We start from the raw sequence: 41,063 nt of genomic DNA on the forward strand, positions 1-41,063 counted from the left end.
AAGAATTTAATGAATTTGAAACTTGTTTCATAGTTGATAGTATGCCGTTGGAAGTGTGTAAAATAGCAAGAATTAATCGCTCGAAAATTTGCAAAGAACATCAGTATAGTGCACCAAACAGAGGTTTTTGTGCTTCTCAGCAAATGTCTTTTTATGGCTATAAACTTCATGCTATTTGTTCTTTAAATGGTGTTTTCCAGAGTATTGATATTAGTCCCGCATCTGTTCATGATATTCATTTTTTGAAAGATGTTAAAACTCAAATGTATGATTGTTTGCTACTTGGAGACAAAGGATATTTGTCACAAACAATTCAAATTGACTTATTTAATAAAGTTAATATACAATTAGAAACACCGAAAAGATCCAATCAAAAAGAGTATAAACCTCAGTTTTATCCATTCAAAAAGTATCGAAAAAGAATTGAAACGTTATTTTCTCAACTATGTGATCAGTTTATGATTAGACGAAATTATGCAAAGACTTTCGAAGGGTTTAAAACCAGAATTTTAGCTAAAACTACTGCACTTACTTTGGTTCAGTACATTAATAAAACATACTTTAATCGAAATATTAATAATCTAAAAACTCAAATTATTTAATATGCACAACGGGTAAGAATCATTCGCTTTCAGAACAATTTCTGTCTTGATAAATGGATAATTAATTCCTTTCAGAATTTTCTCTAAATCTTCTATTGTATAATTAGGAGTGGCGTCAAAACCTGTAATTCCTTTTTGTAATTTCATAAATTTTGGTTGTCAATATATTTTAAAAGTAATATTTATTCGTTCAATTTGTATGATTCTCAACTTTAGGAAATTGTTAAGTTTTTAAATCATATTTTATGAATCTGATATGATTTATTGTGTCATATTTAACAAATTCATTTCATTTGATTCTTTACTTTTGAAACTAACAAAACCATAAATTATTATAACATGAAAAAACTTATACTTTCGGTATGTTTTACGACTATTTCTTGTATTGCTTCGTTTGCACAAGCTAAAAAGGAGAACATAAAAGTAATCTATAACACAGATTTTATTTTAGATTTCGATAAAATCAAAAGTAGTATTCCTGCTGCGTATCAAGCGAGTTTCAAAAGTGAAATAGATCGCGGAATTTCGGTGAAATTTGTATTGGAGAGTAATGGAAAAATGTCTTCTTTCAAACCTGAAATTAAAATTGATAATAATCAATCTAATGACAATTCTATTGCGCAGATGATTATTGCTGCAGAAGCAAATCCACAATATAAAGATTATGAAAAAAATGAATTTTATAATGTGAAAGATTTTGGTGTGAAAACCTTTTTGATTAAAGATAAAATTTTTGATTATCAATGGAAAATCACCAAAGAAAAAACAGAAATAGCAGGTTATAACGCGACAAAAGCAGTTGGAATAGACGAGGATGGAAAAGAGGTGATTGCGTGGTATACAACGAGTTTACCTTATAGAGATGGTCCTTATCGTTATGCTAATTTATCAGGCTTGATTGTGAAAGCAGAAATGTCAACAGATGAATTCAAGGCTGTTTTTACGATGAAAGAAATCGAAATTTTAGATAAAGATGTTGTGATTACTTTGCCAACAAAGGGAAAAGTTGTGACAGACAAAGAATTTATGGCGGAAATGAAAGCAATGAATGAACGTCATAATCAAGTAAATCAGGGAGTTGATAAATAACGAAAGAAGAGTTGCAAAAATGTGACTCTTTTTTTGAATAAATATTATTGATTTATTCAATCAATTAAACGAATAATCATTTTGATTTTTGATAATTCTAATCTGTTACTTTTGGAAAAATTAGATTTATGACAAAAAAAGGAAATCACTACAAATTAACATTAGAACAGACCGAATTATTAGACAAAGATGCGCCATTACAAGCTCCAATTGTTTTAGATTTTATGAATCATGATGAGATTTTTAAGATTATTGAAATGATAAAATCTAAAAACCCGTTCGAAAATGAAAATCAATCAGTGGAATTTGCAATAGGTTTGAAGTTATTTTTGGAAGTGGTAATGAAGAATAAAAATAATCCAATTTTTGAGGATTTACTTCCTGCAATTAAAGCTTTTATGCCTAAATTGAAAGAAAATTTAAAATAAAAAAAGATGATTTGGCAAAATGAACTAACAGCATTATTTGGTGTAAAATATCCGATTATTCAAGCACCAATGTTTGGAGTAACGACACCAGAAATGGTTGCTGCAGCGAGTAATTGTAACTGTTTAGGTTCTTTGCCAATTGCCGATTTGGATTCAGAAAATTCGTTGAAACGAATCTATCAAACCAAAAAAATAACGAATAAACCTTTTGCTGTCAATATTTTTGCAAACGATATTCCTGAAATTACACCAGAATTAAAACAAAGGTATAATGCAACAAAAGATAAGTTAATTGAGCTTTCGCATCAACAAAACTTTGCAGTTGTTTTTCCTGAGATTGAAGCTGTAAAACCAAATGGTTATAAGGAGCAAATAGATGTAATTTTACAAGAAAAATGTAAAATTTTGAGCTTTACTTTTGGTAATTTAGATGATAATTCAATTAATCGTCTTAAAGAACATGATGTGACATTAATAGGGACTTGTACGACGCTGGAAGAAGCGATACAATTGGAAAAGTCGAATATTGATGTGATTTGTGTGCAAGGAATTGAAGCAGGTGGACATCGTGGAACATTTAATCCAGATATTTTGCCTCAAATTGGTGGTTTTTCTTTGGTTTCGCAAGTAAAAGATGTTGTGAAAAAGCCGTTGATTTTTGCTGGTGGAATTTATGATGCGAAAACACTTTTGGCAGCTAAACAGTTGGGTGCAGACGCTTTTCAGATTGGTAGTTTGTTTTTGTGTTCCAATGAAAGTGCTTTAAAATCGTTCGAAAAAGAGCAATTAAAAAATGTAAAGGAAAATGAAATTATCTTGACAAAAAGTTTTTCCGGAAGATATGCACGAGGAATTGAGAATGAATTTATTCGTTTGTTTGAAAATTCCGAGTTTGTTTTACCTTATCCTTATCAAAATAAATTGACTAATCCATTGAGAAACGCTTCGAAATTAAATGAAAATACAGCGTTCACGAATTTATGGTTAGGACAATCTTTTAAAAATTTTGAAGAAGATTCTATATCAAATCTTCTTCAAAAATTAATCGATTCAGTGGAAAATTATCAATAATTATCGCATCGATTTTTCAATTCTTCTATCTGGAATCAACCACAATAAAGCGATTAAAGCATAAATGACAATACCAATTTCTGGTTTTACAAATGAAATTCCAATTCCGACTAAATAACCAATACTAGAGGTTTTTTCTTTTAAACTTCTACTCACAGATTTTCCAATAACAGATTCCTTTCCTTCTTGTTTTATAGCAATTTTTTCAATAATCATAAATGCTAAACTGCTCATAAATAGGACAAATCCATAAAAAGCAACAGGAAAAGTTGAGTCGTAATTTTCGCCCATCCAACCAGTCGAAACAGGTAGCAAAGACAACCAAAAAAGTAGATGTAAATTACTCCATAAAATTCCGCCGTTTACTTTTTCAATTGCCTGAAAAAGATGATGATGATTGTTCCAATAAATTCCAACATAAATAAAACTGAACAAATAATTCAGAAATTTTGGGATATAAGGTTTCAAACTCATGATATCATCTCCAAGAGGAACTTTCAAATCCAAAACCATAATGGTAATAATAATAGCAAGAACGCCGTCGCTAAAAGCTTCTAATCTATTTGTAGTCATAGGTTTTATTAGTTTTTTATTATTCAGAATGATGCTAATTTATCAAAATTATTGTAACAATTAGGGATTTGTTTTAAAATTTCTATTATATTTATTTTCATAATTTTAAACAAAGTTTCTCGTAAATAGAGATAGTTTTATGAATACTTTTATTGCAATCCTGAGAGGTATAAATGTAAGTGGTAAAAAAATCATCAAAATGGATGTTTTGACCAAACTTTTGGAGGAACTTAGACTGGAAAATGTGACGACTTATGTGCAAAGTGGTAATGCGGTTTTTTCGACAAATTTGACTGATATCAAAGAAATTGGAGATTTAATTCACGATAAAATTGTTGAAAGTCTATCTTTTGAAGTTCCAGTTTTGATTCTTACCATCGAAAAATTAAAAAACATTATTGAAAATAATCCATTCTTAAAGGATTTGAGCATTGATAAAGAGTTTTTGCATTATACGTTTTTGGCAAATAAACCTGAGGAAATAAATACTGAAAAAGTTGAAAGTTCAAAAACTGAAGATGAACAATATTTTGTTGCTGATGATGTTGTTTATTTATATTGTCCTTCTGGTTATGGAAAAACAAAATTGACCAATAATTTTTTCGAAAAATTACTAAATGTAAGTGCTACAACCCGTAATCAAAATACAACAACTGCTTTATTGCAATTAGCGTTGATGAGAGAAAATTAAAAAGAGAGTTAACTTACAGATATAAAAAAAACCGTTATTAATCAATTAATAACGGCTTTTTTATGTTTTTGAATAAAATTATTCAGCGATTAATTTATCTAATAAATCATTAATTTCTTTATCATTCCAATCTCTTGTTTTTGTTTCTTTCAACACAACTTCACCTTTCTTATTTAAAATATATGTTGTTGGAAAAACCTTTGGTAACATATTATTTGAAATTGGACTATTTGGCTCGTAAACTGGCATTGTATAATTATTTTTTTGCAAAAACGGATTAAAAACCGTTGGTTTATCCTGAATTGCAATCAATACAAATTTTACTTTTTGTCCTTTTGCTTCATACAATTTCTGAATTGTTGGCATTTCTGCAACACAAGGAGGACACCAGCTTCCCCAAAAATTTAGGAAAACAACTTCACCACTTTTCTTGAAATCAATCAAGTTTGTATTCGCAGCGCCGTTATGACCAATTAAATCAATATCATAATCACTTTCTGTTAATTCTATATCAGAGCCTGCAACGTGGCTATTGTCTTCCATTTTACCTTTAAAAAATGTCCCAATTGGCGTAAACATAATAGCGACTAAAGCGACAACTACAACGATGGCAAAAATAATTTGCTTATTTCCTTTCATTTTTCTTTTTCAATAAAATCTTACACAAAGATGCGAACAAATAACAAGTTGAACAAATTGAAAAAAATGATTAATTACCGATGTTTTCGTCAATCAAATCTAAAATTTCATTTACAATGTCTTCACCTTTATTGTTGTTGTAATATTTTTGTAAATCTTCGTGAAAATCATCTGCCGAATACGTATCAGGATTACTTTTGAAACGCGCCAACATTTCCATTCCAGCTTGTGGACGAGGACCAAAACGGAAAGCTTCTTCATTTTCTTCATTCACTCCAATAATAATTGGAATAGAAGCCGCTCCATTTGTTTTGTATTTTTCCATCAACTCCAAGTTCTCATCACGTAAAACATAATGCGTCGAAACTTGAAGCGCATTTGCCAATTTCTCTACAACAGGTAAAATTTGAGATGCATCTCCACACCAACCTTCTGTAATGACTAATAATTTTAAATTATTTGAAGTTGATTTAACGCGTGTTTCTTGCGCAGGATTTAATTTGAATGTTTTAAAAATTCTGTTCATGCGTTGCAATCCCAAAGCATAATATTGTACATATTCTTTCGGATCATCGTTTTCGATTTCGTTTTCCAAATCATCTTCAACGCGTGTGATATAATCTTCGTATGATAAACCTTTGTTGATGTATTCTGTTAAATTCATTTGATTCTAATTTGTTACAAATATAATGCAATTCTACGAGCTTATTTTGTAACAATGATGACATTGTTTGTCGTTAAAAATTGGTAAATTGCGACTTTCGAAAGTAGAAAAATGTATCAAAATCCATTAAAAAAAACAATAGAATATTTAAAAGGTGCTGGACCTGAGCGTGCTAAAACATTGCAAAGTGAATTCAGAATTTTTAGATACGAAGATTTGATACAACATTTTCCTTTTCGTTATGTTGATAAATCAAAATTCTATAAAATTTCTGAAATTTCTTCAACAGCTGCCGAAATTCAATTGAAAGGTAAAATTGTTAGTTTAGAAGAAATTAATCAAGGAAAAGTAAAACGTTTGGTTGGGAAATTTCAAGATGGGACAGGAACTTTAGAATTGGTTTGGTTCAAAGTTTCTTCTTGGCAAAAGGAGAAATTGAGAAATGATCTTTTCAAAGAAGTTGTCATTTACGGAAAACCAAATGTATTCAATAATAATTTCAGTATCACACATCCTGAAATTGAATTAGTTGAAGATGCTAAAAATATTCCGCTTGGATTATTTCCAGTTTATCCGAGTACCGAAAAGTTGACAAAAAAAGGAATAACGAATCGTGTTCTTCAGAAAATGATGATGAATCTTTTTGCTGAAAATAATGATATTCCTGAGAATTTACCATTAAATGTTCTCGATCATTATAAATTAGTTGGAAGAAATGAAGCCTTAAAAGCAATTCATTTTCCAAAAGATGTAACAGAATTAAATGCGGCAATTCGACGTCTAAAATTTGAAGAATTTTTCTTTCTAAATCTTGCTAATCTCTCTCAAAAAGCAGTCAATAAACAAAAGAATAGAAGTAATCCTTTTCCAGAAATTGGTCATTATTTCAATACATTTTACAATGAATATTTACCTTTTGAATTGACAAATGCACAAAAAAGAGTGATAAAAGAAATTCGTTTTGATCTTCGTCAACCTGCGCAAATGAATCGTTTGTTGCAAGGTGATGTTGGTTCTGGAAAAACGATGGTTGCGTTGTTAACGATGTTGATTGCAGTTGACAATGGTTTTCAGGCGGCTTTAATTGCGCCAACCGAAATTCTTGCACAACAACATTACGAAAGCATTACAGAATTGCTGAATGGTTTGGATGTTTCAGTTGAATTATTGACTGGTTCGGTGACAAAGAAAAAACGTCAACCAATTTTAGAAAACCTTGAAAATGGAAACCTTAAAATAATTATCGGGACGCATGCTTTGTTAGAAGATAATGTGATTTTTCAGAATTTGGGATTAGCTATTATTGATGAACAGCATCGTTTTGGAGTCGCTCAACGTGCTAAATTTTGGAGAAAAGCTAAACTTCCACCACATATTTTAGTGATGACAGCCACGCCAATTCCACGTACACTTTCGATGACAATGTATGGCGATTTGGATGTTTCGGTGATTGATGAATTGCCAAAAGGACGAAAACCTATCAAAACACTTCATAAAACAGATGCGCATCGTTTAAGCGTTTTCAAATTTATGAAAGATGAGATTGCGAAAGGTCGTCAAATTTATGTGGTTTATCCACTGATTGAAGAATCAGCAAAGTTAGAATTGAAAGATTTGATGGATGGTTACGAGAGTATTTCTCGTGCTTTTCCGTTGTCAGAATATGCGATAAGTATTGTGCATGGTCGTCAAAAACCTGCGGATAAAGAATTTGAAATGAATCGTTTCAAAAATAATGAAACTCAAATTTTGGTGGCGACAACTGTGATAGAAGTAGGTGTTAATGTCCCAAATGCGTCGGTGATGATTATTGAAAATTCTGAACGTTTTGGACTTTCTCAATTGCATCAACTTCGTGGCCGCGTAGGTCGTGGAGCGGAACAATCGTATTGTATTTTGATGACGGGAGGGAAATTGAATGAAGTTTCGAAACGTAGAATTCAGACAATGTGTGAAACTAATGATGGTTTTCAGGTAGCAGAAGTTGACTTGGAATTGCGCGGTCCTGGTGATATGATGGGAACGCAACAAAGTGGAGTTCTCAATCTTAAAATTGCTGATTTAGCGAAAGACAAAGAAGTTTTGTATGCTGCAAGAAAATGTGTAGAAGCTATTCTTTCACAAGATCCGACACTTTCTTCTTCGATTTATGAGCCAACAAAAAAATATTTTATTGAAAATCATAAAGATAAAGTTGGTTGGAGTCAAATTTCTTAAAATTTAACATGAAGGAAACCATTTGTATATTTTTTGGTATAATTTATGTTTATTAAAAAACAAATACAAAATACTGAATTTTATTAGAAACTTTTAATTTTATCAGTTGTGTTAAATGAAATTAACATTAAAAATTATTTTTAACACAATATTAGCGTCAACCAAAAAATTATAGATTATGATGTACATAAATTTAGAACTTATCAGAACTCCACAAGGAGTAGAGGTTGAAGGAAATTCACTATGGATGTTCAATCAGCATTTGAATTTAATGGTATTAATAGCTAATGAATCGATAAAAATTAAACCTTCTATGTCTTTTCAACGATTTAGAAAAAATTAAATAATATCTCTCAAAACCGCTAAATAAGTGGTTTTTTTTTATTTCTAAAATTCTTCATCATTTTTATTTATTCATTTATTGCGAAATAATATATCACCTTTTTCTTCCTTGTAAAGGATTGGGTTATAATTATTATAAAAATTAATTATATCTAATAGATTTTATAGATTTGATTTATAATTATAACAGATTTAGTTTTGCTCTGTCTTAAAATGATAAATAAAGAATAAAACTATAATTATGATCAAAAGAAGTTTAGTATTAAGTTTAGCATTCCTTTCTACGATTGGATTTGCCCAACAATTAACAACAAACACAGGCGCTCCAGTTGGAGATAATCAAAATTCTAAAACAATCGGAAATAACGGACAAGTTTTGTTGGAGGACATTCATTTAATTGAAAAATTAGCAGCATTTGATCGCGAACGTATTCCAGAACGTGTTGTTCATGCGCGTGGAGCTGGAGCTTTCGGAGAATTTGTAGCTGATAAAGATTTTTCTGATGTGACAATGGCTGATTTCTTGTCAACAGCTGGTAAAAAAACACCATTATTTGTACGTTTTTCAACTGTAACGCATCAACAAGGTTCGCCAGAAACTTATCGTGATCCACGTGGATTTGCTGTTAAATTTTACACAGAACTAGGAAATTACGATTTAGTTGGAAACAATTTACCTGTTTTCTTTATTCGAGATGCGATCAAATTCCCAGATATGGTGCATGCTTTCAGGCCATCTCCTGTAACAAATGGCGCATCTGATCCAAATCGTGTATTTGATTTTTTCTCTAATTTACCAGAGTCTACGCATATGTTAACGTGGTTGTTTTCAGATTATGGAATTCCTGCAAATTTTCGTCAAATGGAAGGAAATGGTGTACATGCTTACAAATGGGTAAATGCAAAAGGTGAAGTAACTTATGTGAAATACAAATGGGTTCCTCAACAAGAAACGAAAAATTTAACACAAGAAGAAGCGAATAAAATTCAATCGACTGAAATAGAACATGCAACATTAGATTTACGTAATGAAATCGACAAAGGAAACTTTCCGAAATGGGATTTATATGTTCAATTATTGAAACGAGAAGATTTTGATAAATTAGATTTCAATCCTGTTGATGTAACGAAAATTTGGCCAGAATCTGTTGTAAAGTTAGTTAAAGTTGGAACAATGACATTGAATGAGAATCCAACGAATTATTTTCAACAAGTTGAGCAAGCAGCATTTGCTCCAGCTACGTTGGTTCCAGGAATTGAAGCTTCTGAAGATAAATTGTTACAAGGTCGTTTGTTTTCCTATTCTGATACACAACGTCATCGTTTAACGGGTAATTTCCAACAAATTCCTGTTAATGCACCAAAAAATAGTGTAAAAACATATAATCAAGACGGTTATATGTCGATCCGTGAGCAAAAAGGTGATGTAAATTATCAACCTTCAACTAATCTTCCTGAGGTTGTAGATAATGCAAAATTCAAGTATTCAAAATCTGTTTTTCCTGCAGGAGCTATAACAACTCAGCATGTCATTGATAAAGAAAATAACTTTGTACAAGCTGGAGATTTGTACAAATCATTCTCTAAAAAAGATCAAGATAACTTAATCAAAAATTTATCTGGAGCTTTAAATTCGGTTAAAAATAAAGTAATTGTTCATAAAATGATTGCACATTTTTACCAAGCAAATACAGAATATGGAACACGTTTGATGAAGGCTACAAATACTTCTATGAGCGATGTAAAGCAATATTTACCAAAATAATTTCTATTGGATTGGAGTCGATTGAGTTTGGCTCCATGACTTTCATAAAATCAATATTATCATGAAAAAGTATATATTTTTAGCCTTATTTCTATTCAGTTTTTCTTCAATTTATGCACAAGATTTGTTTAGTGCGGCGAGAGAAAATAATGTGAAGCAAATAGAAGAATTAATTTCGAATGGAAAACATGTAAATGAAGCAAATCAACGTGGATTTACACCTTTAATTTTAGCGATTTATAATAACAGTTCAGACGCTGCGAAAGTATTATTATCAAAAGGAGCAAATCCTAATGCGCAAGATTTATCTGGAAACAATGCGTTGATGGGAGCCGTCTTTAGAGGATTTCCTGAAATGGTAAATTTACTAATTGCGAATAAGGCTGATGTTAATCAAGTGAATTTTAATGGAGCTTCTGCTTTGATTTTTGCTGTAACATTTGGTCAAAATGAAATTGCCAAAAAACTAATCGAAGCTGGTGCAGATTTAAACATTAAAGATAATAATGGTAAAACTGCTTTAGATCATGCTATTTTACAAGAAAATAAAGAAATGATTGAATTATTATCGATCAAATAATTTTTATATTTTAATCTAATCAAAAAGCCATTCAGAAAAATTCTGAATGGCTTTTTATTATTTTGCAATAAAGACCGGAATATTAACGCGATGCCTTAATTTATTAATCGTTTCTCCAAAAATAAAATCCATAAAACCTCGGTGTCCGTGCGAACCAACAATCAACAAATCTGCTTGATTTCGTTTACAAATTTCAGCAATTGAATTGATTCGATTATTGTAACCTAATTCGATTTTAGTTTCATTAAACAAAGGTCGAATGATCTCTGCATATTGTTCTAAACGTTTCAAATCTGACAGAGATTCTTCATCATTCGTACGCTCTCCCGTGTATTTTGCAGAAGCACTTTCGATAATATGAACCAAAATAATGGTAGATTCTGTAGTAGCTAATTGTGTCGCATAATTAATCACTTTTCTATCCGTTTTCGAAAAATCTAACGCAACAACAATCTTTTTGAAATGTTGATTCGAAATTTCTTCTAACGTAAACTTCTCAAATGGTTCATGAATTTCCTTTTGATGTTCTTCATTTTTCTTCAACATAATTGGAATAAAAAATGTCAGCAATAATAAAACTAAAAGTCCTATTTCTAACGCTATAAGAAAAATATTTAAAGTGTAAGATTCACTATTTGCCATCCATTTATTAACTTCTTCATACACCAATTGCGCATTCAGAAATGAAATAATAAAAGCGATTGTCCATGCAAAAAATTTGGTTGTTGTATTGATTGCAAAATTCCCCATTTTCGCTTTATCACTCACAAAATGAATCAACGGAATTACCGCAAAAGCCAATTGCATACTTAGGATAACTTGACTGAAAATTAGTAAAGAACCGACTTCTTTTTCTCCAAAAATAAGAATGACTACAACTGCTGGAACTACGGCTAATAATCGTGTCAAAATTCTTCTCAAAACAGGATTAATACGTAGATGTAAATATCCTTCCATCACAATTTGTCCAGCTAAAGTTCCTGTAACTGTAGAGCTTTGTCCAGCTAAAATTAAAGCAACTGCGAATAATTTTGGAGCCAAATCTGTTCCTAAAGTTGTCCCCAATAATCTATAAGCATCGCTCAGTTCTGCAACATCGTGATAGCCGTTTTTATGGAATACGGATGAAGCTAAAATTAAGATTGCAGCATTGACAAAGAAGGCTAAATTCAGAGCAATTGCGCTATCCCAAAAGTTATATTTGAGGGCTTTTTTGATTGAAAAATCATCGCGTTTTATTTGCCGCGTTTGGACGAGTGCAGAATGTAAATAAAGATTATGCGGCATTACAGTTGCGCCGATAATACCAATGCTGATATACAATGCAGCGCTATTTGGAATAGATGGAATAAATCCTTTTGCAACTTCTCCAAAATCTGGTTTTGCTAAAAACATTTCGGTTAAAAAACATAAACCAATCATCGTGATTAAACCAACAATGAAAAGTTCCATTTTTCGCATGCCTAATTTTTGAAGATAAAGTAGGAGAAAAGTGTCTAAGAAACTGATTAAAACACCATAGATCAAATCTATTCCAAAAAGTAAATTTAGACCAATTGCCATTCCCAAAATTTCTGCTAAATCACAAGCTGCAATAGCTATTTCGGCTAAAATATACAAGATGAGATTCATTCCTTTCGGATAAGTTTCTCGGTTACATTGCGCCAAATCTTTTCGTCGAACAATTCCCAAACGTGTACATAAACTTTGTAATAACAAAGCCATTATGTTACTCATCAATAAAACCCAAATCAAAGTATAACCAAATTGGCTGCCGCCTGCTAAATCGGTTGCCCAGTTTCCCGGATCCATGTAACCAACGCTTATTAAGTAGGCAGGTCCAAAAAAACTTAGGATTTTTCTAAACTTTCCTTTTTTGATTTGAACACTTTCGTGCACATCTTCTAATGATTTGGATTGATTTGGCATTGAATGATATTTCTAATTCAAATTTATGTAAAAATGAATAAAAAAAGCAGTAATAGTAGGAATTACTGCTTTTGAAATAGTGAATGAATAAAATGGATTATATTGACGAAATCGCAAAGGCTAGACCTACGTTTCTTCTTGAAAATTCGTGAATTAATTCATCTAAAACTGTAGCATCATCAATTGTAGATGGAATTGTGAATGGTGTTCCGTCTGCAATTTGAGATAAAGTTTTGCGTAATATTTTTCCGCTTCGTGTTTTTGGTAGTCTGTTAACTATTATAGATGTTTTGAAACAGGCAATTCCGCCAATTTCTTTGCGTAATAAAGCAATCAAATCTTTTTCGATTTCTTCTTCCGATTTTGATGCGTTTTCTTTTGTAACAATCAAACCTATTGGAATTTGACCTTTCAATTCATCTTTAATTCCCACAACCGCACATTCTGTAATATCAGGATGAGAAGAAACCAATTCTTCCATTGTTGCAGTACTTAACCTATGACCAGCGACATTAATAATATCATCAGTTCGACCTGTAATAAATACAAAACCATTTTCATCTCTAAAACCTCCGTCACCAGTTAAATAATGATTCGGAAATTGTTGAAAATAACCTTTTATAAATCGGTGTTCATTTCGCCATAAACTTGTCATACAACCAGGAGGAAGTGGAAGCTGAATCACGATAGAACCTTCCTCTCGTATATCATTTTCTTGTCCTTCTTCATTTACAATTTTTATATTATACCCAAAAACAGGTAATCCAGCTGCGCCATGTTCAGGCATTATATTTTCGATTCCAACACAAATTCCTAACATTGGCCAGCCGCTTTCTGTCTGCCACCAATGATCAATAACGGGTAATTTTGAAATTTCTTTTAACCAATAATAAGTAGATGTATCACAACGTTCTCCTGCTAAGAATAAACGTTTCAGACTTGACGTATCGTATTTTTGGAATAATTTTCCTTCTGGATCTTCTTTTCGAATTGCTCGAATTGCTGTTGGAGCTGTGAAAACATTTTTGATTTTATGTTCTTCAACCATTCTCCAAAAAGCTCCAGCGTCAGGAGTTTTGATTGGTTTTCCTTCATAAATAACCGTTGTAACACCATAAATTAACGGCGCATAAACGATATAGGAATGTCCAACAACCCAACCAATATCACTTGCAGTAAGAATTGTATCACCTGGTTCTAAATCATAAAAATAGTTCATTGTCGAATTTAGTGCAGTTGCATAACCTCCTGTATCGCGTACGACACCTTTTGGCGTAGAAGTTGTTCCAGAAGTATACAAAATATATAATGGATGTGTACTTGGAACTTCGATAGGTTCTATAGGTTGATGTTGATACATTTCATCATAGGTATGAACGTTTTCTGCTGATAAATCATCGGTGTGATTTGGACGTTCAAAAATGACAATGTTTTTTGGTTTGTAAAGTGTTAATTCAATTGCTTCATCAATCAATGGTTTATAGTTGATTTGACGATTAATTTCTACTCCATAAGACGCAGAAATAATAACATCAGGTTGAGCATCATCAATACGAATAGCTAATTCTGGCGCTGCAAAACCTCCAAAAACAACAGAATGTATTACACCAATTCTCGCACAAGCAAGCATCGCAACAATTGCTTCTGGAATCATAGGCATATAAATAATTGCTGTATCACCTTTTGATAATCCTAAGGATGTAAGACCTCCTGCAAAACGACTTACTTTTTCTAAAAGCTGATTGTACGTAATTTTTTGAACAACTTCTGTAACAGGAGAATCGTAAATTAAAGCAAATTGTTCTCCGCGTCCAGCTTTTATATTTTCCTCCAAAGCCAAACGGCTCATATTTATTTTTCCGTCAACAAACCACGAATAATATCCGTTTTCATTTTGTTTTAAGATTTGTTCAGGGTAAGTTGACCATGCTAATTTCTGCGCTTCTTCTTTCCAAAAAAGTTCAGGTTCTTCAATACTTTTTGAGTATAAAGTTTTGTAATCCATTTATGTGTGTGCTGTGTTTTATTTGTTTTGTTAAGTTAGAAAAATGTTTAGAATTAATAATAAAGTTTAAAATGTTTGTTTTAGGACAGTTAATTATTTATCAACTATACAATAAAAAGTAGTATATAATTGTAAATTGATAAAATCAGATTATATTAATCAACTTTTATTATTAAATTAATAGTGTAAAAAGTACGTTATAAATTAGATTGATTAAAAATAAAGACTTAAAAAACGTGATAAAATCAGTTGAATATTATAGTCAATAAAAAATAAAATATTGTATATTTAATCCTTCGAAGAAAGCAGATAAATAAAGGGAATTAAAGCTTTTTTCTAAATCAACAAAAACATAAGAAAGATGGATACGCCTCATGTTATTACAGACGAACAATTAGAGAGAGAGAACATTGAGATAACGAGACGTTATAAAGAGATGCTTCAAAATACATATGTCACTTTATCAGATGAAGATAAAAAGCTGATTCGTAAAGCTTTTGATTTGGCTGTTGATGCGCATAAAGATCAGCGTAGAAAAACAGGCGAGCCATATATCTATCATCCGATTGCTGTTGCCAAAATTGTTGCTGACGAAATTGGGCTTGGTGCTACATCAATTTCTGCGGCTTTAATGCATGATGTAGTAGAAGATACTGAATATACGTTAGAAGATATTGAGAAACTTTTTGGAAAAAAGATTGCAAAAATTATAGATGGATTAACAAAAATTGCTGTCTTAAATAAACAAGATGTTTCGATACAATCTGAAAATTATAAAAAATTATTACTGACTTTATCTGAAGATGTGCGTGTGATTTTGATCAAAATTGCCGATCGTTTACACAATATGCGTACGTTAGAAAGTATGCGAGAGGATAAACAGTTAAAAATAGCATCCGAAACTATTTTTATATATGCGCCTTTGGCTCACAGAATGGGATTGTATAACATCAAATCTGAACTAGAAGATTTGAGTTTGAAATACACTAAACCAGATGCATATTTTAATATTGAACATAAATTAACAGAAACTGAAGCCGAAAGAAAAAAATACATTGATGATTTCTGTAAGACTATTTCAGAAAAACTTGAAGCCGAAGGTTTAGAATTTGAGATCAAAGGTCGTTCAAAATCAATCAATTCAATTTATCGAAAAATGATTAATCAAGGAATTCCTTTCGAGGAAGTTTTTGATTTGTTTGCGATTCGTGTAATTTATCGTTCAGATAAAAAGAATGAAAAATTCTTAGCTTGGAAAATTTATTCGTTGGTGACGGATTTATTTATTCCAAATCCAAAACGTATGCGCGACTGGATTTCTCAACCCAAAACTACTGGTTATGAATCGCTTCACGTAACGGTTATGGGACCACAAGCGCGTTGGGTAGAAGTACAAATTCGTTCCGAAAGAATGGACGAAGTTGCCGAAATGGGTATCGCAGCACATTATAAATACAAAGAAAATATATCGGACGACGAAACGAAAGTTGATGAATGGATTCATCAAGTTCGTGAAATGTTGGAGCAAGAAGATACTAAGGATGCGATTGAGTTTATGGATAATTTCAAGTTCAATTTGTACTCCAAAGAGATTTATGTTTTTACGCCAAAAGGAGACTTGCATTCGTTACCAAAAGGAGCGAGTTCGTTGGATTTTGCTTACTCTATTCACACCAATGTTGGTGACCATTGTTTGGGTGCAAAAGTGAATGGAAAATTGTATCCGCTGTCGCATCAATTGCAAAGTGGTGATCAAGTAGAAATCATTACATCAACACAACAAAAACCAAAATTAGAGTGGTTAGAATATGTTGTAACGAGTAAAGCGAGAAGTAAAATTAAAGCTTCTTTAAACTCAGATAAACGTAAAGTTGCAGAAGATGGAAAAGAAATTATTCAACGTAAATTAAGACATTTAAAGGTTGATTTTAGTGAAAATACGATTAATCAGTTACAGCAATACTTTAAGTTAAGTTCGAGTCAAGATGTATTTTATAATGTTGCAATGGGAATTATTGACAACAATGATTTACGTAAATTTGCAGAACGAAATACTGGTTTCACAGGATTGATTAACCGTTTCAGAAAATCAACATTCAATACAACTAAAAAAGATAATATTTCTATCGACAAAACGAAATTAGATAGTCTTGTTTTTGGGAATGATGAAGAGCGTTTAGATTATGAATTAGCGAGTTGTTGTAATCCAATTCCGGGTGACAAAGTATATGGTTTTATCACAGTTTCAAAAGGAATAAAAGTACATAAGGTAGATTGTCCAAACTCAGTTTCGTTACAAGCAAATTATGCGTACAGAATTATAAAAGCGAAATGGATTGATTCTTCTCAACAAGAATTTAAAGCGTTGATTGAGTTACAAGGTTTGGATCGAGCTGGAATGGTGAGTGATATTACGTTAGTTATTTCAAAAAATAACTCGTTGAACATGCATAGTATTAATTTATCTGAGGATGCAGGTATTTTTGATGGAAAGATTACAGTTTCAGTTAAAAATAAAGCCGAATTAGAAAAAATCATGATGGAAATGAAAAATATTGAAGGAATTCAATCTGTAAAACGAACATACAAAAATTAGTTTTTATAAAATATTTAATTAACTTTATATAAATTAACGATTTATGAAAAAAATATTATTAGCTTTTGCATTTCTTCCAATGTTGAGTTTTGCACAAGAAAATTCAAATGAAAAAGTTTTAAATAGAATTGTACCAAGTTCTATATCTATTTCTGAATATGAAAATAGTAGACCTGCAATTTTTATTGATGGAGAGAGAGTTGATAAAAGTATTTTTACGAAAATGAGTCCAGATGAAATTAAATATATTACAGTAATCAAAACAGATAAAAAATATCCAAACGGAAAAATTGATATTGTTTCCAAAAAAGAGAAAGAATCATAACATAAAAGTTTGAGAAATTATGGAACAAATATTAATGATATGAAAAAATTACTATTAGCTTTTTTATTTCTTCCATTGTTGAGTTTTGCACAATCTAAAACTTTGAATGATACAATTCCTGGAATTAAAAATTCTAAATTAATCATTTCTTAACCAAAAAAAGATTTAAAAATAGGTTATTCAATTGACGGAAAAGATGTTGATTATGCAAGTTTTATTGCAGTAAATATGGATTTAGTAGATGATTTAAAATTTACAAAGCCTAATTCAAAATATCCAGATGGTAAAATAGAACTTTTTCTTAAAAAAAATAAACAAACAAAAAAGTCCAACTATTGTTGGATTTTTTTTGCTTGCTCATGTTACTAACAAAGGCACAAAGTTACAGAAATCTTTTTGATAATATCGCTTCATTTCTATTGAATAATCTTGTTAATTTTACATCCCGAAAACAAACAAACTCACGATGAACAAACAGAACTATAATCCAATTGAAGAAGTACTTGAAAAAATCAACGAAAAAGGAGGTTGGGTTAATACGCATTCACACTTAGATAGAGCTTATTCATTGACTTCGGACACTTTCGCATTATCAAATTCTTACTTAAAAGAAAAATGGCATTTAGTTGATGATATGAAACGTAATTCATCTGTTGATGATATTTATTTCCGAATGGAAAAAGCGATTAATTTCATGTTAGAGCAAGGTTGTCAAGCAATTGGTTCTTTTATTGATGCGGATGAAGTGATTGAAGATCGTAGTATACAAGCTGCTCAACGCTTAAAAGATAATTACGGAAAAGACATCGAAATGCGTTTTGCAAATCAAGTACTGAAAGGAGTTATCGATCCAAAAGCGCGCGAATGGTTTGATATGTCTTCTGATTTTGTGGATATTATCGGAGGTTTACCTGCAAAAGATTTCGGTCGAGAAGATGAGCATTTAGATATTTTATTATCAACTGCAAAAGCAAAAAATAAATTGGTTCACGTTCATGTTGATCAATTTAACACAGACGAAGAAAAAGAAACGGAACAATTAGCTTTGAAAACGATTGAACACGGAATGCAAGGAAAAGTTTCTGCGGTTCACTCAATTTCTGTAGCGGCTCATCCAAGAAAATATCGTTACGAATTATATGATTTAATTAAAAAAGCAGATATGCACATTGTTTCTTGTCCAACTGCTTGGATAGATCACAATCGTACAGAGCGTTTGGCGCCTTCGCACAACTCGGTAACGCCAGTTGATGAAATGATTCCAAGAGGAATTAACGTTGCCTTCGGAACAGATAATATTAATGATATTTATAAACCTTTTTCTGATGGTCATTTACTTACAGAATTGAGAGTAATGCTAGAGTCTTGTCACTTTTATGATGTGGAACAACTTTCAAATATTGCAACAGTAAATGGTTTGAAAGCTTTAGGAATTCAAAAATAAATGTATATTTATACAAAATTAAATCTCGCTATTGCGGGATTTTTTTTGGAACATAAAATTAAAAACTACAATAAATTATGCGATTAAATGTACAGAATGAAACGGCTCAACTGCAAACTGTAGTCTTGGGTCGAGCAGAATCTAACGGAGCTAATCCAACACTTGATCAGACGTTCGATGCCAAATCTTATGAAACCGTAAAGAATAATGATTATCCAAAAGAAGAAGATTTGATTGCGGAAATGTCAGAATTTGAACAAGTTTTGAAGAAATATAATGTTGAAGTTTTACGTCCAACATTGATCGAAGATTGCAATCAAGTTTTCTCTCGAGATGTCGGTTTTGTTATTGATGATGAATTCTTTATCTCGAATATTATTCCAGATCGTTTAGAAGAATTGCAAGCGTATCGCGAAATAAAACGTCAATTCAAAGGAAATAAAATCAATGCATTACCAGAAGAAGTTTATGTAGAAGGTGGCGATGTGATTTTGTATAACGATTATATTTTTGTTGGAACGTACAAACAAGCAGATTTCAAAAATTATAAAACAGGACGTACAAATGTTGAGTTTGTAAAGTATATCAAAGCTAAATTTCCGAATAAAAAAGTATTGGATTTTGAATTGAAAAAGAATGATGAAAATCCATATGAAGGAATTTTACATTTAGATTGCACTTTCAATCCTGTTGGGAAAGACAAAGCAATTATTTACAAAGATGGCTTTTTATTTGAGAATGAATATCAGCAAATTGTCGATATTTTTGGAAAAGAAAATTTATTCGAAGTAACAAAAGAAGAAATGTATTGGATGAATCCAAATGTGTTTTCAATTTCTCCTGAAGTTGTTGTTTCTGAGAAAAATTTTATACGTTTAAATGATCATTTAGAAAATGTATGGAACATAAAAGTGGAACGAATTAATTACCGCGAAGTTTCTAAAATGGGAGGTTTACTAAGATGTTCTACAATGCCATTAATCAGAAAATAACATGAAACAAAAACAATATACGTCAACTATTTTGATGGTTGAGCCAACAGCTTTTTATTACAATCCAGAAACGGCTGTTAACAATTATTTCCAAACAGAAACAACAGATTCTCAAGAAGATATTCAGAAAGAAGCGTTAGAAGAATTTCAAGGAATGGTTTCTGCTTTGCGTTCAAAAGGTGTAAATGTTATCACGATCAAAGATACTGCTTCACCGCATACGCCAGATTCAATCTTCCCAAACAATTGGATTTCTTTTCATGATAACGGAAATGTTGTGTTATATCCTATGTTTGCAAAAAATAGGAGACAAGAGCGTCGTGAAGAAGATGTATTGAGTTTGTTGGAAGAAAAAGGTTTTCATATTGATGATGTGATTGATTTTACATCGGCAGAAGAAGACGAAATTTTCCTGGAAGGAACAGGAAGTATTATTCTTGATCGCGAGCATGAATTGGCTTATGCATGTATTTCTCAACGAACTGATGAAGATTTATTGATTGAATTTTGTGAGGAATTAGAATATACGCCAGTTATTTTTCATGCGAATCAAACTGTAAATGGAGAACGCAAACCAATTTATCATACAAATGTAATGATGTGTATTGCAGATAAGTATGCGATTATTTGTTTGGATTCTATCGATGATAAAAAAGAAAAGAAAACAGTTTGTGAGTATTTATTAGAAGCTGGAAAAGAAATAATTGCAATTACAGAAGCACAAGTGCATCAATTTGCTGGCAATATGTTGCAAGTTGTAGGTTTAGGACAATCATATTTGGTGATGTCACAAACGGCTTATAATTCGCTTAATCAAGAACAAATTTCTAAAATTGAGGCTTATAATCCAATATTACCTGTTAAGATAGATTTGATTGAAAAATTAGGAGGAGGAAGCGCTCGCTGTATGATGGCGGAAGTTTTCTTACCAAAAAATAAAAACATTTAGCTTAAAATTTACAAATCCGAGTTTTTTACTCGGATTTGTAAATCATGCAAAATAGTTTTAAACTATCTTTCAATCGGTAAATTTTCGTCAGCGCCCCATTCAGACCAAGACCCATCATAAACTTTTACCTTATCAAAACCTGCAATTGTCGAAGCTAAGGCTAGGATGGAAGCTGTAACTCCAGAACCACACGAAAAAATATTTTCTTTGGATGAATCTGTCAATTTTTCGAAAATTGCTTTCAGTTCTTCTTTTGATTTATATGTTGTATCAGCCAAAACATTTTCAAAAAATAAATTCTTAGAAGTTGGAATATGTCCGCTTCGTAAACCTTGTCTTGGCTCAGAAGAAGTACCCTTGAAACGCCCTTCTGATCGTGCATCTATAATTATTTTCGAATCATCATTTATTGCATTTAATATAACTTGTGTATCGGCAAACCAATTTAATTGAAAATCAGCAATAAAGTTACCTTTTACAGTAGATTGAAAATAAATAGAAGTTGTGACAAAATTATTATCCATCCAAACAGGTAATCCGCCATCTAAAACATATACTTCATTGTGTCCCATTGCTTTGAACATCCACCAAACTCTCGGACTCGAATAAACTCCCCAACGATCATAACAAACGATGATAGAATTTTGATTAATGCCCAAATTTTGAGCTTCTTTTGTAAAAGTTTTTTCATCAACAAGTGTATGAGGAAATTGCGAAGAATGATCAGAAAATTTTCCTTCCAAATCAAAGAAAATAGAATTCGGAATTAATTTTAATTCTTGATCTTTTATTGATTGTCCAACTTTATCAATCGTACAATCTAAAATAATTAAATTTTTAAGATCTAGATTATCATGTAATTCTTGTGTTGATATGATTGGTGAATTGAAAGTCATTTCTAATTTATTTTTTATAAAAGTAAAAAAACGCAACCATATTTGGTTACGTTTTCTTATCTATCTTATTTATTTTTTCTTTAACTGATAATTTTGTGCTAAAGCTCCAGTAATTTCATTTCCTTCTAAATCTAATTGGAATAAAATATTCTCTCCAACCTTATAACGTTTATATTCATCGTCTTTTGTTTTTAATGAAATTGAATTACCATCATCAGTCCACGTAATATTACCTTGATTTTCAACCTTTAGGTTTTTGTCGATATATTCCTCTGTTAAGGTATATGTATTATCTTGATTTAAGGTTAATTCTGTTTTAATTCCTTCACAATCAGCACAAGGAATCACGCCCTCATAAGTTCCGTCCCAATCTAAAGCAGATTGAGAAGTGGAGTCATCGATTTTTTGTGATGATTTATTTTCAGTGGCAGGAGTACTTTCAGTCTTTTTTTCGCAAGCTGTGAATAATATGCTTGTAAAAGCACATAATACAAATAATTTTTTCATAATATATTTATTTTAAGGTTATTATTTTAAGTTAAAGCCAATTTTTATCATTGGTCCAAACATATCCATATCATAAACAAAGTTGGAATTGTTACTTCCTTTCTCGTAGTCCATACTTATGATTTGATAGCCCGCCATTGCGTAAAATAAATCAGAGAATTGATAACCAGCCAATCCTTCTAATTGCCATGCTAATTTTGAGCCGATTCCAAATCCTCCAATTTCTCCAGAAACATTATACAAAAACTTTTTGTTTGGTAAACTTCTTGTTCTTGCAACTAACATTGGATCTACCCAAGTTTTAGAAATACTACGATCTAAATGCATTGGTTTTAAAGAAACTGGATTGATTAGATTTACATCAAATCCAGATTTAATATTTACAAGGTTCATACTAATACCAGCTTCTAGCCAAGGTGTAATTTTTCTCAATAAACCTGCTTCAAAAGAGAATTGTTTTGCTGTTAATTTACCATCCAAAACTAAAGGGTCTTTTTTAACATTTGCAGCTAAAGAAGCATAAATAATATCAGATGTAATCACCCAATCTTTGTTTTCGGCTTCAAAAATTAACATTCCAGCAAATTTCAAATGCTCAAAAAAGTCTGAAGGGGATTGACTTACATGTACATTCGGAAGTCGAGAAACACTCGCTTTTCCTTTCATATGAGGCAACATCATATTTGGCTCTACTTTGAAATGCCAAGAATCATCTGGCTGAATTGAGTCTTGAGCAAAAGTTTGCGTACTTGATGCTAATAGAATTAAAAATGTGCTTTTTTGAAAAAAGTTAAACATAATTTTTTAAGTTTCGTTTTATTAATTATTTCAAATGATAGAGAGAAAAGTTAAGTTAGTTGTGGTTTTATTATAGGTTAAGTTTCTTATTAAATTGTCTAGATAAATCTAGTTTCATTCCCAATGTAAAAACACTTTGTTCTTTTTTACCAATATAATTTTTACCAAAAGAGATACGCTGTTCTGTATATAATTGTACATATTTCATCGGATAATATTCTAATCCTGTAATGAAATCACTTCGTCTGAAATTTTTATCAATGATTATATTTTCTACAGATTTCTTTGTTTCAGGAACATATAAATTATAACCTCCTAAAATTGAAAATTTATTTAGTTTATATTTCAACGCTGTCTCAAAACCTTTTGCATCAAAAACATATGAAGGATTAATTGTATTTTCAGATTGATATGAAATAGGTATAAAATCACCATTTTGCTGTAAAATTCCAAGTAGACTAACATCAAATTGTTTACTCGTATATTTTAAACCAATTGAATAAAAAGTTGGATGTCCTGATAAACCTAAGATATGATTATCATCAATTAAGTTTTGAGCTATAAAAGCACGGTTAAATGCAGCTCCAATACTAATATTTTGATTTAATTCTAATTGAGCTGAAAAACCAAAACCATCAATAATCTTATCATCATTTCCACCTTTTGTTTGGATTTGAGCACCAAATTGAAAAGCTTTAATTTTATTTCTATAAATTATTGATTGATCTGCTCGTCCTGTTCCTAGCAAACCACCATCTGTTCCACCTGTAAAAGTTGCAGAAGCGCGTCCTCCAAATACATTAAAACGATCTGTATAAGCTGTAACATCACGGTAAACACTCCATTGTTTACCAAATGTTATTTTACCATATTTAGACAAATCAATACCTAAGTAACCCAAGCGATTACCAAAAACTTGTTGTTTTTGTTCTGAAACAATTGTCAAAAGATCACTATCTAAATTTCCATCAACATTAAACGACGAGTTACCTTTGAACATATTAATTTGGAGTTCAATACCAGCTACAAATGCAATATTTCCTTTTTTTAGATTAATTTCAATTCCAGCACGAGAGGCATTTTCTTGTAGCTCCATTACTTTATCATGCACAGCAAGATGACCTCTCAAACTAGTGTAAGGTCTTATCGAAATATCAATTGTATCATTTGATTTTTGAGCATAAACAATAGATCCTAATAATAAAAAGGCAGATATAAAATGTTTGTTATTGGCAATCATATTGAATGTTGATTTAGAACTATTTGCAAGAAAAATATTGATTAATTTTTCGATCTAAATTCCAACAAATGTAAATGGTTTTGTATCACTAAAAAGTTGTGAAGTTTCGCCAGCATACGTTTCATTTTTACTTACGCTTAATCGTTTTGTTTTTGCATTTTTACCAAAATCAATTTTCTTTAAATCAACCCAAAATGTATTTGGAGTTTTTGTAGTTTCAAAGTAATAAACAAGATTTTTATGATCAGAAACTGATCTCCATCTTGTAGACGATATGTTAGGTTCTGCTTCTGAAGAAATTCCTAACGGAACCGATACATTTCTGATAACACTAAAAACACTTGCAGTAGAAGTGCGAGTATCAGCGGTTTGCGGAATTGCATTAATGTAATATGATGCTCTTACATAACGATCAGCAGCTCTGTTAGTTCCTGGTAACATAATTGTTCCTGGAATCCCTTTCCAATATTGATTAATTGCTAATTGCTCATCAAAAACTGGAGAATTTGTCATTACTGTATAAGAAGGATCATGGTGTATTTTTAATTTCCCGTTTACATATTCGAAAATTGCATTGTCTCCATTTGCATCAGAAATTGAAAGATGTAAAGTTGTAAATTTTTGAGTACCTGGAATGTAGTCAGAAACAATTACAAATTTTTCTTTTCTCAAATCATCTACAGCTTCTTTTACTGTAGCATAATTATCTAAAACATATTGTGCCCAAGCTGCAATTGTAACACCTGGCTTTGTTCCTTTTGGATTAAATTGAGGATACTGGCTTTCTACTAACCACAAAACATTCGCAACAAGTCCTTTTTCGTTCATGCCATCTGTTGTCGCAATGTCCCAAGCACTTGCAATTACACTTCCGTATTTTGAAGTCCATTTTTCCGAAGCATTTCCAACGTTGCCAGATCGATCTATACCTCTAGGAAAAACCCAAATATTTGCATCAATTTCATCTTTCCAATCCATAGAACGAGCTGTGATTACAGTATTTTCTGGACCTTTATAGACAAACTCTTGTGCAAGCATCTAGTTGTGGAGATAATAAAAAAAAATAGGTTGGTAGAAAATAATGTCAAAGTTAATTTACTTAAAAAAGTCTTTTTCATTATGATGTATTTAGAATATTAAAGTTATTAATTTAATTGGAGAAAATTATACTCTTTTACTAATATTGTGCAGAATATTAAAAATTATCCATTTATACAATGTTGTTTTTGGAATATTATAACGTTCTATAATTTCTCATGATTTTGTATAATTATCTTCTATTACAAATCAACGAAAAATGCTGATTTTCCTCTTAAAACAAATCCCTCATTACCCCCTCTTATTTATATTTTTCTCATTATCAATAATATGAGCTTATTATTTATCAAAATAATGTTATAGATGTTAATCGTTAATTTCTTTAATTATAAAATTTAAACAATTGAAATAGAGTAAATAATAATTATAGAAACAAAAAAAAACGCAACTAATTAAGTTGCGTTTTTAGAATTATCTTTTATAAGATTATTTTGGATTTGTTACTTCAGAAACTGGTTCGCCAATATTTCCGTTTGGCTCTTCTATATGTAGCAAAGCGGCAACTGTAGGTGCGATATCTGTCATATAAACACGGTTATTATTTTTACCATGTTTTATACCCCAACCCATCAAAACAAATGGAATGTGAGCATCGTAAGCCCCCCAAGTTCCGTGTGTTGTTCCTCCAGCATTTTGTTTTCCGCCGTACCATTGTGGTTCTAAAATATAAGTAATAGCACCGCTACGTTTACGATTGTAACCGTTAACCATTCGTTCTTTGATAATCGCAGGAATAGAAGCTTCTCCAATTTTATCCATATCAGCTACGAAAGAAACACCATCAATTTTTTGCATAAACTTTACGATTTCTTCTTTGATATCTTCTTCGTCTAATTTATTTTGTTCGATCGTTTGATAATTCAAATGAACCTGATAATTTGTCAATGAGCGTACAATATCAGTAGATTTGAATTTCTCTTGTAATTTAGCGTTCAATGCTTTTTTTACTTCTCCAGTTGGAAAGTATCCTGCATTACCTTTTTTATCTTGGAAATACTTTGGATTATGAGCTCCACCATGATCAGCAGTTAGGAAAACTAAATATTGTCCTTTTCCAACTTTTTGATCTAAATGATTAAATAATTGTTCCAAATCTTTATCTAAACGCAAATAAGTATCCTCAGCTTCGATTGTATTTGGAGAAAATTGATGTCCAACATAATCAGTAGAAGAGAAACTAACCGCTAAGAAATCTGTAATTCCTTTCTCGTTTTGACCTAATTTTTCGTTATCAATAATTTCGATTGCGATATCTTTTGTCAACGAATTTCCGAAAGGAGTAGAGCGAATCAAACCTAAACCATTGTCTTTTTTCAGCGCTTTCAAATCATAAGGAAATTGCATTTTATCTAATCCTTTATAATTTTCGCGGTATGGATTTCCATCTTTTTCACTTTGTACATACGTATCAATCGGATAAAGTGTATTCCATTTGTCTAAATATTTTTCAGCAACTTTTTTATCATTGAATTTTTGCAACCATTTTGGCAACTCATTCATATAGAAAGTACTCGAAACCCAATTTCCAGATTCCCCTTCAAACCAAAAAGCAGCATCAGCAAAATGACCTGCAGGTAATATTCCTCCACGATCTTTTAACGAAACTCCATATACTTTTGAACGAAAATTAGTTGCTAATTTTAATTGATCAGTAACTGTAGATGTCAACAAGTTTTTTGGAGACATTTTTCCAGCTTTTGAAGAAGTACCAACCCCATTTACAGCGTCATCTTGCGTACAATACATTTCTTGTCCTGTTGCTTGAATGATAAAATCGTTCCCAGCAATTCCATGAATAGCAGGTACAGAACCTGTATAAATAGTACTATGACCGATAGCTGTATAAGTAGGTATATAAGGAATATAGGTATTTTCGTTGCTAAAACCTTCGTTTAACATACGATTGAAACCTCCTGTAGAATATCTATCTTGGTAACGATATAAATAATCCCATCGCATTTGATCGACAACGATACCAACTACTAGTTTTGGACGGCTAACCTCTTGTTGCGCATATAGCGAAAGACCGGCAAATAATCCTAAAACACTTAAAAAAGTCTTATTAAATTTCATTTTAAAAATTTTACAATAGCAAATGTAACAATTAAATTTTGGGCTAAATTTAAATAATAATTAAAAAATTAGTAAATTAAACAAAATCATAAAAAAATAGAGTATGAGTGCAAAGCCTGTAGAAATAGTAGAAATTTTTGATGTTTCAATTGAGAAAGTGTGGAATGCCTTAACAACAAAAGCTGCTTTTGATAAATGGTATTTTGATATTGAGAAGTTTGTTCCAGAAGTTGGATTTGAATTTGAGTTTTATGGCGGATCATATTTACATCATTGTAAAATAGTAGAAGTAGAGCCAACTAAATTATTAGCTTATACGTGGAAATATCCTGTCTACGAAGGAAATTCTGTTGTTACATTTATTTTGGATGAATTAACAGATGAAATTGTTCCGCAAACAAAATTAACGCTGATTCATGAAGGAATTGAAACTTTTCCGCCTGATGATAAGAATTTTTCTCGCGAAAGTTTTGAAGCTGGTTGGACAGAAATTATCCGAATTAGTTTGAAAAATTATTTGGAAGGAAATTATGAAGAAGATTCGAAGGTAGAATAAATAAAAAAAGGAACTTCGTCAAGTTCCTTTTAAATTTTTTTAACAGCTTATTATTTTTTGAATAATACTGTGATTCCTTCTTGATTTGGTAAAATCGGACGAGGATCTTCTGCTGTTACTATTCCTGCTTTTTCTTTTCTTAAATTCGCAACCCAAAATGGAATCCAAGAAATAGCCATCGTTGCAAAAAAGATGATACCCCAGAATCCGCATAAAGCGATTGTTAAGAATAATAAGAAACCTAAAAATTGAATCATGATTTTATTTTTATGTGATACAAACTTAGTAAATAAAATTTATAGAAATACTAACATTAATCACTTTTCTTTCATCAAACGATTTCTTAAATTTGTGAGATAAGTAAACAATAATAAATAATAAAAAATACCAAAATGGAATACAGAATTGAGAAAGACACCATGGGGGAAGTAAAAGTTCCTGCAGATAAATATTGGGGTGCTCAAACAGAACGTTCTCGTAACAACTTTAAAATTGGTCCTGCGGCTTCTATGCCTCACGAAATTGTAGAAGGTTTCGCATACTTAAAGAAAGCTGCTGCTTATGCAAATGCTGAATTAGGTGTTTTACCTGTTGAAAAACGTGATGCTATTGCGGCTGTATGTGACGAAATTTTAGCAGGAAAATTAGATGATCAATTTCCTTTAGTAATTTGGCAAACAGGTTCAGGAACTCAATCTAATATGAATGTGAACGAAGTAGTTGCTAATCGTGCGCAAGTTTTAGCTGGATTCAAAATTGGAGAAGGTGAACCAGTTCTTAAAGCGAATGACGACGTTAACAAATCTCAATCTTCTAATGATACTTTCCCAACAGGAATGCACATTGCTGCTTATAAAGCAGTTGTTGAAGTAACAATTCCAGGTGTTGAGCAATTACGTGATACATTAGCTAAAAAAGCAGAAGAGTTTAAATCTGTTGTAAAAATTGGTCGTACACACTTAATGGATGCAACGCCATTAACATTAGGTCAAGAAATTTCTGGATACGTAGCTCAATTAAACCACGGTTTAAAAGCTTTAAGAAATACATTAGAACATTTATCTGAAGTTGCTTTAGGTGGTACTGCTGTAGGTACAGGTCTTAACACGCCAGAAGGATACGATGTTTTAGTTGCTAAATACATTGCTGAATTTACAGGACATCCATTTGTAACAGCAGAAAATAAATTCGAAGCATTAGCTGCTCACGATGCAATCGTAGAAACTCACGGAGCTTTGAAACAATTAGCTGTTTCATTAAACAAAATTGCTAATGACGTTCGTATGTTAGCTTCTGGACCTCGTTCAGGTATTGGAGAAATTATCATTCCAGAAAACGAACCAGGATCTTCTATCATGCCAGGTAAAGTAAATCCTACTCAATGTGAGGCGTTAACAATGGTTGCTGCTCAAGTTATGGGTAACGATGTTGCGATTACAATTGGTGGAACTCAAGGTCATTACGAATTGAATGTTTTCAAACCAGTTATGGCTGCAAACTTCTTGCAATCTGCACGTTTATTAGGAGATGCTTGTGTATCTTTTGATGAGCATTGTGCTCAAGGTATCGAGCCAAATTATAACCGTATCAAAGAATTAGTTGATAATTCATTAATGTTGGTTACAGCGCTTAATACAAAAATTGGTTACTACAAAGCTGCAGAAATTGCTCAAACAGCTCATAAAAATAACTCTACGTTAAAAGAAACTGCTATTGCATTAGGATATGTAACTGCGGAAGAATTTGACGAATGGGTGAAACCAGAAGATATGGTTGGTTCTTTGAAATAAGAAATTTTTAAATCATTATATCACAGAGAGGTTGCTTAGGTAACCTCTTTTTTTGTTAAATTTATTTAAATTTGAGAAAAAGTTCCTTTCTTAAGAGGAAAAATTGTAACTTTAGTAAAAGTTTAGAATTATGGCAACTGTTAAACTAAAAAAATACGAACAAATCATAAATGAAATCCCTGAAGTAAGAGATTTTACGAGTGTTTATTTTTACGTAAATCGTTATAATATTGATCAAAAATACATTCAATATCTTGATGAATTATCAACGCTAAAAGACGAAATAATCTCAAGTTGGTTAAATATCACAACGCGTACCTACAGAAATTACAAAACAAAAGATGTATCTCTTAAAGACAATACAAAAGAGCATATTGTTTTATTGATTTCTTTATACAAGCACGGTTTGGAGGTTTTCAATACAAAAGATGATTTTGAGAAATGGTTAACAACGCCTAATGTTTTGTTAGATAAAAAATCGCCAGCAGATTTTCTTGATACAGTTTCAGGTCTCAAATTTATCGATAATCGTTTAACTGCGATAGAGTACGGAGAAAACGTGTAATAATGTTAGTTTTCAATATTCGTAAAGCGAGATATTCAAAATCATTACAAGCTTCTGGAGTTGCCAACAGATGGAATAAAAATGATGAATTTGTTATTTATACGGGAAGTTCTCGTGCGCTCTCAACCTTAGAATTGGTGGTGCATCGAAGTTCTATTAGCATTGATAATTCGTACAAATTATTAGTGATAGAAATTGATTGCGAAGAAGATGAGATTTATGAAATTAAGAAGCCTAAATTACCTAAAAATTGGCAATCTGTAGAGGCTTATCCCGAGTTACAAGAAATTGGTTCTGCTTGGTATCAGGCTTTTAAATATTTGGTGATGAAAGTTCCATCTTCAATTATTCCAAAAGAGTATAATTATTTAATCAATACAAAACATCCTGATTTTGCTTCGAAGGTTAAAATCAAAGAATTAGAAGATTATAATTGGGATGATCGTTTGTTATAAAACATAAAAAAATCGACTAAATATTTAGTCGATTTTTTTATGAATATTTTAGAGATTATCAAATCTTTTTATACTTTAACAATAAACTATTTGTTACAACACTTACGCTACTCAAAGCCATTGCAGCGCCGGCAATCATAGGATCTAACAAAAATCCATTAATTGGATAAAGTACTCCGGCAGCGATTGGAATTCCGATTACATTGTAAATAAATGCCCAGAATAAATTTTGATGAATTGTTTTGACCGTTTGCGTTGAAAGATTAATCGCATGATCGATTTTTGTCAAATCTCCGCCAATCAAGGTAACTTCTGCCACATCAATTGCAATATCAGAACCATTTCCCATTGCAATCGAAACATCTGCCTGAGCCAAAGCTGCACTGTCGTTAATTCCATCACCAACCATAGCGACAACTTTACCTTTTTGTTGCAAATCTTTGATAATATTCATTTTATCATTTGGTAAAGCATTTGCGACAACTTGATCAATTCCGACTTGTTTTGCAATTGCATTTGCCGAAAACTCGTTGTCACCAGTTACCATCCAAACTTCAATTCCTTTTTCATGAAAAGCTTTAATAGCTTCAACAGAAGTTGCTTTTATTTCATCTGAAATTCCAATTAATCCCAAAACTTTTTCATCATTTCCAAAGAAAGAAGTGGTATAATTTTTAGTCGAAAAATCTTGAATAGCTTGTTTAACCTTTTCATCAATCTGAATATTTAATTCAGTTATCCAACTTGTTTTTCCAACATAATAAACATTATCTAAAATATTAGCTTTCAAACCTTTTCCAGATACATCTTCAATTTTTAGTTCAGGTAAAACATCTTGTTTACCAATATGTTCTGTAATCGCTTTTGCTAAAGGATGTTGTGAATTATTTTCGATTGTATAAAGTACATTTTTAGCAGAATCATCAAACCAAATCAATTCTTGTACTTTCGGTTTTCCTTCGGTAATTGTTCCTGTTTTATCTAAAATAATTGTATCAATTTTCTTCGCTAATTCTAAACTTTCGGCATTTTTGATCAAAATTCCTTGCTCAGCACCTTTTCCCATTCCAACCATAATTGCGGTAGGCGTAGCCAATCCAAGCGCACAAGGACATGCAATGACAAGCACAGTAATCATCGATAAAAGTGCCATTGTAAAAGCATTTTCTTGACCTAAAACTAACCAAGTAATGAACGTTAGAATTGCAATAATAATTACAATCGGAACAAAAACACCTGCAATTTTGTCTACCAATTGTTGAACTGGCGCTTTACTTCCTTGTGCATTTTTAACCGATTGAATAATTTGAGCCAAAAGTGTATCATTCCCTACTTTCAAGGCTTTATATTGAATAGGAGAATTTTGGTTTAAAGTTCCTGAAAAAACATTCGAATCAATTCCTTTTTCGACCGGAATTGGCTCTCCTGTCAATGAACTTTCATCGATAAAAGATTCTCCCGAAACAATAATTCCATCAACCGCAATTTTATCTCCAGGTTTTGCAACAATCAAATCACCAATTTGTACATCTTCAATTTTCACTTCAACTTGATTTCCATCTTTCACAACCAACACAGTATTAGGTTGTAATCCGATTAATTTCTTGATCGCTTCGGAAGTATTTCCTTTCGCACGTTCTTCCATCAATTTACCAATCAAGATAAAAACGATGATTAAACCAGCAGCTTCAAAATAAGGATGCGCGTGTAAACCTTTGCTGTGCCAATATTCTGGAAATAATGTATTGAAAACGCTAAAAAGATAGGCTACACTAGTACTCAAAGCAACCAAAGTATCCATATTAGCCGATTTATTTTTCAATTGTTTCCAAGCACCGACGAAAAATTGTTGTCCAAAAATAAAAAGAATTGGCGTAGAAAGTGCCCACATAATGTAATTTCCGTAAGGCATATCCATAAAAAACATTCCGATAATAAATAAAGGAACTCCAAATATTAGCGCCCAAATCACTTTATTTTTCAGCGTTTTATATTTTTCTTCGTGAAGTTGTTCTATTTCTTCATCTTGATTTTTAGACTCATCAATCACCAAATCATAGCCAACTTCTACTAAAGCATTTTTCAAATTTTCTGGAGAAACAAGAGTAGGAATGTACTCGATTTTTCCCATTCCATTTCCGTAATTCACCTCCGCATTTACAACGCCCAACTGACGATTAAGATTCGCTTGAGAACTACTCGCACACGAAGCACACGTCATATTGAGAACGGGATATGATTTTTCGACAGAATCTATTTTGAAGTTATTTTGCTTTAAAGTTTCATAGATTTTAGGGGAAACTTTCCATAATTTTTTTGCCGAAACATTAATCGTTTTAGCGTTTAAATTCACAGTATATTCATCAAGATTTTCTATTTCAGAAAGTAATTTATTGATTAATTCAACATTTTTTTCTGAATTCAAATTGATAATCGGTATAGTAAGTGTTTGTGCATTCATAACAGTAATTTTATAGGACAAATTTCCAAAGATTTTGGCGAGAAAGTATTATATAATTAGAGGTTAAAGTTACACTTTTTACCAATTACTTTAAGATGATATTAAAACGTTTTACGTCATCATTTTGTTGATAATACAAATAACCTTTGTGCGCTTCTATAATGTTTTTGGAAAGTGTTAAACCAATTCCTGCACCGTCTTTTCGTGTTGTATAAAAAGGTAAAAATATTTTGGAAATGATTTCTTCATCAATCAATTGTCCAGAATCTTGAATAATAATTTGCAATCGATTATCGGTTTGTTTTGATGAAATTTCAATTGATTTAGTTTCTACATTTTCTAATGAATAAACCGCATTTTTGATTAAGTTAATCAAAACTTGTTCAAACAAAATTCGATCAATTTCAACTTCAATATTTTGTGGAATTAAATTCTGAAAAACAATATTTTTTTGATGAAATTCAGCCGAAAAAGATTGTTCAATTCCTTGGACAATTTCATACAAATTTTGTAACGATTTAACAGGGTTTGGTAACATGGTCAATTTACGATATTGCTCTACAAACGTCTGTAAATGCTGACTTCTATTCATAATTGTATCCAAACTCAAACGAATATCATCATAATCATTTTTGTCTAAATGATTCGCTTCAAAATAAGTTTTTGTGGTATTTGCTAATGAATAAATAGGCGTCAAAGAATTGATGATTTCATGCGCAATAACTTTCATAATATTCATCCAAGCCTCTTTTTCAGTGGAATCAATCACGCGCTGAATCGAATCAATAAAAATAATCGCATATTCATCATGAGCAATCAACGTTTTTGTGTTCTGAATCAGATAAGTTTGTCGCTCTTCATCATTAATTTGTATGTCAATTGTACTTTTAAAATCATCAAATTCTTTATTTTCTAAAGTTTCACAAAACTGTGGAATCAATTTTTTTAGATAATTCCACGAACTTGATTTTGGAACGCTAAATATCTTTTGAAAATGATGATTGATAAATATAATTTTTCGATCATTTTCTTCTTTTTTAAGAATCAAAAAGCCAAACGGAACTGCATTCAATAATTGATGATAAATGATTTCTTTAGACGAATTTAAAACATGTTCTTCTTTAATTTTATGATATAATTTTAATGCTGAATTGTCTTTTTTATATTGATTTTGATTAATATTTAAGCTAAAGTCATTGTACAATAAAGCATCTATAATTTTCTGATTTTTAGAAAGATAATTTTTAGAAAAATGAATTAATTCTGTAAACGAAGTAATTAAAATAATGCCTACAAATGTAAATGAAAACCAATAATTTTTGATTCCAAGAAAAGCTAGCATGAACAAAAGAAATGCTAAAAAAAGTATTCTGAATACTAACTGAAAAATAAGAGAATTGCGTTTCATTATTTATAATTCGTAATGTTATATTTTTCTAATTTTCGATACAAAGCTGCACGAGAAACGCCTAAATTTTCGGCAGTTTTACTAATATTTCCTTCAAAAAAGTGTAAACGTTCTACAATTTTATTTCGCTCTATTTCGTTCAAATTATTCGAATTATCTGTTATTCTTTGAGGAATAAATGTTGTGAAACCTAAATTTTCAATCGTAATTTCATTTTCTTCAGCCAAAATAACTGCACGTTCAATTCTATTTTGTAATTCCCGAATATTTCCGTTCCAATCGTAGTTTTCTAATTGATACAAAATTTGTTCATTAATAAATGGTTTTTCGACCTCATATTTATCAGCAAAAAGTTCTAAAAAATAATCAATCAAAGGTTTAATATCTTCTTTTCGTTCGCTAAGATTCGGCATTGTAACCGAAATTGTATTAATTCGATAATATAAATCTTCTCTAAAATGACCTTCTTTTACTGCATTTTCAAGATGTGCATTCGTAGCAACAATTATACGAACATCAACTTTTCTTGGTAAACTTTCTCCTAAACGAATAATTTCTTTATTCTGAATAACTTGCAAAAGTTTTGCTTGCAAATGATTTGGTAAATTCCCAATTTCATCTAAAAAAATTGTTCCATTATTTGCAGCTTCAAATCGACCAATTGTATCTTCTTTCGCATCAGTAAATGCACCTTTTTTATATCCAAATAATTCACTTTCAAATAAATTCTCATTCAAAGAACCTAAATCAACATGAATGAATTTTTCTGTATTTCGAGTAGAATTTTCATGAATTGATTTTGCCAAAACTGATTTTCCCGTTCCATTTTCGCCTAAAATCAAGATTGTTGCTTCAGTTTTTGCAATTTTATTGGTGATTTTATACACTTTTTCGATACTCGGAGAATTTCCATAAAACAACTTATTTTCTTTCGGTTCTTTTATTTGCTTCGATTTTCTATGCAGTTTTATCGCTTCTTTTATAAGATCAACCAATTTATCATTATCCCAAGGTTTTAAAATATAATCAATCGCACCCAATTTTAAACCTTCAACCGCAGTTTCCACGCTTCCATAGGAAGTCATCAAAATTACTTTCGTTTTTGGTTGCGCATGTTGAATCTCTTTCAGCCAAAAAATTCCTTCTTTTCCATCTTCATAACCTGTTCTAAAATTCATGTCCATTAAAACAACATCAATTTCATTTTCTACCAAGATTTGAGGAATCTTTTTAGGATCAGAACAAGTGATAATTGTTTCGAATTGACGTTTCAAAAGTAGTCGACTTGCAATTAATATTTCTTCTTGATCGTCTAAAATCAGTATAGTGGCTAAAGTTTTCTTCATATTCAATTTTGTCATGTGTCCGTTTCTGAACAAATAAGTGTTCGGTTTCGGACAGTCTATTTTTTATATAATTTTTTAAAAGAATTGATTTCAATACTTTAAGAAATTATAAATTTTGGGCACATTTATTACGTATTGATAATTAGTAAAATAACCATAAATAAACGGCTGTTTGGTAAATTTAATAAATAATGGATACGAAAATCAATCAAAAAAATAAAAAATATAAACGCCTTGGAATAATTGCTGTGACAACCATAATTTTAGGAGGTTCGAGTTTTTATTTGATGAATCGACCACGAGCTTTAACTGTAAGTGCAAATGAATTGATGATAAAAGACGTTTCTGAAGATTATTTTGAAGATTTTGTTGTTTTTCAGGCACAAATAGAACCAATTAATTCAATCTTTATCAATGTGATAGAAGGTGGTTCTGTTCAAGAAATATTTGTAGAAAATGGAGAAATGGTTACAAAAGGTTTGCCAATTGCACGATTATATAATCCGAATACGGAACTTAATTTTTTGACGCAAGAAACGGCAATTATCGAACAAATGAATCAATTAAATGTTGCAAAACTATCTATTCGGAATCAAGAATTGGATTTATCAAAGGATTTTGTAGGAATTGAACACGATTTTAATCAATCAAAATTAGATTATGAATTGAATCAAAAACTGTATGATAGGGAAGTGTTAGCGAAAAATGAGTGGGAGAATACGAAGGAAAAAATGCGCTATCAGCAAGAACGAAAAGCAATTATTCAAAAAAGTTTGGTAAAGGAACGTGAATCAAATTCGATTCAATTAAAGCAAATTAATGAAGCTTTAGCTATCATGCAAAAAAGTCTAGTAACGCTTCGGAAAAACAAACAAAATTTCTTGGTTTTAGCACCTGAAACTGGTCGTTTAAGTTCTTTTGAAGCGACATTAGGACAATCAATAGAAGCAGGAAAAAGCATAGGAAAAGTGGATATTCTAAGCGGTTATAAATTAGTTGCAATGGTAGATGAATATTATTTGGATAGAATTCAAGAAAATCAATATGGACAAATCGAAATTAAAGGAAAAATCATAAAAGTGAAAGTGACTAAGATTTCTCCAGAAATAAAAAATGGAAAATTTAAAACAGAATTAGAATTTATTGATAAAATTCCTGAAAATTTACAAGAAGGTTTATCCGTAGGAGTAAAATTGATTTTATCCGAGAAAGAGAAGAAATTAGTGATTCAGAAAGGTTCCTTTTATACAACCACACAAGGGAAGTGGATTTTTGTTGTTAATAATGATAAAGCAACACGAAGAAAAATTGAATTAGGAAGAGAAAATCCGAGTGTTTATGAGATATCCTCAGGATTAAAAGTAAATGAAAAAGTAATTATTTCGAATTACGAAGATTATAAAGAAGTACAAGAATTAACGATAAAAAAATAATAACACACAATTTTAGCTGTCATTTCGAGCTTATCGAGAAATCTATAAAATACAGATTCCTCATTTCGCTAAAAGCTATGTTCGGAATGACAAAAAATAAATTAAAAAAATAACATCATGATTAAAATAGAAAACTTATCAAAAATATTTATCACAGAAGATATTCAAACAAAAGCGTTGAATGAGATTAATTTAATAATCAATTCTGGAGAATTTATTTCCATTATGGGCCCTTCAGGTTGTGGAAAATCAACTTTATTGAATATTATTGGATTATTGGATTCTTTCAATGGAGGAAGTTATACCTTGAATAACCTTGAAATGTCTAATGCAAACGAATCGAAACGCTCTCAAGTTAGAAAAGAAAACATAGGATTTATCTTCCAAAATTTCAACTTAATTGATGAATTATCAGTTTATGATAATATCGAATTACCTTTGATTTATTCTAAAGTTTCGAACTCGGAACGAAAAAAACGAGTGCAAGAAATTGCCGAAAAATTAAACATTGTCCATCGTTTGCAACATTATCCACAGCAACTTTCTGGTGGTCAGCAACAACGTGTTGCAGTAGCAAGAGCTTTAGTGATTAATCCTAAAATAATTTTGGCTGATGAACCAACAGGAAATTTGGATAGTATTAATGGAAATGAAGTCATGGAGCTTTTGACCGATTTGCATGCGCAAGGATCTACAATTTTGATGGTGACACATTCGGCTCATGATGCGGCTTACTCTGATAAAATTATTACCATGAAAGATGGTGAAATTCTTTCTGAAAAAATGAATCAGAAAAATGTAAATGTTTTTGAGAAAACTAAAATTTAAATTCAATGCTAAAAAATTGGCTTAAAATATACTTAAGAAATACGATCAAGAATAAAGGGTTTACATTTCTTACAATTCTTGGTTTAGCTATCGGAATTGCTGGTGTTATTTTTTCGACTTTATATTGGAAAGATGAAACGAGTTACAATCAATGGAATCCGAATATTGGTCGCGTATTTGAAACATTAACTGTATTTCAGAGAGGTGGAGAAACTTGGCCTACAAGTGTTGAACCTTTGCCTCGTTACTTAAAAGAAAAATCAGATAAGATAGAAAGTTATTGTTGGTTTGAAGGTTGGTATGGGCAAGAAACTTATTACGTCAATAATAAAAAAGTTTATGTTACTGGAATTACTAGTACAGATCAGAATTTTTTTGATTTTATTCCATTCAAGTTTATAAAAGGAAGTGTAGATGATTTTCGCAAAAACAGATATGGTGTTGCAATAGAAGAGAGTGAAGCAATCAAAATCTTTGGTAAAGAAAACCCTGTAGGGAAAATCTTGACAACATATGATGGAATAAAGATGCCGATTTATGGTGTTTTTAAAGCAGAAAAATACACAAGCTTTCAACCTAAAATGGTTATTTCTAATATTTATTCACGTTTAGAGGATATTAAGGATAACTGGGGAAATTATGGCACAGGACTATTTATAAAGCTTAAAAATCCTGCAGACAAACTAGAAGTAGAGAAACTGGCTACACAATTATTTTATGAGAATAATACAGTTAAAAATGCGCAACGAGAAGGAGTTTCAGTAGAAGAATTTTCAAAGATATACGAACCTGTTAAAGTACAATTACAGCCTTTAAAAGATTCGAGATTAAATGCCAAAGTTTCAAGACTTCCGGAAGGAATGGGAAACAAACTGTTTTTACAGATTAACCTGGGATTATCTTATCTGATTTTAATTTTATCCATCATCAATTATATTAACCTTTCCACTGCACAAGCAATTAGAAGAGCAAAAGAAGTAGGAATCAGAAAAGTGGTTGGAGCAACCAAACGAAATATTGTTGTCCAATTTATTGTAGAAACAACCATTACAACTGTTTTGGCATTTGTGGTTGCTTTGGCTTTGGTTGAAGTAGGTTTACCCAGTTATAATCAGCTGATTGACAAAAACCTGGAAATAGAAATTATCCCGTTTATCCCATATCTTGTAGCGATTTTCATTGTAGTTGTGATTATTGCCGGAATTTTTCCTGCCATTTATGTGTCAAATTTTAAAGAGCTTAACGTTCTAAAAGGGAATTTTTCAAGAAGCAAGAATGGAATTTGGTTACGAAATGGAATGTTGATTTTACAATTTTCTATTGCTACATTCTTTATTGTAGCTGGAACTCTTGTTATTCAACAAATGAATCATATTGCAAAAAAAGATTTGGGATTTTCAGGAGATCAAGTGATTAGTATTCCGTTTAAAAGACAGGATTTAGGAGAAAATAAGTTCAATTTTTACGAAAGTTTCCAGCAAGATTTAGCAAAAATTAAAGGCGTACAAAGCATTAATGCAACGGCATTTAAGTTTGGTTCCGGTGGAGCAATATCCAACACAAGTTTTAGAGTAAAAGATAAACAATTGGTAACAGATAATATGGCGATTGACTTTGGCTTTCTAAACATGATGAAAATTGAAGTAAAAGAAGGACGAGATTTAGATCCTAAAATCTCATCTGATACAATTTCCAGTGTTCTTATTAATGAAACCGCAAAAAAACATTTTGGAGAAACATTAAAGTTAAATGACGAGTTCGATTGGAATAATCAAAAATTAAAACTGGTTGGAGTAATAAAAGATTTTAATTTGGGAGAGCCACAGGCTAAGATTAGACCAATGATGTTTTTTTCATTTTAAAGTTGTAAAGTGGATGCCTTCCAATCTTCAAAATATACTGATTAAAATAGACACAGAAGATACAAAAGAAACCATCGATAACATTGAAACGTTTTGGAAAGCTAAAGTTAATCAAGATTATCCATTTGAATATGAATTTGTTGATAAGCAATTTGCTCGTTCGTATGAGAATTACACAAAACAAGAGAAAATGTTCAAAATTCTAAATGTTATTGTGATTACAATCGCATTATTTGGATTGTTTGCGCTTTCATCTTACACAATCGAACGTAAATACAAAGAAATTTCTTGAATTATTCTTACGGAACTTTTTATGCGCAGAAAATTAAGAGTTTGGCGGATACTAATTTTCAGTTTGGAAATCAATTAAAAGACAACAAAAGTCAATATATTGGATTGAATCTTTCTATTCCAATTTATTCGAGAGGAAATACAGCGCAACAACGAGAATTGAAAAAAATTGAATTACAATTAAATGAAGTGCAAAAAGATAAAGAGGAAAAACGATTAAATGATCTCGTTAATCTTGAAATAAAAAAATTAAATTTATTGAAAGATTTGACCAATTCTTTAATTGAAATTGTAAAAACTTCTGAACAATCTTTTGAAACCACAGAAACAAAATATAAGTTTGATAAAGTTGATGCTTCTGTTTACAAATCGTCTAAAAATCAAGTGTTAAAATCAAAATATAATGAACTCAATAATAATTTGAGTCAAGTATTTATTCAAAATCAATTAAAAATTTTAGTTGAAAATTAAAACTATACAAAATAAAAAACGACTCAATTATTGAGTCGTTTTTTATTTATAATTTGTCCCGTTCTGAAATAGCGATACAAAAAA

The 41,063-nt window shown here is 31.0% G+C and carries 38 protein-coding genes and 1 pseudogene; 23 read left to right on the plus strand and 16 right to left on the minus strand.

What is annotated here, in order from left to right:
* A partial coding sequence (locus B4J88_RS00175) for an IS982 family transposase (RefSeq protein ID WP_291065804.1) occupies positions 1-602 on the plus strand: 602 nt, incomplete at its 5' end.
* Here the strand turns inward: B4J88_RS00175 and B4J88_RS00180 are convergent.
* Positions 582-749, minus strand: a complete 168-nt coding sequence (locus B4J88_RS00180) for a hypothetical protein (RefSeq protein ID WP_291065806.1) — start codon at positions 747-749, stop codon at positions 582-584. The two genes, B4J88_RS00175 and B4J88_RS00180, sit on opposite strands and share 21 nt — an antisense overlap.
* A 192-nt stretch (positions 750-941) precedes the next feature.
* On the opposite strand from B4J88_RS00180, the gene B4J88_RS00185 reads away from it, so the two are divergent.
* From B4J88_RS00185 to B4J88_RS00195, 3 genes are all read left to right on the plus strand, one after another.
* Positions 942-1,691 (plus strand): GLPGLI family protein, encoded by a 750-nt coding sequence (locus tag B4J88_RS00185; protein WP_115000264.1) that lies wholly within the window; start codon positions 942-944, stop codon positions 1,689-1,691.
* Between the two features lie 128 nt (positions 1,692-1,819).
* Positions 1,820-2,119, plus strand: a complete 300-nt coding sequence (locus B4J88_RS00190; RefSeq protein ID WP_115000261.1) for a DUF3861 domain-containing protein — start codon at positions 1,820-1,822, stop codon at positions 2,117-2,119.
* Between the two features lie 6 nt (positions 2,120-2,125).
* A complete protein-coding gene (locus tag B4J88_RS00195; protein WP_286473611.1) occupies positions 2,126-3,190 on the plus strand; it encodes an NAD(P)H-dependent flavin oxidoreductase in 1,065 nt (354 codons plus the stop codon).
* Here B4J88_RS00195 and B4J88_RS00200 read toward each other — a convergent pair whose 3' ends face one another.
* Positions 3,191-3,763, minus strand: a complete 573-nt coding sequence (locus tag B4J88_RS00200; RefSeq protein WP_291065809.1) for a TMEM175 family protein — start codon at positions 3,761-3,763, stop codon at positions 3,191-3,193.
* A gap of 139 nt (positions 3,764-3,902) precedes the next feature.
* On the opposite strand from B4J88_RS00200, the gene B4J88_RS00205 reads away from it, so the two are divergent.
* A complete protein-coding gene (locus B4J88_RS00205; RefSeq protein ID WP_180906760.1) occupies positions 3,903-4,454 on the plus strand; it encodes a DUF1697 domain-containing protein in 552 nt (183 codons plus the stop codon).
* A gap of 78 nt (positions 4,455-4,532) precedes the next feature.
* On the opposite strand, the gene B4J88_RS00210 is transcribed toward B4J88_RS00205, so the two are convergent.
* On the minus strand, positions 4,533-5,093 hold the full coding sequence (locus tag B4J88_RS00210) for a TlpA family protein disulfide reductase (protein WP_180906761.1): 561 nt from the start codon (positions 5,091-5,093) through the stop codon (positions 4,533-4,535).
* A 70-nt stretch (positions 5,094-5,163) separates the two neighbouring features.
* The gene (locus tag B4J88_RS00215; RefSeq protein ID WP_180906762.1) at positions 5,164-5,757 is read right to left on the minus strand and encodes a thioredoxin family protein; all 594 of its coding nucleotides are present in this window, start codon (positions 5,755-5,757) and stop codon (positions 5,164-5,166) included.
* Positions 5,758-5,868: 111 nt separating this feature from the next.
* Here B4J88_RS00215 and recG point away from each other — a divergent pair, with 111 nt between their 5' ends.
* The 4 genes from recG to B4J88_RS00235 all read left to right on the plus strand — a co-directional run bounded on the left by recG (position 5,869) and on the right by B4J88_RS00235 (position 10,661).
* A complete protein-coding gene (gene recG, locus B4J88_RS00220) occupies positions 5,869-7,974 on the plus strand; it encodes an ATP-dependent DNA helicase RecG (RefSeq protein WP_180906763.1) in 2,106 nt (701 codons plus the stop codon).
* 178 nt (positions 7,975-8,152) lie between these two features.
* Entirely contained in the window at positions 8,153-8,317 is a 165-nt protein-coding gene (locus tag B4J88_RS00225) for a hypothetical protein (RefSeq protein WP_180906764.1), read from the plus strand.
* Positions 8,318-8,557: 240 nt separating this feature from the next.
* A complete protein-coding gene (locus B4J88_RS00230) occupies positions 8,558-10,081 on the plus strand; it encodes a catalase (RefSeq protein WP_180906765.1) in 1,524 nt (507 codons plus the stop codon).
* A 61-nt stretch (positions 10,082-10,142) separates the two neighbouring features.
* The gene (locus tag B4J88_RS00235) at positions 10,143-10,661 is read left to right on the plus strand and encodes an ankyrin repeat domain-containing protein (RefSeq protein WP_115000247.1); all 519 of its coding nucleotides are present in this window, start codon (positions 10,143-10,145) and stop codon (positions 10,659-10,661) included.
* A gap of 57 nt (positions 10,662-10,718) precedes the next feature.
* Here the strand turns inward: B4J88_RS00235 and B4J88_RS00240 are convergent, their stop codons facing one another.
* Together B4J88_RS00240 and B4J88_RS00245 are read right to left on the minus strand one after the other, a co-directional pair.
* Complete coding sequence (locus tag B4J88_RS00240) at positions 10,719-12,590, minus strand: Nramp family divalent metal transporter (RefSeq protein ID WP_291065813.1); 1,872 nt, start codon at positions 12,588-12,590, stop codon at positions 10,719-10,721.
* 97 nt (positions 12,591-12,687) lie between these two features.
* On the minus strand, positions 12,688-14,595 hold the full coding sequence (locus B4J88_RS00245; protein WP_291065814.1) for an AMP-binding protein: 1,908 nt from the start codon (positions 14,593-14,595) through the stop codon (positions 12,688-12,690).
* A 361-nt stretch (positions 14,596-14,956) separates the two neighbouring features.
* Between B4J88_RS00245 and B4J88_RS00250 the strand changes: the two genes are divergently transcribed.
* The 5 genes from B4J88_RS00250 to ctlX all read left to right on the plus strand — a co-directional run bounded on the left by B4J88_RS00250 (position 14,957) and on the right by ctlX (position 20,901).
* Positions 14,957-17,191, plus strand: coding sequence for a RelA/SpoT family protein (locus tag B4J88_RS00250; RefSeq protein ID WP_291048205.1), 2,235 nt, complete (start codon positions 14,957-14,959; stop codon positions 17,189-17,191).
* Positions 17,192-17,234: 43 nt separating this feature from the next.
* Positions 17,235-17,516 carry a hypothetical protein gene (locus B4J88_RS00255; RefSeq protein ID WP_038335788.1) on the plus strand — a complete coding sequence of 94 codons (282 nt, stop codon included), beginning with the start codon at positions 17,235-17,237 and terminating at the stop codon, positions 17,514-17,516.
* A gap of 466 nt (positions 17,517-17,982) precedes the next feature.
* A complete protein-coding gene (locus tag B4J88_RS00260; RefSeq protein ID WP_125349365.1) occupies positions 17,983-18,960 on the plus strand; it encodes an amidohydrolase family protein in 978 nt (325 codons plus the stop codon).
* 77 nt (positions 18,961-19,037) lie between these two features.
* On the plus strand, positions 19,038-19,952 hold the full coding sequence (locus B4J88_RS00265; RefSeq protein WP_291048210.1) for a dimethylarginine dimethylaminohydrolase family protein: 915 nt from the start codon (positions 19,038-19,040) through the stop codon (positions 19,950-19,952).
* Between the two features lies 1 nt (position 19,953).
* The gene (ctlX, locus tag B4J88_RS00270) at positions 19,954-20,901 is read left to right on the plus strand and encodes a citrulline utilization hydrolase CtlX (protein WP_291065816.1); all 948 of its coding nucleotides are present in this window, start codon (positions 19,954-19,956) and stop codon (positions 20,899-20,901) included.
* Positions 20,902-20,963: 62 nt separating this feature from the next.
* Here the strand turns inward: ctlX and B4J88_RS00275 are convergent, their stop codons facing one another.
* The 6 genes and pseudogenes from B4J88_RS00275 to pafA all read right to left on the minus strand — a co-directional run bounded on the left by B4J88_RS00275 (position 20,964) and on the right by pafA (position 27,513).
* Positions 20,964-21,797 (minus strand): sulfurtransferase, encoded by an 834-nt coding sequence (locus tag B4J88_RS00275; RefSeq protein WP_280037937.1) that lies wholly within the window; start codon positions 21,795-21,797, stop codon positions 20,964-20,966.
* Positions 21,798-21,866: 69 nt separating this feature from the next.
* On the minus strand, positions 21,867-22,304 hold the full coding sequence (locus B4J88_RS00280; RefSeq protein WP_286494814.1) for a copper resistance protein NlpE: 438 nt from the start codon (positions 22,302-22,304) through the stop codon (positions 21,867-21,869).
* A 21-nt stretch (positions 22,305-22,325) separates the two neighbouring features.
* On the minus strand, positions 22,326-23,102 hold the full coding sequence (locus B4J88_RS00285) for a hypothetical protein (protein ID WP_286494815.1): 777 nt from the start codon (positions 23,100-23,102) through the stop codon (positions 22,326-22,328).
* Between the two features lie 70 nt (positions 23,103-23,172).
* Positions 23,173-24,342 (minus strand): porin, encoded by a 1,170-nt coding sequence (locus B4J88_RS00290; protein ID WP_286494816.1) that lies wholly within the window; start codon positions 24,340-24,342, stop codon positions 23,173-23,175.
* Positions 24,343-24,396: 54 nt separating this feature from the next.
* Positions 24,397-25,384 (minus strand): annotated as a pseudogene (locus tag B4J88_RS00295) (linear amide C-N hydrolase); the annotation flags it as partial.
* Between the two features lie 482 nt (positions 25,385-25,866).
* Positions 25,867-27,513 (minus strand): alkaline phosphatase PafA, encoded by a 1,647-nt coding sequence (gene pafA, locus B4J88_RS00300; RefSeq protein WP_291065820.1) that lies wholly within the window; start codon positions 27,511-27,513, stop codon positions 25,867-25,869.
* 103 nt (positions 27,514-27,616) lie between these two features.
* Here pafA and B4J88_RS00305 point away from each other — a divergent pair, with 103 nt between their 5' ends.
* Positions 27,617-28,069, plus strand: coding sequence for an SRPBCC family protein (locus tag B4J88_RS00305; RefSeq protein ID WP_038334197.1), 453 nt, complete (start codon positions 27,617-27,619; stop codon positions 28,067-28,069).
* Positions 28,070-28,119: 50 nt separating this feature from the next.
* Here B4J88_RS00305 and B4J88_RS00310 read toward each other — a convergent pair whose 3' ends face one another.
* Complete coding sequence (locus tag B4J88_RS00310; RefSeq protein ID WP_038334195.1) at positions 28,120-28,326, minus strand: hypothetical protein; 207 nt, start codon at positions 28,324-28,326, stop codon at positions 28,120-28,122.
* Between the two features lie 135 nt (positions 28,327-28,461).
* On the opposite strand from B4J88_RS00310, the gene fumC reads away from it, so the two are divergent.
* The 3 genes from fumC (at position 28,462) to B4J88_RS00325 (ending at position 30,879) form a co-directional block, all read left to right on the plus strand.
* A complete protein-coding gene (gene fumC / locus B4J88_RS00315) occupies positions 28,462-29,859 on the plus strand; it encodes a class II fumarate hydratase (protein ID WP_038334188.1) in 1,398 nt (465 codons plus the stop codon).
* A 130-nt stretch (positions 29,860-29,989) separates the two neighbouring features.
* Positions 29,990-30,424, plus strand: a complete 435-nt coding sequence (locus tag B4J88_RS00320) for an antitoxin Xre/MbcA/ParS toxin-binding domain-containing protein (protein ID WP_038334185.1) — start codon at positions 29,990-29,992, stop codon at positions 30,422-30,424.
* Positions 30,425-30,426: 2 nt separating this feature from the next.
* Positions 30,427-30,879 carry an RES family NAD+ phosphorylase gene (locus B4J88_RS00325; RefSeq protein WP_038334179.1) on the plus strand — a complete coding sequence of 151 codons (453 nt, stop codon included), beginning with the start codon at positions 30,427-30,429 and terminating at the stop codon, positions 30,877-30,879.
* A 58-nt stretch (positions 30,880-30,937) separates the two neighbouring features.
* Here B4J88_RS00325 and B4J88_RS00330 read toward each other — a convergent pair whose 3' ends face one another.
* From B4J88_RS00330 to B4J88_RS00340, 3 genes are all read right to left on the minus strand, one after another.
* Positions 30,938-33,340 (minus strand): heavy metal translocating P-type ATPase, encoded by a 2,403-nt coding sequence (locus B4J88_RS00330; protein WP_291065823.1) that lies wholly within the window; start codon positions 33,338-33,340, stop codon positions 30,938-30,940.
* Positions 33,341-33,425: 85 nt separating this feature from the next.
* On the minus strand, positions 33,426-34,682 hold the full coding sequence (locus tag B4J88_RS00335) for a sensor histidine kinase (protein WP_291065824.1): 1,257 nt from the start codon (positions 34,680-34,682) through the stop codon (positions 33,426-33,428).
* A gap of 65 nt (positions 34,683-34,747) precedes the next feature.
* Positions 34,748-36,094 (minus strand): sigma-54-dependent transcriptional regulator, encoded by a 1,347-nt coding sequence (locus B4J88_RS00340; protein WP_291065831.1) that lies wholly within the window; start codon positions 36,092-36,094, stop codon positions 34,748-34,750.
* Positions 36,095-36,285: 191 nt separating this feature from the next.
* On the opposite strand from B4J88_RS00340, the gene B4J88_RS00345 reads away from it, so the two are divergent.
* The 5 genes from B4J88_RS00345 (at position 36,286) to B4J88_RS00365 (ending at position 40,979) form a co-directional block, all read left to right on the plus strand.
* Positions 36,286-37,527 (plus strand): efflux RND transporter periplasmic adaptor subunit, encoded by a 1,242-nt coding sequence (locus tag B4J88_RS00345; RefSeq protein WP_291065826.1) that lies wholly within the window; start codon positions 36,286-36,288, stop codon positions 37,525-37,527.
* 117 nt (positions 37,528-37,644) lie between these two features.
* The gene (locus tag B4J88_RS00350) at positions 37,645-38,355 is read left to right on the plus strand and encodes an ABC transporter ATP-binding protein (RefSeq protein WP_286494823.1); all 711 of its coding nucleotides are present in this window, start codon (positions 37,645-37,647) and stop codon (positions 38,353-38,355) included.
* Positions 38,356-38,360: 5 nt separating this feature from the next.
* On the plus strand, positions 38,361-40,217 hold the full coding sequence (locus B4J88_RS00355) for an ABC transporter permease (protein WP_291065828.1): 1,857 nt from the start codon (positions 38,361-38,363) through the stop codon (positions 40,215-40,217).
* A gap of 13 nt (positions 40,218-40,230) precedes the next feature.
* A complete protein-coding gene (locus B4J88_RS00360) occupies positions 40,231-40,509 on the plus strand; it encodes a hypothetical protein (protein WP_291065829.1) in 279 nt (92 codons plus the stop codon).
* Positions 40,506-40,979, plus strand: coding sequence for a TolC family protein (locus B4J88_RS00365; protein WP_286494825.1), 474 nt, complete (start codon positions 40,506-40,508; stop codon positions 40,977-40,979). The genes B4J88_RS00360 and B4J88_RS00365 overlap by 4 nt, the downstream gene beginning before the upstream one ends.
* The last annotated feature ends 84 nt before the right edge of the window (positions 40,980-41,063 follow it).

Source organism: Empedobacter sp. UBA5036 (genome assembly GCF_002415215.1).
Lineage (GTDB): Bacteria > Bacteroidota > Bacteroidia > Flavobacteriales > Weeksellaceae > Empedobacter > Empedobacter falsenii_B.

Bases quoted from the DNA above. Each gene is read 5' to 3' on its own strand.
- B4J88_RS00280 (WP_286494814.1), bottom strand. From the start codon at position 22,304: ATGAAAAAATTATTTGTATTATGTGCTTTTACAAGCATATTATTCACA.
- B4J88_RS00240 (WP_291065813.1), bottom strand. From the start codon at position 12,590: ATGCCAAATCAATCCAAATCATTAGAAGATGTGCACGAAAGTGTTCAA.
- B4J88_RS00305 (WP_038334197.1), top strand. From the start codon at position 27,617: ATGAGTGCAAAGCCTGTAGAAATAGTAGAAATTTTTGATGTTTCAATT.
- B4J88_RS00310 (WP_038334195.1), bottom strand. From the start codon at position 28,326: ATGATTCAATTTTTAGGTTTCTTATTATTCTTAACAATCGCTTTATGC.
- B4J88_RS00275 (WP_280037937.1), bottom strand. From the start codon at position 21,797: ATGACTTTCAATTCACCAATCATATCAACACAAGAATTACATGATAAT.
- ctlX (WP_291065816.1), top strand. From the start codon at position 19,954: ATGAAACAAAAACAATATACGTCAACTATTTTGATGGTTGAGCCAACA.
- B4J88_RS00235 (WP_115000247.1), top strand. From the start codon at position 10,143: ATGAAAAAGTATATATTTTTAGCCTTATTTCTATTCAGTTTTTCTTCA.
- B4J88_RS00350 (WP_286494823.1), top strand. From the start codon at position 37,645: ATGATTAAAATAGAAAACTTATCAAAAATATTTATCACAGAAGATATT.
- B4J88_RS00345 (WP_291065826.1), top strand. From the start codon at position 36,286: ATGGATACGAAAATCAATCAAAAAAATAAAAAATATAAACGCCTTGGA.
- B4J88_RS00255 (WP_038335788.1), top strand. From the start codon at position 17,235: ATGAAAAAAATATTATTAGCTTTTGCATTTCTTCCAATGTTGAGTTTT.
- B4J88_RS00250 (WP_291048205.1), top strand. From the start codon at position 14,957: ATGGATACGCCTCATGTTATTACAGACGAACAATTAGAGAGAGAGAAC.
- B4J88_RS00195 (WP_286473611.1), top strand. From the start codon at position 2,126: ATGATTTGGCAAAATGAACTAACAGCATTATTTGGTGTAAAATATCCG.
- B4J88_RS00210 (WP_180906761.1), bottom strand. From the start codon at position 5,093: ATGAAAGGAAATAAGCAAATTATTTTTGCCATCGTTGTAGTTGTCGCT.
- B4J88_RS00200 (WP_291065809.1), bottom strand. From the start codon at position 3,763: ATGACTACAAATAGATTAGAAGCTTTTAGCGACGGCGTTCTTGCTATT.
- B4J88_RS00320 (WP_038334185.1), top strand. From the start codon at position 29,990: ATGGCAACTGTTAAACTAAAAAAATACGAACAAATCATAAATGAAATC.
- B4J88_RS00265 (WP_291048210.1), top strand. From the start codon at position 19,038: ATGCGATTAAATGTACAGAATGAAACGGCTCAACTGCAAACTGTAGTC.
- B4J88_RS00290 (WP_286494816.1), bottom strand. From the start codon at position 24,342: ATGATTGCCAATAACAAACATTTTATATCTGCCTTTTTATTATTAGGA.
- B4J88_RS00180 (WP_291065806.1), bottom strand. From the start codon at position 749: ATGAAATTACAAAAAGGAATTACAGGTTTTGACGCCACTCCTAATTAT.
- B4J88_RS00335 (WP_291065824.1), bottom strand. From the start codon at position 34,682: ATGCTAGCTTTTCTTGGAATCAAAAATTATTGGTTTTCATTTACATTT.
- B4J88_RS00185 (WP_115000264.1), top strand. From the start codon at position 942: ATGAAAAAACTTATACTTTCGGTATGTTTTACGACTATTTCTTGTATT.
- B4J88_RS00360 (WP_291065829.1), top strand. From the start codon at position 40,231: ATGCCTTCCAATCTTCAAAATATACTGATTAAAATAGACACAGAAGAT.
- B4J88_RS00325 (WP_038334179.1), top strand. From the start codon at position 30,427: ATGTTAGTTTTCAATATTCGTAAAGCGAGATATTCAAAATCATTACAA.
- B4J88_RS00190 (WP_115000261.1), top strand. From the start codon at position 1,820: ATGACAAAAAAAGGAAATCACTACAAATTAACATTAGAACAGACCGAA.
- recG (WP_180906763.1), top strand. From the start codon at position 5,869: ATGTATCAAAATCCATTAAAAAAAACAATAGAATATTTAAAAGGTGCT.
- B4J88_RS00230 (WP_180906765.1), top strand. From the start codon at position 8,558: ATGATCAAAAGAAGTTTAGTATTAAGTTTAGCATTCCTTTCTACGATT.
- B4J88_RS00260 (WP_125349365.1), top strand. From the start codon at position 17,983: ATGAACAAACAGAACTATAATCCAATTGAAGAAGTACTTGAAAAAATC.
- B4J88_RS00205 (WP_180906760.1), top strand. From the start codon at position 3,903: ATGAATACTTTTATTGCAATCCTGAGAGGTATAAATGTAAGTGGTAAA.
- B4J88_RS00225 (WP_180906764.1), top strand. From the start codon at position 8,153: ATGATGTACATAAATTTAGAACTTATCAGAACTCCACAAGGAGTAGAG.
- B4J88_RS00245 (WP_291065814.1), bottom strand. From the start codon at position 14,595: ATGGATTACAAAACTTTATACTCAAAAAGTATTGAAGAACCTGAACTT.
- B4J88_RS00215 (WP_180906762.1), bottom strand. From the start codon at position 5,757: ATGAATTTAACAGAATACATCAACAAAGGTTTATCATACGAAGATTAT.
- pafA (WP_291065820.1), bottom strand. From the start codon at position 27,513: ATGAAATTTAATAAGACTTTTTTAAGTGTTTTAGGATTATTTGCCGGT.
- B4J88_RS00330 (WP_291065823.1), bottom strand. From the start codon at position 33,340: ATGAATGCACAAACACTTACTATACCGATTATCAATTTGAATTCAGAA.
- fumC (WP_038334188.1), top strand. From the start codon at position 28,462: ATGGAATACAGAATTGAGAAAGACACCATGGGGGAAGTAAAAGTTCCT.
- B4J88_RS00285 (WP_286494815.1), bottom strand. From the start codon at position 23,102: ATGTTTAACTTTTTTCAAAAAAGCACATTTTTAATTCTATTAGCATCA.
- B4J88_RS00340 (WP_291065831.1), bottom strand. From the start codon at position 36,094: ATGAAGAAAACTTTAGCCACTATACTGATTTTAGACGATCAAGAAGAA.
- B4J88_RS00355 (WP_291065828.1), top strand. From the start codon at position 38,361: ATGCTAAAAAATTGGCTTAAAATATACTTAAGAAATACGATCAAGAAT.